Annotated in this window: 60 protein-coding genes and 4 pseudogenes (2 of these 64 running past the window's edge); 17 read left to right on the top strand and 47 right to left on the bottom strand. The window is 46.5% G+C overall.

What is annotated here, in order from left to right:
• From CWI76_RS01895 to csrA, 3 genes are all read right to left on the bottom strand, one after another.
• Positions 1-2,956 carry the 5' portion of a tyrosine-type recombinase/integrase gene (locus CWI76_RS01895; protein WP_126758678.1) on the bottom strand. 2,936 nt of this gene lie to the left of the window's left edge, so 2,956 of the gene's 5,892 nt are visible here — the first part of the coding sequence; the start codon lies at positions 2,954-2,956; its stop codon lies beyond the left edge, outside the window.
• Positions 2,953-3,591, bottom strand: coding sequence for a hypothetical protein (locus CWI76_RS01890; RefSeq protein WP_126758677.1), 639 nt, complete (start codon positions 3,589-3,591; stop codon positions 2,953-2,955). Before CWI76_RS01890 ends, CWI76_RS01895 begins: the two co-directional genes overlap by 4 nt.
• Before the next feature lie 198 nt (positions 3,592-3,789).
• Positions 3,790-3,969 carry a carbon storage regulator CsrA gene (csrA, locus tag CWI76_RS01885; RefSeq protein ID WP_126758676.1) on the bottom strand — a complete coding sequence of 60 codons (180 nt, stop codon included), beginning with the start codon at positions 3,967-3,969 and terminating at the stop codon, positions 3,790-3,792.
• Between the two features lie 187 nt (positions 3,970-4,156).
• Between csrA and CWI76_RS11730 the strand changes: the two genes are divergently transcribed.
• Positions 4,157-4,285 (top strand): hypothetical protein, encoded by a 129-nt coding sequence (locus CWI76_RS11730; protein WP_276567244.1) that lies wholly within the window; start codon positions 4,157-4,159, stop codon positions 4,283-4,285.
• 318 nt (positions 4,286-4,603) lie between these two features.
• Here the strand turns inward: CWI76_RS11730 and cadR are convergent, their stop codons facing one another.
• On the bottom strand, positions 4,604-5,011 hold the full coding sequence (cadR, locus tag CWI76_RS01880; RefSeq protein WP_126758675.1) for a Cd(II)/Pb(II)-responsive transcriptional regulator: 408 nt from the start codon (positions 5,009-5,011) through the stop codon (positions 4,604-4,606).
• Positions 5,012-5,106: 95 nt separating this feature from the next.
• Here cadR and CWI76_RS01875 point away from each other — a divergent pair, with 95 nt between their 5' ends.
• From CWI76_RS01875 to CWI76_RS01865, 3 genes and pseudogenes are all read left to right on the top strand, one after another.
• Entirely contained in the window at positions 5,107-6,003 is an 897-nt protein-coding gene (locus CWI76_RS01875) for a cation efflux transmembrane domain-containing protein (RefSeq protein WP_004574643.1), read from the top strand.
• A 3-nt stretch (positions 6,004-6,006) separates the two neighbouring features.
• Positions 6,007-6,519 (top strand): signal peptidase II, encoded by a 513-nt coding sequence (gene lspA / locus CWI76_RS01870; RefSeq protein ID WP_004863699.1) that lies wholly within the window; start codon positions 6,007-6,009, stop codon positions 6,517-6,519.
• A 21-nt stretch (positions 6,520-6,540) separates the two neighbouring features.
• Positions 6,541-7,829: pseudogene (locus CWI76_RS01865) on the top strand (ISL3-like element ISPpu12 family transposase).
• Between the two features lie 272 nt (positions 7,830-8,101).
• Here CWI76_RS01865 and CWI76_RS01855 read toward each other — a convergent pair.
• Genes CWI76_RS01855 through CWI76_RS01840 form a run of 4 tightly spaced genes read right to left on the bottom strand, consistent with a single transcriptional unit; the run spans position 8,102 to position 13,752 of the window.
• Positions 8,102-11,221 (bottom strand): efflux RND transporter permease subunit, encoded by a 3,120-nt coding sequence (locus tag CWI76_RS01855; protein WP_126758674.1) that lies wholly within the window; start codon positions 11,219-11,221, stop codon positions 8,102-8,104.
• A 12-nt stretch (positions 11,222-11,233) separates the two neighbouring features.
• Complete coding sequence (locus CWI76_RS01850) at positions 11,234-12,139, bottom strand: efflux RND transporter periplasmic adaptor subunit (protein ID WP_126758673.1); 906 nt, start codon at positions 12,137-12,139, stop codon at positions 11,234-11,236.
• On the bottom strand, positions 12,136-13,383 hold the full coding sequence (locus CWI76_RS01845; protein ID WP_126758672.1) for a TolC family protein: 1,248 nt from the start codon (positions 13,381-13,383) through the stop codon (positions 12,136-12,138). The genes CWI76_RS01850 and CWI76_RS01845 overlap by 4 nt, the downstream gene beginning before the upstream one ends.
• 45 nt (positions 13,384-13,428) lie before the next feature.
• Positions 13,429-13,752 (bottom strand): hypothetical protein, encoded by a 324-nt coding sequence (locus CWI76_RS01840; RefSeq protein WP_241967929.1) that lies wholly within the window; start codon positions 13,750-13,752, stop codon positions 13,429-13,431.
• Positions 13,753-13,931: 179 nt separating this feature from the next.
• Between CWI76_RS01840 and CWI76_RS01835 the strand changes: the two are divergent.
• Positions 13,932-15,007: pseudogene (locus CWI76_RS01835) on the top strand (IS3 family transposase).
• Positions 15,008-15,224: 217 nt separating this feature from the next.
• Here CWI76_RS01835 and CWI76_RS01830 read toward each other — a convergent pair.
• The 11 genes and pseudogenes from CWI76_RS01830 to CWI76_RS01775 form a co-directional block, all read right to left on the bottom strand.
• On the bottom strand, positions 15,225-17,558 hold the full coding sequence (locus CWI76_RS01830) for a heavy metal translocating P-type ATPase (RefSeq protein ID WP_126758671.1): 2,334 nt from the start codon (positions 17,556-17,558) through the stop codon (positions 15,225-15,227).
• 113 nt (positions 17,559-17,671) lie between these two features.
• A pseudogene (locus tag CWI76_RS01825) lies at positions 17,672-18,565 on the bottom strand (IS3 family transposase); the annotation flags it as partial.
• A gap of 12 nt (positions 18,566-18,577) precedes the next feature.
• Positions 18,578-18,958 (bottom strand): annotated as a pseudogene (locus tag CWI76_RS01820) (IS30 family transposase); the annotation flags it as partial.
• A gap of 45 nt (positions 18,959-19,003) precedes the next feature.
• On the bottom strand, positions 19,004-19,462 hold the full coding sequence (locus CWI76_RS01815) for an ATPase (protein WP_126758670.1): 459 nt from the start codon (positions 19,460-19,462) through the stop codon (positions 19,004-19,006).
• A gap of 27 nt (positions 19,463-19,489) precedes the next feature.
• Positions 19,490-19,861 carry a cation transporter gene (locus tag CWI76_RS01810; RefSeq protein ID WP_126758669.1) on the bottom strand — a complete coding sequence of 124 codons (372 nt, stop codon included), beginning with the start codon at positions 19,859-19,861 and terminating at the stop codon, positions 19,490-19,492.
• Positions 19,862-19,918: 57 nt separating this feature from the next.
• Positions 19,919-20,257, bottom strand: coding sequence for a P-II family nitrogen regulator (locus CWI76_RS01805; RefSeq protein WP_126758668.1), 339 nt, complete (start codon positions 20,255-20,257; stop codon positions 19,919-19,921).
• 114 nt (positions 20,258-20,371) lie between these two features.
• On the bottom strand, positions 20,372-20,740 hold the full coding sequence (locus tag CWI76_RS01800; protein ID WP_126758667.1) for a hypothetical protein: 369 nt from the start codon (positions 20,738-20,740) through the stop codon (positions 20,372-20,374).
• A 99-nt stretch (positions 20,741-20,839) separates the two neighbouring features.
• Positions 20,840-23,965, bottom strand: a complete 3,126-nt coding sequence (locus CWI76_RS01795; RefSeq protein WP_126758666.1) for an efflux RND transporter permease subunit — start codon at positions 23,963-23,965, stop codon at positions 20,840-20,842.
• Positions 23,958-25,484, bottom strand: a complete 1,527-nt coding sequence (locus CWI76_RS01790) for an efflux RND transporter periplasmic adaptor subunit (protein WP_126758665.1) — start codon at positions 25,482-25,484, stop codon at positions 23,958-23,960. The genes CWI76_RS01795 and CWI76_RS01790 overlap by 8 nt, the downstream gene beginning before the upstream one ends.
• A gap of 1 nt (position 25,485) precedes the next feature.
• On the bottom strand, positions 25,486-26,775 hold the full coding sequence (locus CWI76_RS01785; RefSeq protein WP_241967928.1) for a TolC family protein: 1,290 nt from the start codon (positions 26,773-26,775) through the stop codon (positions 25,486-25,488).
• 660 nt (positions 26,776-27,435) lie between these two features.
• The gene (locus tag CWI76_RS01775; RefSeq protein WP_241967965.1) at positions 27,436-28,137 is read right to left on the bottom strand and encodes a ferredoxin reductase domain-containing protein; all 702 of its coding nucleotides are present in this window, start codon (positions 28,135-28,137) and stop codon (positions 27,436-27,438) included.
• Positions 28,138-28,266: 129 nt separating this feature from the next.
• On the opposite strand from CWI76_RS01775, the gene CWI76_RS01770 reads away from it, so the two are divergent.
• Positions 28,267-29,013 (top strand): MauE/DoxX family redox-associated membrane protein, encoded by a 747-nt coding sequence (locus CWI76_RS01770; protein WP_126758663.1) that lies wholly within the window; start codon positions 28,267-28,269, stop codon positions 29,011-29,013.
• Between the two features lie 26 nt (positions 29,014-29,039).
• Here the strand turns inward: CWI76_RS01770 and CWI76_RS01765 are convergent, their stop codons facing one another.
• The 15 genes from CWI76_RS01765 to CWI76_RS01690 all read right to left on the bottom strand — a co-directional run bounded on the left by CWI76_RS01765 (position 29,040) and on the right by CWI76_RS01690 (position 38,900).
• Positions 29,040-30,350: an APC family permease gene (locus tag CWI76_RS01765; protein ID WP_126758662.1), complete on the bottom strand. Its 1,311-nt coding sequence runs from the start codon at positions 30,348-30,350 to the stop codon at positions 29,040-29,042.
• Between the two features lie 21 nt (positions 30,351-30,371).
• Entirely contained in the window at positions 30,372-30,806 is a 435-nt protein-coding gene (locus tag CWI76_RS01760; RefSeq protein WP_126758661.1) for a YybH family protein, read from the bottom strand.
• A 17-nt stretch (positions 30,807-30,823) separates the two neighbouring features.
• The gene (locus tag CWI76_RS01755) at positions 30,824-31,672 is read right to left on the bottom strand and encodes a copper resistance D family protein (RefSeq protein WP_241967927.1); all 849 of its coding nucleotides are present in this window, start codon (positions 31,670-31,672) and stop codon (positions 30,824-30,826) included.
• Positions 31,669-32,019: a copper resistance CopC family protein gene (locus CWI76_RS01750; RefSeq protein ID WP_011234483.1), complete on the bottom strand. Its 351-nt coding sequence runs from the start codon at positions 32,017-32,019 to the stop codon at positions 31,669-31,671. Before CWI76_RS01750 ends, CWI76_RS01755 begins: the two co-directional genes overlap by 4 nt.
• A gap of 26 nt (positions 32,020-32,045) precedes the next feature.
• Positions 32,046-32,789 (bottom strand): copper resistance protein B, encoded by a 744-nt coding sequence (locus CWI76_RS01745; protein WP_126758660.1) that lies wholly within the window; start codon positions 32,787-32,789, stop codon positions 32,046-32,048.
• Between the two features lie 11 nt (positions 32,790-32,800).
• Positions 32,801-34,558 (bottom strand): copper resistance system multicopper oxidase, encoded by a 1,758-nt coding sequence (locus tag CWI76_RS01740; RefSeq protein WP_126758659.1) that lies wholly within the window; start codon positions 34,556-34,558, stop codon positions 32,801-32,803.
• Positions 34,548-34,766 (bottom strand): twin-arginine translocase TatA/TatE family subunit, encoded by a 219-nt coding sequence (gene tatA, locus CWI76_RS01735; protein ID WP_126758658.1) that lies wholly within the window; start codon positions 34,764-34,766, stop codon positions 34,548-34,550. The genes CWI76_RS01740 and tatA overlap by 11 nt, the downstream gene beginning before the upstream one ends.
• A gap of 2 nt (positions 34,767-34,768) precedes the next feature.
• The gene (locus tag CWI76_RS01730) at positions 34,769-35,260 is read right to left on the bottom strand and encodes a DUF411 domain-containing protein (RefSeq protein ID WP_006956253.1); all 492 of its coding nucleotides are present in this window, start codon (positions 35,258-35,260) and stop codon (positions 34,769-34,771) included.
• A gap of 66 nt (positions 35,261-35,326) precedes the next feature.
• Positions 35,327-35,671: a hypothetical protein gene (locus tag CWI76_RS01725; protein ID WP_126758657.1), complete on the bottom strand. Its 345-nt coding sequence runs from the start codon at positions 35,669-35,671 to the stop codon at positions 35,327-35,329.
• A 506-nt stretch (positions 35,672-36,177) separates the two neighbouring features.
• Positions 36,178-36,837, bottom strand: coding sequence for a site-specific integrase (locus CWI76_RS01715; RefSeq protein ID WP_126758655.1), 660 nt, complete (start codon positions 36,835-36,837; stop codon positions 36,178-36,180).
• Between the two features lie 34 nt (positions 36,838-36,871).
• On the bottom strand, positions 36,872-37,054 hold the full coding sequence (locus tag CWI76_RS11820; RefSeq protein WP_110076781.1) for a hypothetical protein: 183 nt from the start codon (positions 37,052-37,054) through the stop codon (positions 36,872-36,874).
• 148 nt (positions 37,055-37,202) lie between these two features.
• Entirely contained in the window at positions 37,203-37,418 is a 216-nt protein-coding gene (locus CWI76_RS11660) for a GDCCVxC domain-containing (seleno)protein (protein ID WP_072243337.1), read from the bottom strand.
• Positions 37,406-37,795 (bottom strand): organomercurial transporter MerC, encoded by a 390-nt coding sequence (gene merC / locus CWI76_RS01700; protein ID WP_034823179.1) that lies wholly within the window; start codon positions 37,793-37,795, stop codon positions 37,406-37,408. Before merC ends, CWI76_RS11660 begins: the two co-directional genes overlap by 13 nt.
• 65 nt (positions 37,796-37,860) lie before the next feature.
• Complete coding sequence (locus CWI76_RS01695; RefSeq protein WP_008950466.1) at positions 37,861-38,238, bottom strand: MerR family transcriptional regulator; 378 nt, start codon at positions 38,236-38,238, stop codon at positions 37,861-37,863.
• Between the two features lie 218 nt (positions 38,239-38,456).
• A complete protein-coding gene (locus CWI76_RS01690) occupies positions 38,457-38,900 on the bottom strand; it encodes a rod shape-determining protein (RefSeq protein WP_241967925.1) in 444 nt (147 codons plus the stop codon).
• A 196-nt stretch (positions 38,901-39,096) separates the two neighbouring features.
• Here CWI76_RS01690 and CWI76_RS11610 point away from each other — a divergent pair, with 196 nt between their 5' ends.
• A complete protein-coding gene (locus tag CWI76_RS11610; RefSeq protein WP_153827366.1) occupies positions 39,097-39,252 on the top strand; it encodes a hypothetical protein in 156 nt (51 codons plus the stop codon).
• Between the two features lie 167 nt (positions 39,253-39,419).
• On the opposite strand, the gene CWI76_RS01685 is transcribed toward CWI76_RS11610, so the two are convergent.
• Positions 39,420-39,887 carry a GIY-YIG nuclease family protein gene (locus CWI76_RS01685; protein WP_126758653.1) on the bottom strand — a complete coding sequence of 156 codons (468 nt, stop codon included), beginning with the start codon at positions 39,885-39,887 and terminating at the stop codon, positions 39,420-39,422.
• 224 nt (positions 39,888-40,111) lie between these two features.
• Between CWI76_RS01685 and CWI76_RS01680 the strand changes: the two genes are divergently transcribed.
• Positions 40,112-40,609, top strand: a complete 498-nt coding sequence (locus CWI76_RS01680; RefSeq protein WP_476742301.1) for a tyrosine-type recombinase/integrase — start codon at positions 40,112-40,114, stop codon at positions 40,607-40,609.
• A gap of 144 nt (positions 40,610-40,753) precedes the next feature.
• On the opposite strand, the gene CWI76_RS01675 is transcribed toward CWI76_RS01680, so the two are convergent.
• A complete protein-coding gene (locus tag CWI76_RS01675) occupies positions 40,754-41,542 on the bottom strand; it encodes a hypothetical protein (protein ID WP_126758652.1) in 789 nt (262 codons plus the stop codon).
• A gap of 101 nt (positions 41,543-41,643) precedes the next feature.
• Positions 41,644-42,201: a dihydrofolate reductase family protein gene (locus CWI76_RS01670; RefSeq protein WP_126758651.1), complete on the bottom strand. Its 558-nt coding sequence runs from the start codon at positions 42,199-42,201 to the stop codon at positions 41,644-41,646.
• 155 nt (positions 42,202-42,356) lie between these two features.
• Between CWI76_RS01670 and CWI76_RS11605 the strand changes: the two genes are divergently transcribed.
• Positions 42,357-42,512, top strand: coding sequence for a hypothetical protein (locus CWI76_RS11605; RefSeq protein WP_153827366.1), 156 nt, complete (start codon positions 42,357-42,359; stop codon positions 42,510-42,512).
• A 72-nt stretch (positions 42,513-42,584) separates the two neighbouring features.
• Here CWI76_RS11605 and CWI76_RS01665 read toward each other — a convergent pair whose 3' ends face one another.
• Both CWI76_RS01665 and CWI76_RS01660 read right to left on the bottom strand, forming a co-directional pair.
• Positions 42,585-43,385: a nuclease-related domain-containing protein gene (locus CWI76_RS01665; RefSeq protein WP_126758650.1), complete on the bottom strand. Its 801-nt coding sequence runs from the start codon at positions 43,383-43,385 to the stop codon at positions 42,585-42,587.
• 2 nt (positions 43,386-43,387) lie between these two features.
• On the bottom strand, positions 43,388-43,813 hold the full coding sequence (locus CWI76_RS01660; protein WP_126758649.1) for a hypothetical protein: 426 nt from the start codon (positions 43,811-43,813) through the stop codon (positions 43,388-43,390).
• A gap of 145 nt (positions 43,814-43,958) precedes the next feature.
• Here CWI76_RS01660 and CWI76_RS01655 point away from each other — a divergent pair, with 145 nt between their 5' ends.
• On the top strand, positions 43,959-44,414 hold the full coding sequence (locus tag CWI76_RS01655; RefSeq protein ID WP_126758648.1) for a cupin domain-containing protein: 456 nt from the start codon (positions 43,959-43,961) through the stop codon (positions 44,412-44,414).
• Positions 44,415-44,446: 32 nt separating this feature from the next.
• Here the strand turns inward: CWI76_RS01655 and CWI76_RS01650 are convergent, their stop codons facing one another.
• Positions 44,447-45,298: a universal stress protein gene (locus tag CWI76_RS01650; protein WP_126758647.1), complete on the bottom strand. Its 852-nt coding sequence runs from the start codon at positions 45,296-45,298 to the stop codon at positions 44,447-44,449.
• A gap of 17 nt (positions 45,299-45,315) precedes the next feature.
• Positions 45,316-46,806 carry a SulP family inorganic anion transporter gene (locus CWI76_RS01645; protein WP_126758646.1) on the bottom strand — a complete coding sequence of 497 codons (1,491 nt, stop codon included), beginning with the start codon at positions 46,804-46,806 and terminating at the stop codon, positions 45,316-45,318.
• Between the two features lie 446 nt (positions 46,807-47,252).
• Here CWI76_RS01645 and CWI76_RS01640 point away from each other — a divergent pair, with 446 nt between their 5' ends.
• Both CWI76_RS01640 and trxC read left to right on the top strand, forming a co-directional pair.
• Positions 47,253-47,462: a cold-shock protein gene (locus CWI76_RS01640; RefSeq protein WP_126758645.1), complete on the top strand. Its 210-nt coding sequence runs from the start codon at positions 47,253-47,255 to the stop codon at positions 47,460-47,462.
• 116 nt (positions 47,463-47,578) lie between these two features.
• The gene (gene trxC, locus CWI76_RS01635) at positions 47,579-48,010 is read left to right on the top strand and encodes a thioredoxin TrxC (RefSeq protein WP_126758644.1); all 432 of its coding nucleotides are present in this window, start codon (positions 47,579-47,581) and stop codon (positions 48,008-48,010) included.
• A gap of 40 nt (positions 48,011-48,050) precedes the next feature.
• Here trxC and CWI76_RS01630 read toward each other — a convergent pair whose 3' ends face one another.
• Complete coding sequence (locus CWI76_RS01630) at positions 48,051-48,443, bottom strand: thiol-disulfide oxidoreductase DCC family protein (protein ID WP_276567243.1); 393 nt, start codon at positions 48,441-48,443, stop codon at positions 48,051-48,053.
• Between the two features lie 187 nt (positions 48,444-48,630).
• Between CWI76_RS01630 and CWI76_RS01625 the strand changes: the two genes are divergently transcribed.
• A complete protein-coding gene (locus tag CWI76_RS01625; protein ID WP_126758642.1) occupies positions 48,631-48,843 on the top strand; it encodes a DUF2798 domain-containing protein in 213 nt (70 codons plus the stop codon).
• Between the two features lie 61 nt (positions 48,844-48,904).
• On the opposite strand, the gene CWI76_RS01620 is transcribed toward CWI76_RS01625, so the two are convergent.
• Positions 48,905-49,603: an OmpW/AlkL family protein gene (locus CWI76_RS01620; RefSeq protein WP_126758641.1), complete on the bottom strand. Its 699-nt coding sequence runs from the start codon at positions 49,601-49,603 to the stop codon at positions 48,905-48,907.
• Between the two features lie 205 nt (positions 49,604-49,808).
• Between CWI76_RS01620 and CWI76_RS01615 the strand changes: the two genes are divergently transcribed.
• The 3 genes from CWI76_RS01615 (at position 49,809) to CWI76_RS01605 (ending at position 52,336) form a co-directional block, all read left to right on the top strand.
• Positions 49,809-50,060 (top strand): YkoF family thiamine/hydroxymethylpyrimidine-binding protein, encoded by a 252-nt coding sequence (locus CWI76_RS01615; protein ID WP_126758640.1) that lies wholly within the window; start codon positions 49,809-49,811, stop codon positions 50,058-50,060.
• A gap of 140 nt (positions 50,061-50,200) precedes the next feature.
• Positions 50,201-50,824: an outer membrane protein gene (locus tag CWI76_RS01610; protein WP_126758639.1), complete on the top strand. Its 624-nt coding sequence runs from the start codon at positions 50,201-50,203 to the stop codon at positions 50,822-50,824.
• A gap of 84 nt (positions 50,825-50,908) precedes the next feature.
• Positions 50,909-52,336 carry a protein adenylyltransferase SelO gene (locus CWI76_RS01605; RefSeq protein ID WP_126758638.1) on the top strand — a complete coding sequence of 476 codons (1,428 nt, stop codon included), beginning with the start codon at positions 50,909-50,911 and terminating at the stop codon, positions 52,334-52,336.
• A 9-nt stretch (positions 52,337-52,345) separates the two neighbouring features.
• On the opposite strand, the gene CWI76_RS01600 is transcribed toward CWI76_RS01605, so the two are convergent.
• Complete coding sequence (locus tag CWI76_RS01600; RefSeq protein ID WP_126758637.1) at positions 52,346-54,178, bottom strand: hypothetical protein; 1,833 nt, start codon at positions 54,176-54,178, stop codon at positions 52,346-52,348.
• Between the two features lie 134 nt (positions 54,179-54,312).
• Here CWI76_RS01600 and CWI76_RS01595 point away from each other — a divergent pair, with 134 nt between their 5' ends.
• Complete coding sequence (locus CWI76_RS01595) at positions 54,313-54,681, top strand: DUF4870 family protein (RefSeq protein WP_241967924.1); 369 nt, start codon at positions 54,313-54,315, stop codon at positions 54,679-54,681.
• Positions 54,682-54,703: 22 nt separating this feature from the next.
• Here the strand turns inward: CWI76_RS01595 and CWI76_RS01590 are convergent, their stop codons facing one another.
• The 3 genes from CWI76_RS01590 to prpF form a co-directional block, all read right to left on the bottom strand.
• The gene (locus CWI76_RS01590) at positions 54,704-55,087 is read right to left on the bottom strand and encodes a YchJ family protein (protein WP_126758636.1); all 384 of its coding nucleotides are present in this window, start codon (positions 55,085-55,087) and stop codon (positions 54,704-54,706) included.
• Positions 55,080-56,033: a 23S rRNA pseudouridine(2604) synthase RluF gene (gene rluF, locus CWI76_RS01585; RefSeq protein WP_126758635.1), complete on the bottom strand. Its 954-nt coding sequence runs from the start codon at positions 56,031-56,033 to the stop codon at positions 55,080-55,082. The genes CWI76_RS01590 and rluF overlap by 8 nt, the downstream gene beginning before the upstream one ends.
• A 157-nt stretch (positions 56,034-56,190) precedes the next feature.
• Positions 56,191-56,707, bottom strand: partial view of a 2-methylaconitate cis-trans isomerase PrpF gene (gene prpF / locus CWI76_RS01580; protein ID WP_126758634.1) — the final stretch only. Its footprint extends 680 nt past the window's final position; 517 of the gene's 1,197 nt are visible here — the last part of the coding sequence; the start codon falls outside the window, past its right edge; its stop codon occupies positions 56,191-56,193.

Here is a 56,707-nt window from a genome sequence, read left to right as displayed (position 1 = left end):
CGGTAACCAATACAAGCAAGCAGCGAATTTCGGTATCACTTAATTCATCAATGTTAAACTCAATACTCTGCAAAATTTTGTTCACGATAGCCGCGCGTTGGGCTACATTTAACGCCAATGGATCACGCATTGCCGGCTCGCGCGTTAGCTTGACTGGTACCGTAGGCAAGGTGATTGAACGACCGTAACGGCCATTCACTAGATCACATACCTTCATCAAATAAAACGACGCAATATGTAGCTCTGCCTTTTGGTACTTTGAGTCAATATATTCTCGCACCTTATTCACACATACACTCAATTGTTGATCGGTTCCCTCCCCCCGCAGCAGCTCAGGGCAAGAATCAGATATAAATTCTTTCACGCTCTTCTCTATCCGCTTTTCGCGTTGAATTTTTTTCTTTAAACGTCGCATGCGAGCTGTAGCTTTCTCAAACTGAGATATGCTTCGCTGATCGATAAAGCTTGGTAAAGAAGTAAATTCGTTTGTTTCCAAAGAACCATGCGGTTTCACCGGGTTATCGACCACGACTAGCAGCATCGCAATGGAAAACCTCTCAAGCTCGCGACGGAGCATCTCCTCGTCATTCGCGCAATACGCCGAATATAAGCCTTGGCTCATTTGGCCTTCCAAGTCATGCGCCATAAAATCATCAACAATGACTGAATTGAGCGACGAATATTTATAAAACCATGTGCGCAAAACATGGCGAGAAAAATTTAGGGGTACTGGAAATAGATGACTAAGGTATGACTCTAGAAAGCTGGGAGTTACCGGCTCCAGATTACCGTTTCTATAAACCTGAAATGGTTCAGCTTGGCTCAAACAGGCGGCCTCGGCCGTAGGTGCAAGGTATGCAGGGGTAGCGACTGTTTCATTCGCAACGACAGTAAGATAGGCAATATATTCAACTAATTGGCGTTTTAGTGTTGCACACATCGGTACAATTCTCGCCATGCCTTCACGTTTTTGTTTATCGTTGATGTAGACACGGTCATTCACAAAATCAAAATCAGCAATCGATGAGAAATAGCCATCCACGGGCCGAATTCCGGTCAGCATTTTTACAATTAGCAAAACATAAACGGTGTACGCGTTATGCAACTCTTGCCTATGCTGCTGTAATTTTTCAATTGATGGCGATACCGCAGAGGATTCAGAGTCGATACTTTGCTTCAGCTGCTCAATATAATTTCGAAAATTCCCAATAATCTTTTCAACTTTATCGAGTTTTAGTCGCAGCGTTGAGCCATACCTCTTCTTTTCATATTCGACTGGATATATAACGTCAAAGTTATGAGCCAAGTGCAAATGGTCCGTTTCAAATGACATTTTTGACCAGAAAGCGGCGTGCCGACGCTGCACCTCAAAGACTTCCAACGTACAGTAATATAGCGGCGTCCAATCGCTAGGCTGAAAGCCAGCAACGATGCCTACTGAGCAGCGTTCAGGCCAAAATCGACTTAGAAATAAGAACTGCCAGGACGCCAGCTGGTTTATCGATACACGTGAAATTTGCTGTGCAGCACAGATATCCTGCAACCGAGCGCTAATATCAGCTTCACTGGGGAAATCATCTTCATTTTTTGGAAATACGCGCTCGTTAGTCAACGAGCTAGGAAGCGAAATCGAAAATTCATTTTCACGACTTTCAAGCAAACCCACCTTTTCAACTCGAGCGTGGGTTGATAAATTTCGCTCAAGCTTGTAGAACATGCCGCTAGCGGTAAGTGTTGCCCGTAAGTCATCAACTTTATATTTTTTTTCAAAATAAGCCTTCCGTAAAAATTCGTACGTTTGCGAAAAGTAGATAATAAGGAAAATCCAGGCGTCAACTTGATAGTATTTAGAATCTTCGTTGTGCAACTCAAGCGCAGAAATCAGCAGCTTCATGTGCCCAACAGTTAAAAGCTCTGGAATAGCCGGAATACCAAGTTCCGCACGGATATTACGCGCGAGTATGGCCGTTGCTTGTTTTTGTCTGGCGTAATTATTCGTTTTGAATTCGTGAGTGTGTCTAGCTTCCGATTCTAGAATTTCAAAATCTGACTTTTGCTCTACGGCTACTTCTTCACCATCGCGCAAGTCTGCTTTACGCCGAGTTACCGCCGGTTTGATTCGAAACGGACGGGAATTTGACGTTGAGAAGCGCATTTTTGAACGACGGTTGGTAACCGTTGTGCGCTCATAATTTGGTTGACTAGAAACGTTATCCCAAAATTTTTGAATCAAATTCTGAAGCGGACCAGAACGTTGATAGGCAATAGTTTCAGATATATTTTTAGACTGCGGTTCCCCTTCGCGTTGATTCACTTTTGAATTAAAAACTTTCCAGTTCTCGACAAAATCTTTGAGCGAGCCATCAAGCTCTAAATCTGCCAACATCAAACCATACTGAAGCTTTGATTGAGATAAGCGCACGCGCCTGAGCCCCGCAGCGATAGCCGGCATCAAAATATTCTCGTTCTTTGCCGATACAAATTTGATATGGCTAACTAAGAGCGAAATACAGGCAACTGCGGTGTAGTACTGAAGAAGCCGCCAGTTCTCATCAACACAGTTTTGAACGGTTTTTTTGGTTGCAAGCATTGCCGCAAGCGGACTTTTATCGAGTTTATTATTCAACTCATTGCTGATGCGCTTGAGGTCGCTTTGAGTCGGATTTTTTGGATACAGCAATGCATGTTTGGTGAGAAAGTAGTCAAGATGCTGATACGCGATATTATGTTCTTCAACTTTGGCCGCGAGTTTGTTTTTGAAATCAAAGTGCAAGCGGGCAAGATAAGCGATGATTAAATTAGCGCTGCTATCCGTTAGATAAAATAAACCGAGTTTCTTGAGAACTCTCCCTATTTGATGTTCTGTAATGCGCGGCTTTCGTCCTCTACTACGTTCTGCCGTCATGTCATTTGAAAGCTTTGCAAGTTGTTCCGCAAGATTTTGTTCAACCATCATTCGTCCCCCGCCAACAGCTCCGCGAGCGTCGGCATTTCGGGTACTAAGCTTTGTTGTGAAGCTTGGTCAGATGTATTCAAAGCGGAGGGTTTGGTTGGGTTTTTATTTAGAAGTTTTAATCGTTCTTGCAGCGTATGTTTCGATATTGATACATGTTGTAGAAAGCGCTCTTGCGTCAACTTTCCCGCGAACAGCGCATGTTGTATTTCACCAGGACAAGACGATTGTAAACGCTTAAATAGCAACGCTAACGCATCTGTTTTGAAATAGATCAACGAGCGAAATAAATCAGACCAAGCAAGCGCGCACAAGAAATCGTCATTCGCCTCGCGATCTGACATCGCAACAACGTTGTACGAGTCATTCGTTTGCAACATGAGCTTGTAAGTCACGAATCCAGCTACCAGCTGAGCCGGAGTAAACTCACGCTTTTCATTTTCCGCATGCGCAGGCTTCGGTAATTCCCGAACAATGACTGGACTTGCGTAAATTATCGACTCGCGATATCGCTGGCTAAGAGTGTCAAGTCGCGGTAGTTGTAACTCCAAACCATGCAAAAGTTCTAGAATCGTTTTTGCTGCGCTTGTCTTCTTTAATTCAGATGCTTTATATAATCGTGCTGGTGCTTTAAACACATTCAATCTCCGTACAACTTATATACAGAGATAATTATTCAGGTATGCAAATAGTTTGGTAGTGCACAGACAGGCGTTTTTGGTGGGGTCTAAACTTTTCGCATGCTTTTTTTTGGGAATTTTAAACGATTTTAGGTATTAAGATTAATTAAATTAATCTACTAACCGAATCAATTAGGCGATTGGTTATTAATCAACCTATTTTTCAGTATCTACTTCAGCAGTGATTTTCTGATAAATTTCTTCACGCAAAACGGTCACGTTGCGCGGCGCGACAATGCCTAGTTTTACTTGATATCGATCAACGGCTGTAACAACCACTTTGATATCGTCGCCGATACAAATTTCTTCCCCGATATTACGTGACAAAATGAGCATAGACTTCCCTGTTGTTTGTGAGTTAAGGCTCAACTTTACGCTAAGTTATTGCGCATAAAAATATGGTCAATGTCGTATTTGCAGTGCCATTATCCGAGGCTTCGGCGTCAATTGAATAACCAAATAGTTGCCGATTATTATGACGCCTCTATAATCAGATCATGAATTGCTACCCGCTGGAGGTGCTATGAGCATAGTACAAATCATCTCACTTGTTATTTTGATTGGCGGCATTGCTGCTTTTTATGCACTGGGGATTTGGGGGATTAAGCGGATTAAAGCAAGAAGTCAAAAATCAAAGCAAATTACTGAATAAGTTAATCTATATTTGAATTTACTTCAGATTCAAGATGATTCATATCTTCAGAAGTACGTTCCTGATGTCATTCTTCATCCGTTATTAACTGCGGCGCCTCGCCGACCATTGGTAAGGCCTGATTTTTCCAGACACCTTCTACCCGTTTAAAATATTCACGCTTAAAGTTGTTTGGCGACACTCTGTTATTTTTTGTATGACGTCGAGTTGGATTGTAAACCATCTCAATAATGGGTAAGCGGATTAAATGGTTGATCTTACCTTTGCATGAGAGTGAGACAGACCGGCATCTCATCGGATTATCTGGTTGATGCTTCACTACTGCTGGTGCATGTTTCCTTCGCTAATTCCAGCAAGAACCCCACACGCCTCAACTTCCCGGTCATCGTTGCAACTCGCTCTCAGTGAAACGAGTTGTTTCTCAAGCACTTGTAGAGCGGTTATCTGCGACCGCACATGAGAGATGTGATCATCGAGCAAGGCGTTGACGGCGGTACAAGGCTGATGAGGGTCGTCCTGATAGCTCTGTAGTTCGTGAATCTCAGCCAGTGACAGGCCCAGGATTCTGCAGCGACGGATGAAGGCCAGCCCCTCACCATGCTTCTCGGTATAGACACGGTAACCGTTGTCCTGCCGATCAGGCGGCGGCAACAAGCCCTGCTGTTCATAGAAGCGGATCGTCTGTGTTTCGACCCCTACCAACTGCGCCAACTGACCAATGCGCATCAGCCTCCTCCCCAACGGATTCTTTACTCTATTGACCTTATAGTAGCTTTATAGTTTAAAATGGTACCACAACATTGTTCAAGTGGAGTCGTATCATGAGCAAATCCTGTGGTGGCGCCTGTGGCGGAGATGCAACGTCCGCAGCGGATACCGATATACAGGCCTCCTCCGAGGCGCCAGGGAGATGGGTCAGTGTTTATGCCGTGCCGAAGATGGACTGTCCATCAGAAGAACGAATGATTCGCCTAGCCCTGAACGGCTTTGAGGAGATTCGGGCGCTGTCCTTCGACTTGTCGAACCGCCGGCTGAAGGTCGTGCATGACGGCGAGGTCGAGCCCGTCACCTCGAAACTAAAGACCTTGGGGCTAGGCGCCTCGCTTCAGGAAACCGTCGCTGCAAATCCAGAGACCATCAAGGCCGCCGAGTTTTCGGCAGCTTCTGCTAAGCAAGAATCCGGGACCCTGCGCTGGTTGCTCGGCATCAATGCACTTCTGTTCGTGGTGGAAATGACTGCCGGTCTGATCGCCCAGTCCACCGGCCTGATTGGAGAATCCCTGGACAATTTTGCCGATGCGGCGGTGTACGGGCTTGCCCTTTATGCGGTTGGACATAGCGTGAAAATGCAGGTACGTGCCGCGCATCTTGCTGGTGTACTGCAACTGATCTTGGCTGTGGGCGTGCTCGTAGAGGTGGTGAGACGCTTTGTATTCGGTAGTGAGCCTGAATCGCTGGTGATGATGGCTATCGCATTCGTCGCATTGATTGCCAATACCAGTTGTCTGCTGCTCATATCCAAACATCGGGAAGGCGGGGCGCACATGAAGGCAAGCTGGATATTCTCGGCCAACGACGTGGTGATCAACCTGGGGGTCATCACCGCCGGCGCCCTGGTCGCGTGGACCGGTTCCAATTATCCGGATCTGATTATCGGCACCATCGCGGGGGGCATTGTACTTAACGGTGCCAGACGCATTTTGGCGTTGAAGGGTTAAATAATGCTCATTATTGGCAAAAAGCTCTCGCCGTATGCCCTATTGTCCATATCGGGCCTGCTGGCAGCGTCTGATCAGGCTGTAAAGTGGCTGGTGCAGCAATCAATGGCCTATGGCGAGTATGTTTCGGTGACCCCGTTCTTTAACTGGGTGCACCTATGGAACACCGGTGCCGCATTCAGTCTTTTTGCGAATGGTGGAGGCTGGCAGCGCTACTTTTTTATCGGAATCGCGGTAGTGGTCTCGATTTTTCTGATCAAGCTGATCCTTGAAAATCGTCATAAAGGAGAAGCCATCGCTTACAGTCTTATCCTCGGTGGCGCCATGGGCAACCTGATTGACCGGGTCTTTCGCGGCTATGTTGTGGATTCCTTTGATTTCTATTGGCGAGACTGGCATTGGCCGGCCTTCAACCTGGCTGATATTGCAATTGTCCTCGGTGCCTTACTTTTCGTTTCCAGCAGCTTGTTGGGTAAAAAAGCAAACACCAATGCCGAGCCGGATGGATCTGACTGACACCTACGCCTATACAACACCATGACCGAACTTCCCGACAACATCCTTCACCTGCCGCAATACCAAGTACTGGGCTCAAATCAACCGACGACGAAATGCACTTCCAGGTGGACGTGCCCGATCCCATCGCCTGCGAGGAATGCGGCGTGCAGGGTGAGTTCGTACGGTTCGGCAAGCGTGACGTTCCCTATCGTGATCTGCCCATCCACGGCAAGCGGGTCACTCTCTGGGTGGTCCGCCGCCGATACACCTGCCGGGCCTGCAAGACAACATTCAGGCCCCAGCTACCGGAGATGGTGGACGGATTCCGTATGACACTGCGGCTGCATGAGTACGTGGAGAAGGAATCCTTCAACCACCCCTACACCTTTGTGGCGGCACAGACCGGCCTGGACGAGAAGACGGTGCGCGACATCTTCAACGCCCGCGCCGAGTTCCTGGGGCGCTGGCACCGCTTCGAGACGCCCCGCATCCTGGGCATTGACGAGCTATACCTGAACAAGCGCTACCGCTGCATTCTGACCAACATTGAGGAGCGAACCCTGCTCGACCTGCTGGCCACCCGCCGCCAGGACGTGGTGACCAACTACCTGATGAAGCTGAAAGACCGGCAGAAGGTCGAGATCGTCAGCATGGACATGTGGAACCCCTACCGGGCAGCGGTCAAGGCTGTGCTGCCCCAGGCCCGTATCGTGGTCGATAAGTTCCATGTGGTGCGCATGGCCAACGATGCCCTAGAGAGAGTGCGCAAGGGCCTCAGAAAGGAGCTGAAACCGTCCCAGAGCCGGACTCTCAAGGGAGACCGGTAAATCCTGCTGAAACGCGCTCACGAAGTCTCAGACCGGGAGCGCCTCATCATGGAGACCTGGACAGGCGCGTTCCCGCAACTGCTGGCCGCCTACGAGCACAAGGAGCGCTTCTACGGCATCTGGGACGCCACCACACGGCTCCAGGCAGAAGCCGCCCTGGACGAGTGGATAGCCACCATCCCGAAGGGCCAAAAGGAAGTCTGGAGCGATCTGGTCAGGGCAGTGGGAAACTGGCGCGAAGAGACCATGACCTACTTCGAGACGGACATGCCCGTCACCAACGCTTACACGGAGTCCATCAACCGACTGGCCAAGGACAAGAACCGTGAAGGGCGCGGTTACTCCTTCGAGGTGATGCGGGCACGAATGCTCTACACCACGAAGCACAAGAAGAAGGCACCGACTGCGAAGGTCTCTCCTTTCTACAAGAAAACCATCGGTTACGGACTGCCGGACTTCGCAGAGGAACTCAACTACGGAGTCGATCTATCAACCATCTGAGGGTGGTATCAGATTGATGGGGTGAAGGTGCCCCATCAACCATTAAATCCGTATACCCAAAAACTAAAGCTGAAGATTTAGTAACAAGGTAAGTAACACGATTGAAGATTAACACTTTTTCGTTTCTGAGCAACGGATGTAACACGCTTAGTAACACAGGCCTACAACCTGACGTTACCGTCATCCAAAACCAGGGCGACTTTCGCATGGATTGAGGCAGTTAAAGCTCGCTCATAAAAGCGGGCTCTAACTGCGCTCAATGACCTAACTCTCTATTCTTTAAAACGCTGCACTAAATAATAAAGCGCTGGAAGCACCACCAACGTCAGCAATGTTGACGATACAATACCGCCAATAACCACTGTCGCTAACGGCCGCTGCACTTCGGCACCCACACCGCTATTAAACGCCATCGGAACAAAGCCCAGGCTCGCTACCAGCGCCGTCATTAGTACCGGACGTAACCGCTGTTGTGCACCTTCAAACACCGCATCTCTCAGGGGGAGCCCGTCACGTAATAGTTGCCGTATAAACGTCAGCATCACCACGCCGTTTAAGACAGCCACACCGGATAGCGCAATGAAGCCAACCGCAGCTGAAATGGATAACGGCATGTCACGCAGTGCCAGAGCGAATATGCCACCGGTTAGCGCCAGCGGCACACCAGTGAAGATCACTAAGGCGCTACTGATCGAGTTAAAGGCACTGTATAGCAAACCGATAATCAGTAATAATGCCAACGGAACAACCAGACTGAGCCGCTGCGACGCTGACTGCAGCTGTTCAAAAGTTCCGCCATAATTGACCCAGTAACCGGCCGGCAAGTTAACCTCAGCGTTTATCGCGTCTTGCACATCGGCAACAAACGACCCTAAATCCCGATCTTCGACATTTGCACTCACGATGACATTGCGCTTGCCACTCTCACGGTTAATTTGGTTTGGTCCGCTTTTTAAGCTCAACTCAGCTATCTCGCCTAACGGCACGTACTGCAGCTCCGGGTTATCCGCAGAAACATCCACCGGCAGCGACTTCAGCTGTTCAATGCTATCGCGCCAATCGTCATTCAGACGCACCATAAGCTTAAACCGCTTATCACCTTCGTAAATAATTCCAGCCTGAACACCGCCAACTGCGGCTTGTATTGCGCTTTGTACGTCCGCCACCGTTAAGCCAAGCAGGGCCAAATGATCACGTTTAGGATGGACAGAAAGCGTTGATAAGCCCGTCATTTGTTCGACGCGAACATCGGCGGCACCATCAACTTTTCGGATGACGGATGCAGCTGAATCGCCGAGCTGCTTTAATGTCTGCAAGTCGTCACCATAGATACGAACCCCCAAATCGGCTCTCACCCCAGCGATAAGTTCGTTAAAACGCATTTCAATGGGCTGCGTGAACTCGTACTTATTACCGGGCAGCTCTTGCACAGCGGTTCGTATTTCCGCAACCAATTGCTCTTTGGGTTTCTCTGGGTTTGGCCAGTCCTTGCGCTCCTTCAAAATAATAAAAGTATCCGCGACGCTCGGTGGCATCGGGTCAGTCGCAACATCCGGGGTACCAATTTTCGAGAACACCAATTTTACTTCATCAAACTCCGAGACCACAGACTCTACGTCTTTTTGCATGTCGATGGATTGTTGCAATCCTGTCCCCGGAATACGCAGCGCATGCATTGCAATATCGCCTTCATCCAGTTGAGGTAAGAACTCAGTTCCCATGCGACTGGCCTGAAACATGGACACCGCAAATAGGCCAAAGCCAATCAAAATAATGACAACCGGAAGCTTCAGTGTCTGCCGTAAAACCGGCTGATACACTTTGCGCGCCGCCCGCATGATGCGGTTTTCACCGTGCTGAATGTTGCCACGCACAAATATTGCAATAGCCGCGGGTACAAAAGTCACCGAGAAAATAAGCGCCCCTAGCAATGCCGCTACCACTGTGAAAGCCATCGGGTGGAACATCTTTCCTTCGACCCCACTTAGGGCGAATATCGGCAAGTACACCAGCATAATAATAAGCACCCCAAATACCGCAGGGTTAAATACCTCACGAGTACCATGAGTGACTTCAATTAAACGCTCTTTAGTAGTCAGTACCCTGCCTAAGCGTTGCTGTGCATTTCCAAGCCGTCGCAACGCGTTTTCAACCACAATAACCGCACCATCGACAATAATGCCAAAGTCAATTGCCCCCAAGCTCATCAGGTTACCGGACACTTTGTTGGCAACCATACCGCTAACAGCAAATAGCATACTTAACGGAATGACACAGGCGGTAATTAGCGCTGCCCGGACATTCCCGAGTAGTATAAACAGCACAACAATGACCAGTACCGCCCCTTCAAACAAGTTTTTCTCGACCGTTGCAATGGTTTTATCAACGAGAGAAGTACGGTTATACACCGTTTCAATCAACACTCCGTCGGGTAAGCTTCGTTGCACTTCGTCAATTTTATCTGCAACATTCTGGGCAACAATACGACTGTTCTCACCAATCAACATCATGGCGGTGCCTAATACCACTTCGCTCTCGCCCGAGGTTGCCGCACCAGTGCGTAATTGCTCTCCCAGTTTGACCTCAGCAACATCGCTGACGCGCACTGGCGCATCATCACGCTTGGTTATGACCACATTTCGAATCTCGTCAAGCGTTTTGAGCTGACCGGGCGAGCGCACAAGCCACTGTTCACCATTTTTCTCAATGTAACCAGCCCCCGCATTCCTGTTGTTCAGCTCTAACGCTTTGAACAAGTCCTGCATAGTCACTTTGTAAGCCAGCATGCGGCCCGGGATTGGTGCTACCTGGTATTGTTTTTCGTAACCACCAACGCTATTAATTTCCGTCACGCCCGGCACTTTGACCAGCTGTGGTTTAATGATCCAGTCTTGAATGGTACGTAACTGCTCTGGCGTATAAGGCTTGCCATTGGCGTTAGTCGCCCCCTCTTCAGCACGCACCACGTAATTCACGATCTCCCCCAGACCAGACGCAATAGGTCCCATAGTAGGCTCTATGCCTTGTGGTACTTCACCTCTGACCTTTTGTAATCGCTCACTGATTTGCTGTCTAGCCCAATAAATATCGGTACCTTCTTCGAATACTACGGTCACCTGCGACAGTCCATACCGTGAGATCGAGCGCGTATAGTCCAGTTTGGGTAAGCCCGCCATCGCTGTTTCTACCGGATACGAAATTCGTTGTTCCGTTTCTAAAGGTGAATAGCCTGGCGCTTCTGAATTTATCTGTACCTGAACATTGGTAATATCGGGCACGGCGTCTATAGGCAGCTTTAGCGTACTGTAGATACCAGCGGCAGCAACTAAAAGGGTTGCTGCGAGCACCAGCCACCGACGCTCAACCGTAAAGCGAATGAGTGCATCTATCATTGTTGAATCTCCCTAGTGGCTGTGGCCAGCACCTTGTTTGAGAATGTCAGCTTTGATCAAATAGCTATTCTCAACGACATAACGTTCGCCGCCTTCTAAACCTGATAAAACCTCGGTAAATTCGCCATCCGTCCGGCCTAACTTAAGGCTACGGGCTTCAAAACGGTTACCTTCCTGAACAAACACCACCGGTTTATCTTCTAAGCGCTGAATCGCGTCGTTATCGACTGCTAAGCTTGCGGTAAAAATGTCGGTAACCGCGTCAGCTTTGACGTGCATGCCTGGCCGCCAATGGCCTGACTCATTCGGCAACTGCACACGCGCCCGAGCGATATGTCCGCCGCTCATTTTAGGGGATATATAAGACACAACACCCTCAACGGTCTTGTGATTATGCAGGTCGTAAACGAAGGCCGTTTGATTCTCTCGCAGAGACTCAATGTCTTCCGGAAACGCTGAGAGCTCCACCCAAACCGATGAAGAATCCAAGATTTCAAATAACGGCTTTTGCTCTACCACTTCGCCGATATTGGTATATCGCTCGGTGATTTCGCCGTTAATTGGACTTTTCACCGCAAACGCCGTGCCGGTAGTAACATTCTCAACCACCGCAAGCGTTTGCCCTGATTTCACCACATCACCGATATTCACCGGTAGCGAAGTGACAAGACCTTTATACTTGGCGCCGACATGCACGATGTTATTGTTATTGGGTGCAATAACACCAAACATCGTTTGCTTTACGTTAATCTCCTGCGACCCAGCTTTGGCTATGGTTATTTCAGCATTTTTTATGGCCACATCGCTCAAGTTTGTATGAGGTGCTTCGTGTTCTGAATGTTGCTCTTGCGAGGCAACTGCAGACATTGAAAAAACAGCGACACTGATTATCGCAATCACTGACTGCTTAAGTTTCATGGTTGTACTCCTAAAAATGGCTGTCCTGTCATGCGCTCAAGTTGGATCATGTCACTGTAGATCGCATGCGCTCGGGATAATTTTTCATACTCAAGTTTGGCGAGCTCTGTCTGGGCATCTAGCACCTGAAGCAAGGAATGCGTACCTCGCGCGTAACCCTGTCGAGTTTGTTCCAATAGCTGTTCAGATAATGGCAGTAGGCGCTGTGTCACCTTTTGCAGGTAGTCTTGGTGAGTATGTAAGCTATGCACTAAAGAAAGCGCCATAGATTTCAGTTGTTGTCGGACCTGCTTCTGTTGTGCGAGGTTCGATTGATACAATATACGGCGTTGCTTAATACGGCCCACATTAGGATTGCTTAACTGCAATGGCATTGAGGCCTGAACGGTAAAACCGGCATCATTTAATTGGTTGTCATAACGGGCACCGATACCAACAGTCACATCCGCAACAGAATCTGCCTTTAACGCATTCGCTTGAGCTTGCAAAAGCTGCTCAGAGTCTAGCAACCGCAAGTATTCCGGAGCCCGATTAACGGCCGTGAGCACTTCCCCCCTTGCAGGTAACGCCAACGGGAATGCAAAACGTCCTGAGACCAAGTCAAAATCGATGTCGCCTGCCCACATTGACGCCAACTCGACTTTCTGCTGCTTGAGCTTACCCTTTAACTCATCAGAAAAGGCGTATTGGCGCTCTAATTCTAGCTGAATGCGGATAACCTCAGATTTCGGCACCGCTCCGGCTGATACCCGTTCTTTCGCTATGGTGAGTAGGCGTTCAGTTCGCTCTAACTGGCGAGCACTGATGAGCGCCAATTGCTGTAACTTCAAAACTTCATAGAAACGTTGTGTCGCTTCAGCTAACACTTCAACTCGGCGGTACTCATATTCCGCTTGCTGGGCTTTTTCATTCGCCGTGGCAGCATCCACTCGCAACTGCCTTTTATCCCCTAGCTCAATAAGCTGAGAAAAAGACACCGTCAACTGGGCGTTACTGATCCCCCCAAACTCACCAGAGCCCGCTAAGTTTTCAACTTCCGCTGACAAGGTCGGGTTGGGTGAAAACTCAGCCTGTTCAACCATCGCGGCGGCAGCACGTATTTTGTAATCGTATTCAAGTAATTCAGGGTTGTTTTTTAACGTTTTCTGTAACGCCTCTTCCAGCGTTAACTCGGTTGTAGCAGCATGTGCCTCTGACAATAGAACGCCAAGACATAAGGCTGCCACAAAGCTTAAGTACTTCATGTAGCTTCTCCATTAACTTAAAGATTTAGAAATTAAAGTTAACGGTTACACGTTTGGTGGAGGGACCGGTGGTTGATTAGTCAGGCTTTGACCAAATGTTGAAGATTTTGAATTAGAAGCCACGATGACTGGTGTTACGGAAACAAACACTCCGTAGCCAGTAATACAGCTTATATGGGCGTGAAATTGATGCTCGTGATCGATGTCCGCTTGCGCGTCGTTGGTCTGTTGATGTTCGGCAGCATGGTCTGCGTCAAAGACAATATCCACACTTTGATGATTGGTGTCTTCCACGTGCCCAACCGCCGACGCACAGGTAAAAAAACTGTGTATCAATACGACGGTGATAAGCAACCAAGATAATTTCATGGTGGGCACTTTATCAAATAATTTTCCAAAAGACCAGTTGTCAGTTAACTAAGGATTGCATTCTTTAGAGAAGTTTATAAAGAGACTGTAAAAGATTTTGTGTAAATGGTGTAACTACCCCGTAAAATAATACAGCTCGCTCGTAGAATTTCTTTTAAACTAAAGCAAAGGGGTTTACGATGAGCAAACGCATGACTGAAAGCCAAATTGTGGCGATTTTAAAAGAAGCCGAAGCCGGGATGCCGGTGAAAGATATTTGCCGTAAGTACGGCATCGGTAATTCAACGTTTTACAAATGGCGCGAAAAATACGGTGGTATGGAAGCGTCTGATGTGCGCCGCTTAAAAGAACTGGAAGAAGAAAACCGCCGGCTTAAGCAGATGTATGCTGTGCTGAGCCTCAAGTCACAAATGCAAGAAGACATAATAAAAAAGCTCTAGCACCTGTGGCAGAACGGGAAACCTGGGCACGCGAGTTGCAGGTGCAGTATAACGCGAGCGTTGTAAAGTGCTGTGATGTAGTTGGCATTAGCCGTACTGCTTACTATTACGAGCCAAAATTGACCGATGATGACGAAATCATTGATGCCTTGAATGCTTTAATCGACAAGCACCATCGGTGGGGGGTTCCCGAAGTGCTTTAAACGCCTCGAAAGCTAGGCCATCGATGGAACCACAAGCGTGTTTATCGCGTTTATACTGAGCTAAAACTGAACCTGCGACGCAAAGGCAAAAAGCGATTACCCAACCGCAACCCAGAGCCATTGGCTGCACCGAATGCATTGGGTAAGTCCTGGTCAATGGACTTTATGAGTGACAGCTTGCACAACAAAGTCAGGTTTCGCACATTTAATGTCATTGATGACTTTAATCGCGAAGTTTTAGGTATCGATATTGCGACCAGCATGCCGTCGTTGCGCGTCATACGCTATCTTGACCAACTTGCTGAGTGGCATGGTTACCCTGAGAAAATTCGGGTTGATAATGGCAGCGAATTCACCTCGGAAGTGTTTGTAAATTGGGCAAAAGCACATGACATTATGATTGATTACATTAAACCTGGTTGCCCATATCAAAACGCCTACATTGAACGATTTAACCGAACTTATCGTGATGATGTACTCGATTGCTACATCTTCAACAACCTGAACGAAGTGAAGCAAATAACCGAAGATTGGATTGAGCTATACAACAACGAACGACCGCACGATTCACTCAATGACATGACGCCATTTGAGTACCGAAATGCGGCATAAATACTCTACGAGATGACTGTGTTAGAAATGGGGTATTTACATTTCTTCCACTATCCTCACACTCATTGTCATCCCGGTATTCTATACGCTGGTGAAACAGCATCGATTAAGGCCTCGTTAATCAACGGATGGTGGATGAGGGGGCACAAGCTGCTGAAACATCTGTTCTTCAGCAGCTTGTGTTATCAGAGCATCATTCCGTGGGTTATCGCCCCATTCAATCGCGTGAGCCACGAAGCCGGAGAGCGTTGAAAACCACCGATGCCGAGCTGAGACTCATTGCGAGTGCGGCGAACATGGGTGAGAGCAGAATACCCGTGAGGGGATACAACACACCGGCTGCGATCGGGACGCCAAGCGCATTGTAGATAAACGCGAAACCCAGATTTTGCTTCATATTAGCGACGGTACTATCGGAAAGGTGCCGTGCGTTGGAGATTCCACGCAAGTCGCCTTTGACCAGGGTTACCTGAGCGCTGTTCATGGCAACGTCTGTACCCGTCCCCATGGCGATACCTACGTTAGCCTTTGCGAGAGCCGGGGCATCGTTAATCCCGTCCCCAGCCATAGCTACAATACAACCTTCAGCTTGAAGCTGTGTGACGAGGTCAAGCTTGTCAGCAGGTTTGACTTCGCCGTGCACTTCGTCGATTCCCAATTCCTTGGCAACAGCGTTAGCCGTTGCAATACCATCGCCGGTTGCCATGATGATACGAATCCCCGCTTGCTGGAGATCTCGCACTGCTTCCAGCGTGCTCTGTTTGATCGGGTCGGAGACAGCCAACAGGCCTGCAAGTTGGCCATCCGAGGCGAGATACATGACACTCGCACCTTTTTCGCGCAATGAGTCGGCGATGTTTGTCAGGTGGGTAACATCAATCCCGTCTTGCTGCATCAGAGCTGTATTGCCCAGGACCAGCGACTTACTATCGACTTGGCCACGAACGCCGATGCCGCTACCTGATTCAAAATCGTCGACTGCACTGAGTGTGAGGCCGCGCTCGCGCGCCGCGTTCACAATAGCGTCGGCAAGTGGATGTTCACTGCCTTGATCGAGGCTCGCTGCAAGACGTAGTACTTCATCGGCAGTTATGTCACCTGCCGGAATTGCTTGTTCAAAAGCCGGACGTCCTTCAGTCAATGTGCCGGTTTTATCAACAATCAGAGTATCGACTTTGCGGAAGTTCTCAATCGCGGCGGCATCGCGAAACAGCACGCCTTGCGTAGCGGCTTTGCCGGTTGCCACCATGATGGACATGGGTGTGGCCAGCCCCAACGCACACGGGCAAGCGATAATCAGCACCGCAACAGCATTTATCAAACCGTACACCCAGCTCGGTTGCGGACCGAAGAATCCCCAAACGAACAGAGTTGTTATGGCGATGACCACTACAGCCATAACGAAGTAACCGGCAACCAAGTCAGCCATGCGCTGCATGGGAGCGCGCGAACGCTGCGCCTGCGCTACGAGCTGCACAATCTGAGAGAGCACTGTGGCAGAACCCACTTTCTCTGCCCGAATCACAAGAGCGCCTGAAGTATTCATCGTCGCGCCAATCACCTTGTCTCCGGGCCGCTTGCTTACGGGGAGTGGCTCTCCGGTCAACATCGACTCATCCAATGAGCTATTACCTTCCTCTACCGTGCCGTCAACCGGGACTTTTTCACCAGGGCGAACGCGCAAGCGATCACCTTCATGTACGTGATTCAAAGGCACATCTTCCTCAGTGCCATCCTTGTTGATCCGCCGTGCTGTCTTAGGCGCCAGACCGAGCAAGGACTTGATGGCAGCTGATGTTTTCGAGCGTGCCCTCAACTCAAGCATCTGACCCAACAATGTCAGCGAAATAATGACAACTGCTGCTTCAAAATAGACTGAAACGCGGCCCATCGACATGAAAGTTTCAGGGAATATGCCCGGTGCTATCGTCGCGATAGTGCTATAGATAAACGCCGCTCCAGTACCAAGGCCTATCAGCGTCCACATGTTCGGGCTGCGGTTCACTACTGATTGCCAGCCCCGTACAAAAAATGGCTGCCCTGCCCACAACACTACCGGTATTGAAAGAACGAGTTCGATCCATGTTTGCACGCTCATGCTGAACCAGCCAAGCTGCGGGCCGAACATAGCATGTATTGTCACGATGACAGTAAACGGCAGCGTCCACCAGAACCTGCGTGAAAAATCTTTCAACTCTGGATTGTTATCATCATCCAGACTGGGCATCAATGGCTCAAGAGCCATGCCACACTTTGGACAGGTTCCCGGGTGATCTTGCAGGATCTCCGGATGCATAGGGCAAGTGTACGTCGTGCCGGGCTCATGCGGCGTTGTATGTTCCTCCGACTTGGTGGGATCGAGGTACTTTTCCGGGTCATCACGGAATCTACCCAAACACTTGGTGCTGCAAAAATAGAAAGACTTACCCTCATGCTCCATGTGATGGGATGAATTCTCTGTAACTCGCATGCCGCACACGGGATCTGAGAGCGGCGCATCTGTGTGCGACGGATCCACGTGGTGTGGATGTTCTGATTGATTCTGCCTCATAACAACTAATCCTCTCGAGGTATGTGCCAAATTCCGTATATGCGTGCGTATAGCCTCATGACTGCATACATTTACTTCTTTTCAGCACCACTTTAATCCATTGGATGTACTGGTCAACTAAATCCGGACACATTTTTAAACAATAATTCATGGTTAACTGGCGACCTGCCGCCGTTGGCCGAATGTAGTCGCTCCAGGTGGTAGTAACGGATGTAAGCGGCCACATCCCTTTTCATATGTTCACGTGTCGGTTGTGACACTTTAAAGAGCCAATCATGTTTCAGGCTGCCAAAAAATCGTTCAACAACTGCGTTGTCCCAGCAGGCGCCAACGTCGCCCATACTCGCTCGCATACCAAAACGCTGAAGCTGCTTCCGGTACCGCTTGCTGGTGTACTGCGACCCGCGGTCGCTATGGAACACCAGCCCCTTGCTCGGCCTGCGCAGGTTGTAAGCCGTAATCAGAGCCCGCAGCACCAAACTGGTGGTCATCGTTTTATCAATTGCCCAGCCCACGATGCGCCGCGAATACAGGTCCATCACAACCACCAGATACATCCAGCCTTCGCCGGTGCGGCAGTAGGTCACATCGCCCGCCCAGATCTGATTCGGGCCCACTGGGTTGAAATTCTGATTCAGCAAATTGCCCGCTACGCTGTCGCTGTGTTTGCGCTTGGTGGTTACTTTGTAAGCCACGCGCTGCGTCACCTTCAAGCCTATTTGATCCATAAGCCGGCGAACCCGGTATCGGCCAATTTCAAAGCCTTCCGCGCGAAGTGCCTTCATCATTTTCCGGCTGCCCAAGCTGGATCTGCTCGCTTTGAACAGTTCCTTGATCCGGCGGCGAAGCTGCAGCTCTTGAGCGCCAATCAGCTTGCCCGGGCGCTTGCACCAGTCATAGTAAGCCGACTTGCTGACCTTCATAACCCGACACAGAGCCCTGATTGGATAGTTGCCAGATTCGACCTTGATGAATTCAAACTTTACTTTATTTCTTTCGCGAAGAAGGCTGATGTAGATTCAAGTCATCAACGCAACACCCTTATCAATCATGTGTGACGGTGTCATAAAGCTCAATGTTTTTCTCGGTCTCTCGTTTAATTGGGTCGCTACGTTGTTAAGAACTTCCTGTGAATGAACAGATAAATCAGTTTTTCTTGGGAAGTATTGCCGAACCAAACTATTAGTATTTTCGTTTGTGCCTCGTTGCCATGGTGATTGGGGGTCGCAAAAGTAAACGGGTATACCAATTTCTTTTGTTAGATCAGCATGCTTAGCCAGTTCCATACCGCGATCCCAGGTGAGCGATTTCCGGTATTCTGCCGGCATCTGCTTAAATATTTTTAACAGCGCCCGGTAAACCGACTCCGCGTCTTTGCCAGCTAATTTCAATAGGATAGTTACAAGCTATTTCCCGTAAAGTACCAACGATAAAACCGTCACTCACTACATATCCGAAAATCGATTCGCAGTGTGCACCATTCGTTTAATTTCATTTTCTTCAACGTTTTTTACTGTTTCTAACAGCTCTTTTGCGCTGTCTATATCAACACGGGAATATAGGTGTTCATACAACTCAATGACTTGCTCATGATGGTTTACAATGTTCTCCATAATGTGATCAGTATCTAACTCTTTAAAAGGCGAATCACAGTGTCCATGCTCAACGATGGGATGTTTCCCAATATAGTCATAACACCAAGTGTCTAATGCATTTCGGTTTGCTGTACTCAAAAAACCTTCGACCATTCGCTCTAAGCTAGCCTCATGACCCGACACGTAGTTTAGAATCATCCGAGCTCGTTCATCTTGGTTTTGTTTAGAGCAGTGAGTAACACACTCCTTCAGGTTTTTGTGGAAATCAACGGTCCAACTCAGCACATCTTTGATTGTTTCTATTTGCATTTTTTACTCGTTACCTATAATTAATCGTTACTTTCGTTTGCTTTTGTTAACTGGCGGACTTCTGTGACAACTCCACGGTGTATGTTCCGAATTATCTTTAATATTTTGGTCAATAAACTTGTAGTACTCTTCTTTCAGATGAGTCCACCACCCACTATTTATTTCAACACCAAACTTCCTGAGCTTTTCCTCTATAACATTGAGATCCACTTTAGAGGCATCATAAGCTACCAATAACAAGTTATGCTCAGAGTCATAGGCAACGCTATCGAGACCAACCAAGCGATCGATTTCGTTAATCGCTTCGCGAACTTTTTTCACACTCTCAGTGTTTAGCTTTAATGTGCGATTGACTAAGTTAATTTCCCGCACTCCTGCTCTATGATCGTTATTTGACATCAATACTGTCCTGTTAATTAAAACTACCAATACGTTTCAGGCAACATTTGCTCGGTGTTAACTTTGTAACGAAAGCTCTTTATTAGTGGCTGCTCGTTTATCGTGAACCCAGAACAATTCATCGATTGGCGAGATAGAAACTAATCCCTCGTTAGATACCCCAGTATGGGCCGCTTCAACTACCAAGAGGGCAACATCACGCGCATCATCACTGTTCACATAAACTTCAAGCTGTACGTGATCAACTAAGTGATCATCGTTATAGCTATCGAAGTAGTAACCCCGTCCTCGCACAGGAAACAGCGTAAAGCCGCTAATGCCACGGCCGATGAGAGCCTCATCCACTGAGTCTTGTCGAAGTTGATCAAAAATAGCGGTAATTTTAGATAGGTTCATATACCCCCCTAAAAGCCCTAAAAGCCCTAAAAGCCCTAAAACATATAGCTTATGGACTGTGTTTAGTCTAGTTACTTAAATTTCGAGAAAATCTAGAGTTGTAATTTAGTAGTGCTATTTCGGAGGGTAGTAAATATCGAAGAGTATTTGCTTCACATCAGCTTTATAAGACAAGGGATGTGGCAAGTTGCTAGGAGAGTTTATCAAGGTGTCGAATTGAATAAATACTAGAGGTGAGTTCGCAGAGTTACACTCTTCATCCATAGAGCATTTATCAGCTACGCAGCAATAACAGTCGTCAATGATAGATTGCTCACTTTCATCGCAATGAAAGTTATCTTTGCTTTCGTTGCTAACATCCATATGGCTAACACTTTTTTCGTGCTGTACATTGGAAGCATTGTTATAAGGAGGAGCGGCTGGGAAGGATAGCTGTATCACTATTCCTAACATAAGCACAACTAAAAATTTTGCTTGAAACATATGTGCGCTCCTATTGCCATGCTATAAATTAGCATACTACCCCCTGCACATCATTGATCGAGATCAAAGATGCGCAGGTGATATTTACAGAGTAAGGTATCATCTAACCTTAACGTCTTTCTTTCGCCACAAATAGTAAACAGCAGGTAATACGAGCAAGGTTAAGATAACAGCGCTGATCATTCCTCCAACCATTGGCGCCGCTATTCTACTAACCACCTCAGCCCCAGTCCCTGTACTAAACATTATAGGCAATAAACCAGCAATTGTAGAAACGGCCGTCATCATGACTGGGCGAACACGAAGTCCTGCCCCTTCCATTACGGCAAGAGAGAGACCCTCTTTCGTTAATGCTTTACCATGCTCTAACTGACTTTTTTCATATTCATTATAGGACTGGTTTAGGTAAGTCAGCATTAGTATTCCTATTTCTACAGTGACACCTGCTAGAGCTATAAAACCAACCGCTACAGCAACTGAGAAATTATAATCTAAAAGATACATTAGCCAGATTGCCCCCACCAATGCGAGAGGCAAAGTTCCCAATATAATGGCGATTTCTGTAGCGTTTCGAAAGTTCATATATAAAAGAACGATAATAATCGCGAGCGTTAACGGAATCACGTAAGTCAGTTTTTCCTTTGCCCTTTCCATATATTCGTACTGCCCGGACCAGGTAACTGAATACCCTGCTGGCAACTCGAGTTCTTGTTCTACAACCTTCATTGCTTTTTCAACATAAGTGCCGACATCAACTCCCTCAATGTCGACAAAAGTCCAGCCATTAAGTCTTGCGTTTTCGCTTTTAATTGCCGGCGGTCCAAGTTCAACGTAGACATCAGCCACATCCGCCAAACTAATACGCTGCCCGTTTGGCGTAACTAAAGGTAGCTTCTTTAATTCTTCCGGCGAATCACGGTAATCTTGAGGGTAGCGCAAGTTTATTGGGTAACGTTCAAGCCCTTCAATGGTCTCTGAAACATTCATTCCGCCAATAGCCGTGGCAACAACCTGCTGAACATCCTCAATGTTCAAGCCATAACGTGCAGCCTGCTCTCTTTTTATGTCGACTTTGACATAGCGTCCACCAGCCACTCGCTCTGAATAAACAGAAGCCGTACCATCGACATCATCAAGTATCGTTTCAAGCTGCTGACCGATCTTCTGAATTTCATTAAGATCAGCTCCGGCAACTTTTATACCTACCGGCGTTTTTATACCTGTCGATAACATATCAATGCGAGTTTTAATGGGGTAAACCCACGCATTGGTCAGCCCCGGAAACTTTACAAGCGCATCCAGTTCTTTTTTCAACTTCTCAGTGGTCATACCGTCTCTCCACTGATCTTTCGGTTTCAGTTGAATAAAGGTTTCAATCATCGTTAGGGGTGCCGGATCAGTGGCGGTATCCGCTCGACCAATTTTGCCAAAAACCGTCTTCACTTCCGGTACCGTTTTTATGAGCTTGTCGGTTTGCTGCAACAGCTCCCTTGCTTTACCAATTGATAATCCGGGATAGGTAGTGGGCATATACATCAAATCGCCCTCATCCAAATCTGGAATAAATTCACTACCAATTTTGTCAATCGGCCAGACACCAACGGCCAGGATAACAAGCGCTCCGCCAACTGCTGTCTTGGGGTATTTCAAAATGCCTTTTAAAAGCGGTTTATACCCGGCGATCAATAACCGATTAAGCGGGTTTTTCCCCTCAGGTGTTACCTTTCCTCTGATAAAATATCCCATCAACACGGGGATAACGGTAATCGCTAAGGCTGCACTGGCTGCCATTGCGTAAGTTTTCGTGAAAGCAAGCGGAGAAAACATCCGCCCTTCCTGGGCTTCTAAGGTAAATACCGGCATAAAGCTGACGGTAATAATGAGCAAGCTAAAGAAAAGAGCAGGGCCCACCTCTGAAGCAGAGGCGGCAACCACCCGCCAGCGGTTCTCTGCTGTCAGTGGCGTTTTTTCCATATGCTTATGCATATTTTCAATCATGACGATGGCACCATCGATCATAGCGCCAATAGCGATTGCGATCCCTCCAAGTGACATAATATTCGCGTTAATTCCTTGCCAATACATGACAATAAACGCGGTTAAAATACCCAAAGGCAAGCTGATAACTGCAACCAGCGAGGAGCGGACATGGAAGAGAAATATCACACAGATAAACGCGACAATAGCGAGTTCTTCTATTAAACTTTTCCAGAGACTTTCCACGGCATCCGAGATAAGCCCCGAACGATCATAGACAGTGACTATATCGACACCTTCTGGTAGCCCAGACTTTAATTCTTCCAACTTTTGTTTAACGCCATCAATCGTTTTTTGGGCATTTTCTCCGAAACGCATTACCACAATACCACCCACGGCTTCTCCCTCACCGTTGAGTTCGGCGATACCGCGTCTCATTTGGGGGCCCACACCCACATCAGCAACGTCTTTAAGCAATAATGGCGTGCCATTTTCATCAACGCCAAGCGGGATACTCTCTAAGTCTGACACACTATCAATATAGCCTGAGGCCCGGACCATATACTCAGCTTCCGCCATTTCAACCACCGACGCCCCCACTTCCCGATTGCCTCGCTGGATAGCATTTTGTATGTGAGCAAGAGGAATATTGAATGCGCGCAGCTTCTCCGGATCCACTTTCACCTGGTACTGCTTTACCATCCCGCCGAGGGCGGCAACTTCCGAAACCCCCTCGACCGTTTGCAGTTCATACTTTAAAAACCAATCCTGCATACTGCGTAACTCACTCAAATTGTGGTTACCCGTGCGATCAACCAAGGCATACAAATACACCCAACCAACCCCTGTTGCATCAGGGCCTAATTGCGGTCTTGCATTAGAAGGCAGTTTCGGAGCAACCTGAGACAAATATTCCAGTACTCGCGAACGCGCCCAGTAAGCGTCTGTATCTTCGTCAAAAATGACATACACATAGGAGTCGCTGTAAAACGAATATCCACGGACGGTTTTAGCGCCGGGGACAGACAGCATAGCGGTTGTTAATGGATAGGTTACTTGATCTTCTACCACCTGCGGCGCTTGACCCGGATAGCTGGTTTTAATGATCACCTGGACATCCGACAAGTCCGGCAGTGCGTCTACGGGCGTATTCTTAACCGCAAAAGCACCAACACCCACGAGGATTAATGTCGCCAGAAGAACGAAAAAACGGTTACTCACTGACCATCGAATGACTGACTTAATCATGGTTATGCTCCTGCTCTGTCACTTGTTTTTGCTCAGGAATATGAATCGATGTGAGCTGGTACTGTTGCTTCCCGACTTGCGTTATTTCCGCATGCAAGGATAACCCCGTGCTAAGCTGAGAAAGTTCAACATCCGAAGCAACATCGAAGTCCATCGTCATTGCAGGCCAGTCCCATTCAGAAATCTCACCGTGCTCCAGCGTAACCATCGAGTGCTGAGGCATAACATTTTTAACGGTTGCTTCAACCCAGACAGCTTGAGCTGCTGTGTCACTTGACATGCTGCCATGGCTCTCGTTATCAACATGCGTGTCATGTTGCATGCGCTTAAAGTCAGAGGACTTACTGGACTCAGAATCAATCAAAAACTGAGCTGAAGTAACGATGTCATCACCTGCCATGAGACCCGATAAAATTTCAACTCGCGAGCTCCCTAACCGCCCAACATCAACATTAACTGATTTAAATTTCCCATCACCCAGTGCCAGGACAACTCGGTTCGAATCACCCATTCGGATAAGCGCTTCTTTAGGGATGATTAAGTTTTTGTCGCCTAAACCAGCCTTAATGTTAAGATTCGCAAACATGCCCGGTTTTAAAAAACCATCCGGGTTGTCGAAGTGAATTCGAACTTGTCCCGTCCGAGTTTTAGAGTTAAGTGACGGATAGACATAATCAACCTTTCCTTGCCACTCTTTACCTGGAGCATACCCAAGGTTCATTTGAACGTCATTGCCTACCTCAACCTGGTTCAATTGCCGCTCAAAGACTTCTGCAATAACCCAAATTTTATCCAGTTGAGCAATGGTCATTAAATTCATACTCGGCGTTACAAACGCACCTTCACGCACAGTCAGTCTATCCAATACCCCGGACTGCTTTGCTTTTACCGTGATTGTTTTCTGAATTTTACGAGTTTCTTTTAACTTCTTAATCTCAGATTCAGAGACTTGCAGAGCTCTTAAGCGTTCTTCAGCGGCATCAATTAGCACCTGATTACCTCTTTGCGAGGCCAATACAAGCTCCTCTTGCGCATTAACCATTTCAGGAGAGTAAATACTGTATAAAGGCTCGCCGGCTTTAACCGAGTTACCAACCGCTTTTACGAAAAGCTTCTCAATCCAGCCTTCAACACGAGGACTTACTGTTAATACTCGGTCCTCATCAAACTGAACATAGCCAACTGTTTCGATATCTAGGTTGAGTCTCGAGGACGTGACGGTTGCAGTTGTAACCCCAAGGTTATTAATAACGTCGGGATCAATTCTCACCGTACCAGGTGAACTCTCTTCTGCATCATCGCCATAGTAAGGAATAAGGTCCATCCCCATTGGAGACTTTCCTGGTTTGTCTCGACGATAATTAGGATCCATCGGAGCCACCCAATATAACGGCTCTTTTTCTGCATTGCCCGATGAACGATCAGACACTTCAGTCGATTGCATTACATAGCCAATAGCGCCAGCGCCAACTGCAAAGCCTACAGCTAAACTTATAAGAGATTTGGTGACTGTTTTCATTTTACACTCCTGAAAGTAATAAGTAGTTTGCTTCGGCAATCAATTTTTGGCGGTTGATGGCGATTGCTAATGCATCAATTTTTGCGTCGATTTCCGCAATCTGTGACCGTACCGCCTCGGCAAAGTCGCCATCATCATTGTTGTAGGCAGTCAATGCGGCTTCAGACTGGGCGGACATTTGTGGAAGTAGCTCTTCGTGATATAGGGCAGCACGTTCATTCAAACGGTTCAGTTGTAAAAACGTACTGCGTAAATTGGCTATTAACTGCCTGGCAACCAATAACTTCTCAGTTTTTTTTGCTTCCGTTTTAAACTTTGCTGAGCGTACCTGCTTATCCTGTTTGTTGTCAGTAAATAAAGGGACATCGAACGTAACCCCGACTGACAGCAAGTCGGCACGGTCATTGCCGCTTGGATCGTCGTTTCTATGGCCATATTTCAGATTGGCTGACCATTGCGGTTTATAACCTTGCTGAGCGAGCTCGACAGACGTCTCCGACGCCAAAATGTCTTGATCGGTCGCTTGCAAAACCGGGTGTTCTTTTATCAATTCGTACAAGGCTTGATTCGGTATTGTCGAAGGTGATAGCAATGTCTTCTTCAGCGTAAGACTCGGAAGGTCATCCGGTAACCTTGATTTCGCTATAACACCTATCCATTCCGACAATTCGCTTTGAAGTTGCTCCTCTTTTTGTCGCAGTGACGTCAACCTATCATCCAGGCGTGTAAGCTCAAGTTGGGCTCTAATAACATCTTGCTGCCGTGCTTTTCCCTCGGTACTGGTATAACTCGCCTTAGCGGTTGACACTAACTGTTCAAAAAGCGCTCTATCCGATTCAATCAAGCGGATACTTTGCTGAGAGAAAAAGACATCCAACCACAACTTAGTGACCGTTGTTTTGACTTTAGCAATGCGATCCGCTCTCAAAAACGGTTGTTTTTGAGCTAATTGGTTTTTCTGCTTACGAGACAACGATAAAGTGTCTCCTCTGGGAAATGCTTGTGAAACACCGACGACTAACTGGGCCATCCCTTCCTGTCTTGAACTAAAACTGTCAACAGGGAAACTGGCAGCCGTGAATGATATTGTAGGGTCAGGCAAACTGGAAGAGGCTATCGCTTCACTCGCGAATGCCTCTTGGGTTTGCTTACTTGCTGTTAGCCAAGGGTCTTCTTGTACAGCGATACTCACTGCGTCTTGCAAATTCAAAGGCGGCTCTTGCGCATTTGCAAAATTTGGCACCACTACAGTCAGAACACTTAAATAAGCCATTCTTCTTAAAAGTTTCATATTGTTACTCTCAAAAACTGTGATTTTTTAAATTAAACACAGACCAAGTTATGAGTCGGACCGTAACGAGGACGACGAACGACGTCGTAACGACAATGACCGAACCAAAGCTTATAGCTGTGCTTTTACCTGGACGATAAACGCGCCAGGAGCGAGAAATTTAGTACTTTTTAAGAGTAGATTGGGGGCCGAAATAGCGAGAGAGAGTGCTTTTCTTTAATATTCGTATCTAAGAATGAGGAAGCGTTAAAAACCAGCTTCTCACTAGGCGGAACGGTGGATTGCTCAGAATAAACGACAGTAATTGACGGGCTGTAACAATGACGCATCATTGAATCAGAGCAACAGTTATCGGTAAGAGAATGTGACACTTCGCAATCTGCAAGATCGCAAACTTGCTCAGTAGGATCGTGCATACATGCCTTTTCCGTACTGATAGTTTGTGAAAATGACATTGTTGTTACTGCTAATAGCAGTAGGGCAATGATTAAACGATACATGCGAAGGTTCACTATAAAAACATGCTTGCATTGTATCTCTTTTGGCTGATAAAGATCAATCAATTAAAGGAAGTACCCATAACGAGGTAGTCAACCCAGATGGTGATACGACTTCTACATCACCACGCAGATTTATTGCTAACTCAGGCGCTTTCAAGCTCTAAATACCAAAGTCATCGAACCTTACTTGTTCTCGCGGAACGCCAAAGTCAGCAAGAGACTTTAACGTTGCTTTCAGCATTGGTGGAGGACCACACACGTAAACGTCCAATGTGTTTTTGTTTTCATCTGCCAACCATTTCATTGCGGTTTCGTGCACAAAGCCAGTGTGCCCGGCCCACTCATCTGATTTAGCAACCTCTGAAAGTACCGGTATATAATTTAACCGCTCATCTCTTTCGAACTCATCCCTATAACAGAGCTCTTTTTCATATCGTGCGCCGTAAAAAAAGATACAGCGACGAGGAGAGCCTGCTGCTAATTCACTTTGTATTAACGCTCTCAACGGTGCAATACCCGCGCCGCCCCCGATGAAGACTTGTGTATGAGAGTTTTGCTTTGCCAGTTGGAAGTCTCCAAATGGCTCAACGGCATCGACACGAGCGCCAGCTTCTAAATTACATAAGTAATTTGATCCCACCCCCGGCGGTACCCCTTCGCTTGGCGATGGCAGCTGCCTTATGTTAAACACAAATCGAGTCGGGTGAGGCCGCGTAGCAACAGAGTAATGTCGTGACAATATTTCGTTTAAGTGTGGAATACGAAACTGCATAAACTGCCCGGCTTCATAATTAACGGGCTCTGAACTTACAAAAGTAAGCTCTTCAAGATGACTAGAAAAGCTATAAAAAAAGTTGTCCACTTTTTTCAAAATAAAAATAATTTTTCATTTTTAATGAATTTTTACCCTTTTCTGATTATTGATGCTTTTAATCTTTTGCCGACTATAATGCATACACGAATACATAACTTTTACGTAAGGAACTTGGCTATGAGTCAATCAACTAAAAAAGCCACGCTTTACAGAATGTCGACACCTGACCACCAATGCCCTTTTGGTTTAAAAACCAGGCACTTACTTAAAGCCAACGGTTACGATGTGGACGACAACCTGTTGGAAAGCCGAGAAGAAACCGACAAATTCAAGAAAAAGCACGACGTCGATACCACTCCACAAGTGTTTATTGGTGATAAACGTATCGGTGGGTACGAGGAGGTTCGAGCCTTTCTTGGAAAGCCTCTTCCTGACCCTGACGCAACCAGTTACCGGCCCGTTATTGCATTATTTATTATGACGGCACTCCTCTCTGTAGCCACGTCGTGGTTGTCTTTTGGTCGCGTATTTACCGTACAAACCATCGAGTGGTTCATCAGTTTCTCTATGGTGGTTCTGGCCTTGCTCAAACTCCAGGACGTAGAGAAATTCTCTACTATGTTTCTCAATTACGATCTTCTCGCCAAAAAATGGGTGCCTTATGGCCGTATTTATCCCTATGCCGAAGGCTTGGCGGGTCTGTTAATGGCAGCCGAATTCGCCCATGTCATATCCATACCCGTCGCATTATTCATCGGCATCGTAGGCTCTATATCGGTGTTTAAAGCCGTTTATGTCGACAAACGCGAGCTAAAATGTGCCTGTGTCGGTGGCTCCAGTAATGTGCCGTTAGGCTTCATTTCGCTCACTGAAAACCTCATGATGGTCGCTATGGCTGTCTGGATGTTTTTTACAATGAACTAGAAAAAGAGCGCATAGCGCTCTTTTTCTTAACGCTTTTTACGTAAAAACAAAATCTCACCAGCGGCAATCAATGCCATACCGATAAGAGACGCCCAAATCACCAGCGGATCGCTCGTCCATTTCACCCATATAAAAGCGACTAAAACGATGACGTCTAGCGTGATTGCGCTGACAAGTATGTAAATATTGGCATTCACCTTTTGCCTTAGATGCCGTAATACGCCCCAGTGGATCGCAATGTCCATCACGATATAAAAAATAGCGCCCAGTGACGCAATTCGACTCAAATCGAAGAATGCCGCTAAGATCATAGCCATAACAATGGTGTAAACCAGCGTATGCTTCTGAATGGAACCTGGCATGCCAAAATGACTGTGTGGAACAAGCTTCATATTGGTCAACATGGCTAACATTCTTGAAACGGCAAACGCGCTGGCAATCACTCCTGATACCGTTGCTACAATTGCAAAAGCGACCGTCACCCATAGTCCGGTCTCGCCATAGACGGGTCTGGCTGCTTCAGCAAGCGCGTAGTCTTTCGCTTTCACAATCTCATCTATGGACAGGCTCGAGCCAACCGCCAGAGTGACCAGAACGTATATTAACGCGCAGATAATCAGCGAAATAATAATGGCACGCCCGACATTTCTCTTAGGCTCAACAATTTCACCGCCACTATTGGTTATTGTTGTAAACCCTTTGTACGCAAGTATGCTTAAAGCAATCCCCGCTAAAATACCGCCACCCGTAGCTTCTTCTGGAATAGCCGATATCGATTCAAACTGAATGCCTGAGGCCCACAAACCACCAGCCGCTAAAATGACCAACCCTAAAGTCTTAACAAAGGCCATAAAAAACGAGAACGTTTGAATAAACTGATTACTCAAAATATTGATAAAAAACGCAAAGACCAGCAAACCCACCGCCAACAAAGGGATAAGCCACTGCGCTTCAAAAGAAATTAACTGGCTGGTATAAGACGCAAATGTCCGAGCGACTAAACTTTCATTAATGACCATAGAAAAGTACATCAAGAGTGCGAATATCGCCGTCACACTTCCTTTTCCATAAGCTTTACTGAGGAACATCGCAATACCGCCCGCTGACGGATAGGCTTTCGCCAACTTAACGTAAGAGTAAGCGCTAAAGCCGGCAATGATACCGCCGCACACAAATGCCAGGACAAACCACTCTCTTGCCAGCTGAGCAACTTGTCCGGTCAGTGCAAAAATACCAGCGCCAATCATCACACCAGTCCCCAGCGACACCGCCCCCCAAAGACTCAGGCTGCTTTTCTGATAATCCTGATGTCCGTGTTCATGAGCGTGTTCTGCCATAATCAGCTCCTGTGATTGAACTCAGTTGGACCAATGGATCCGGATAATTTTCCAGCCAGACTCAGTCGTATTTGATACGGTTACGGTTTCATTCATCGTTAAATCAACCTCACGCCCGTTATACTCCCCGGAAACGCTATACCGAGAAGTGATCACAGCAAGGCCATCGGCTTCTTGTACTGTCCTTTCAATCAGCTTGGAAGGAACCGCCTGGCTAAATTTGATATCTGACTTAAGATGATGAGCACTGTATTCAGCCAGGGACCGTTCAACGCCACCACCTTCAAAGATAAGCACATCATCGGAAAGCACGTCTTTAACGACCTCCGTGTCACCTTCAGTTAAAGCAGTTCGAAATGCATCAAGCACAGCGGTCGGCTCAGATAGTTTTTCGGCGCTACTGGGCGCTGAAATAAACATTACCGAAACCATAAAAACACTCACAAGTAATTTCATTCTTCTTATTCCTTACATTAACCGGGGGAAAACGCGCTGCTTAGCGCAGAGGCCAGGGTAAAAATAGTGACAGCCAATACCATTTCCGCCGTTATGGAGTTTTTGAGTCGCTTGGCGGCCGCGTTATCATTTAATTGCGGTACGAACTTTAATTTATGCAATGCGGCAACAAGGAGAATCAGCGCCACAAATACAAGTTTCGCTAGTAGTACCGTGTCATACGACGTAAGCGGCAGCTCTGGCATCCATCGCCCTGTTGCACTACGATACATAACCAAGCCCGCAATAAGGAGTATTGGAACCGCTGCAGACATATGCACACCAAAACGCTCCATAATGGCTTTCGCTTTAGCAAGCGGTACCGACGTTGCCAGCTTTCGCAATGAGTTAAGACTGCCGAACCAAACCCAAGCGACTAACAAGTGTGTTAAAAGCGCTAGCTTTCCCCACCAGACGGCGTCACTGCCGTGACCAATACTTAAAAAGCTCCATCCCATGAGTCCAATGGCGACAACATATAGCACCCACTTTATACGTTTTAGCTTAACAACGGAGTAAACAATCCAAGCAATAGCAACCGCTATCTGAAGTTGCATGAACAACCCAACAGGGCCGGTCCATATAAACTGCATGTAGGTCGTGTCAATCATGCCGGCAAAGCCTTCAGCAGCAAAACTACCGACTTTCAGAAAAAAATACAGAAGGCTTGCCAGTAATAGAAGCAACGCAACAAGGCTATTCTTTCGTTCAGACTGCTTTTTTAAACCGGACAAATAAACGATATAAGGCGAGGCGGTCATCACCGCGTTAAGCCAGAATATAAAGGCCAACGTTAAAACGCTGGCCACACTCCAAAGGGTCATCATTTCACCTCAAAGCTAAAATCACCCGATATTTTATGACTGTCCCCACCCATTGCCGTCCAATAAACCGTATAACCACCTGACGCCAAATTGTTTTTAACAGCAATTTCGTACGCTGCTTTGGGAGTCATGCTCATCGAAAAGTCCAGCGGATGCATTTTACCGTCATCTGAGTGCAGCATAATTTTAGCCAGACGAACATCACCGGAAAAATTCATCGTAATTTCCGTTGGTGACTCGGACAAAGTCGCACCGTCCTCCGGGCTACTGGATGTTAGGCCGACGTGAGCGCTGGCCCATGCACTAAAAAATAACGTGGTACCGAAGGCTAACTTAAGTATGTTTTTCATGTTGTTTCCTCTTTGTTTATTATCAATTAAAACCAAACTCTGGCCCCAAGGACCACGCCTGTTTCTGTGGTGTCCTCACCCATTCGTTTCATTTCATCTGCCGTGTTGCCTAACGCGCCGTTCCAATAAACACCAATGTAGGGTGCTAACTCACGACTGATTTCGTGACGATAACGCAACCCCACACGCAAGTTGCTCAAGCCACTTTGCCGTTCATATTTGTCTGAATCTGTCAGGTTGGCTGTAAACTCAATGCGAGGCTGTAAGTACGATGTTTGTGTGAGCTGCCACTCGTACTCAGTTTCGCTGACAAACTGGACATCGCCTTCTTCGTTCACCATCAACGAGTTGTCCATTTCAAACCAATACGGAGCCAGCCCCATGAAGCTAACAACGGCATAATTTTCCATAGAGGCATTAGACGATAAGGAGCCTCGCGTACCAACACCGGCCTGAAACGACCAAAACGGAGACATCAGGTAGCCGTATAACAACTCAGCCCTTTCCAAGTCAGTGGGCTCTCCGTCATCTTGAATATTTTCCCCCTCACTTTTGAAGACAAACCGATGATAATCACCACCGTACCAAGCCATCATGTCCCAAACGGCAACGTTCTCTTCCTCGTCTGTTCGCGTTAATTCCAGCCGGTCAAATAATACCTGCTCGGTGTAATATTCTTTAACGGGCTCTGGCCAGCCTTCCTCTGCATGTCCCGCCATTGCCACTGCGGGTAGAAGTGCTGTAGTGAACAACAATGATTTAGCGTACATAGCCTTCCTCCTTATGCCACATTTACCACACGAAACATGCCCGCTTTCATGTGATAAAGCAGATGACAATGAAATGCCCAGCTTCCCGGTGCATCAGCGGATATCAGTAGTGATACTTTCTCGCTTGGTTTTAAACTAATGGTGTGCTTACGAGGACGAGGATACTGTCCATTTTCAAGTTCCATCCACATACCGTGTAAGTGGATTGGATGATCCATCATGGTGTCATTAACCATCACCAACCTTAAGCGCTCGCCGTGACGGAACTGCACAGGGCCGTCAACTTCGGTGTAGTTCTTCCCGTCAAACGACCACATATACCGTTCCATATTACCGGTCAAATGCAGTTCAATCTGGCGCTCTGGTTCCCGCTTATCTGGCCATTCTTGGGCGCCAATAAGATCGCTATACACTAAGACTCTATGGTCAACATTATCCAAACCTATGCCCGGTTCATGGAGACGACTGGTCGGATTCATAGCTATCATGGCGGCAGCAGCTCCGTGACCACCTTCACTGTGCTCAATTTTAATGTTTTCCACAGGAAGCTCTTTTTTATGCATCATTTCATGATTCATATGACCGTCTGTGCCGCTCATATTCATCATACCTTTCTCTTCCTTATTTCCTGACATCGCCATGGCCCCCATTCCCATCGCGGCCATACCACGTTCAGGCACCGCGCGTAACTCAGGAACTTCTGCTTCAAGGCCAATTTCTGGTGTTAATGTGCCTCTGACATAGCCACTACGGTCAAAGCTCTCCGCAAAAATCGTATAAGCCTTGTTATGCTTTGGCTGAACAATGACATCATAGGTTTCAGCCACTCCGATACGAAACTCATCAATAGACACAGGCTTCACCGGTTGACCATCTGCCGCCACTACAGTCATCTCTAGACCAGGAATACGTACATCGAAATAGCTCATCGCAGAGCCGTTGATAATACGAAGTCGCACTTTCTCACCTGGTTTAAATAATGCTGACCAGTTCATTGCTGAATCGCGGCCATTCATCAGGTAGGTATAAGTACTGCCCGTCACATCCGCAATATCACGGGGGCTCATTCGCATTTGCCCCCACATTTCTCGTTGCTTCCAGGTTTTCTCTAACCCTTGCTGTCGCACGTCCTCGAAGGTCTCAAATATCGTACGTTTTTGATAGTTATAGTACCCCTCCGCAACTTTCAAGTTACGAAACACGGTATCCGGATCTTCGAATGTCCAGTCGCTGAGAATAATGGTATGTTCTCGATCAGCACCAATGTCTCCGTCTTTCGGTTCAATCACTAACGGCCCCAGGTGTCCCAATTGCTCCTGCAAACCGGAATGGCTGTGATACCAATAAGTTCCGTTTTGCTCGACATCGTAGCGGTATTTGAACGTTCGTCCTGGCTTTATCCCTTCGAAAGATACGCCAGGTACGCCATCCATATTCTCCGGCAATATAATTCCGTGCCAGTGAATTGACGTGTCTTCCGACAACCGGTTAGTCACATTTAGCTTTGCTCGCTGCCCTTCTTTTAAACGAATCAAAGGGCCCGGCATTTGGCCATTGATGGTTATTGGTGTTCCTACTTTATTTCCCACGAGCAGTGGGGACTTTGCAATGGTGAGATCAATCTCATCGTTTGTCAGGATCTGATCTTTAAAACTGCGTCCCTGAGGAGCAGCCCAAGTTGGAGCTACTTTGGCGATTGCTAAAGCAGACGCCATAGTGAATGCAGATTTAATAAACTTTCGACGCCCTTTGTTAAACTCATTGCTCATTATGACGCTCCTCTTTTGAGGTTAAATTTTGATAACGTTGAACGTCCTGTTCCTTACCAGACGGCTCATCAGAAACCGATGATTTAAACCCTTTAATCGCACTACCAAGATCGGAGCCCAGGGTTCGTAGCTTTTTGCTACCAAAAAGAAGGATGACAATAACTAGTATAATTCCTAGCTGAACCATACTCAAACCGCCAAAACCCATATCTAAAGCCCTCCATTTGAAAGTGCTTGCTGCTGCTCTAAACTTGCTATCTGCTGATAAGGTGTAATTGAACCGTCCTTTTTGATTTCATAGACCGTATACGGTTGAAACCGAGTACCCATTTCCATACCAACAGACCCTACCGGCATGCCAGGAACAGTTAATCCAATGCCATTTTCTGACTTTTTCCCAGCTAAATAATGAGAAACCAATGTAGGAGGAACGTGCCCCTCAAAGACATAGCCATTACTAGAAATAGCGGTATGACAGGATTGGACCTCGGCACTAATACCGGAGTCACGTTTTCGTTGGGTCAGGTTGTTCGGATGTTGTACGGACACACTAAAGCTATCGGGTAAAGCTTGTAACCACTTTTCACAGCAACCGCAGTTGGGATCTTTTAGAACGGTTAGTTGCTGCTCTTCTACATCGGTTGCAGATACAGACACGGAAAACAGCATCGCCAAAACAGCGATATTGCGTTTGATAGACATAATTATTCACCGATTAATAAGTTTTAAGGAAACACGCCGAGCGTGTGTTAAATTTCTAGTAACTTATTAAGCGGTAATTATTGGGGGACGGAATAAATTAGACGCGTGTTTAGCACGAATTGAGGTGTCGATGGTCGCATCGACTTTGGCAGAGAGGTTAACTGCAGCGGTATTAACCGAAGAAGACTGTCCGACAAATAAAACCGAGCCGCCGGAGCAATGCCGAATGGTCATGTCAGCACAGCACGAGTTGTGCTTTTGCGTCTCATGCTCGCAATCGTTTGTGTCGGCTTCGTACATCATGCTGTGCTGCATTTGGCTGTTATCATGACATGCGTGAGCTTCTGCCGTTTGCGAAAACGACATCGACACCAATAGCACTGTCATTAATAACAGAATTCGAATTAGCACGAGCACCCTGCTTTTTGCAATTTAATAAACTTCAGTCTAACGTCGTTTTAGCGCATGTCAAATAATAATGATGAATCACGAAATGTTCGCAGGTATGGACTTTCTATGGATGCTGATTGTGGGAGCTATTTTTATTGTTCCCGCATGGCGTATCTGCCAACGAGTTGGCTACCCTGGTCCATTGGGTCTTCTGATTGTTATCCCTATCGCAAATATCATTCTTCTTTACTTTATAGCGTTCGGCCCATGGAAAAATGTTGATAAATAGCTAATTCACTTTAACCAAAGCAACAAGTATAGCTTTTCATCTCTGATCAGAAGCACGAATTTATTTGCCACTACACGTTCACAAGTTGCAGACCACTATAGCTATGTTCAACGTGTTAAGCGAGTATTGGGCATAGCCAAAAAGTTAAAAGATTCATTTGTGAAAAAGCTTTCAATCAAAAAACTAAAGCTGAAGTTTTAGTAACAAGGTAAGTAACACGCTTGAATCTTAATATTTTTTATCCACTATAAAACAATAAGTTATTAGATCTTATCGATTCCGCCTCCGGCACCATTATTGATAAGGCCTCGCTAGAAATAGCGGGGCTTTTCTTTTTCTGGCTTTGTACCAGATTTGTACCAGTTGTACCATCCACATTGCCCGCCACCCGTTTCAAATGATGACTCGCAAGGTGAGCGTACCGCAGTACCATCTCATACGATGACCAACCGCCAAGCTCCTGCAACTCTTGTAAGCTTGTGCCGCGTTGAACATGCCAGCTTGCCCATGTATGGCGTAAATCGTGCCAACGAAAATTTTCAATACCCGCTCGTTTTAACGCTGCATGCCATGCTTTGGTTGATGTGCGCTCAACTGGTTTACCTTGATACACAAAACAATAGTGAACATCGTCGCCCTGCACTTCTTGCAACACCGATAAAGCATCGTTATTGAGTGGCACGTTTATCGCCTTTCCTGATTTTGATTGATCAGGATGAATCCACGCAAAACCACGTTCTAAGTCCACTTGATCCCACCGTAGATAACTCACATTCGACTGACGCAAACCTGTAGCCAGTGAAAATTGAGCCATCAACCGCAGATGCTTAGGTAACTCATTCAATAAACGTTGTGCTTCATCGTGTAATCCCCCCGATTTTTCGGGGGGATTACACATTGGCTGTAGGAAAAAGATTACGGATAAAGTTAGCTTAGTATGTGCTCGTTGATTTAGGCTGCAAGGTTAACGTTAAACCAAGTGCAGATGCCACCTTAGCGATAGTTGAAAATGTCGGATCTCCATCAGATTCCTCCACGCATGCATCCAAGTATGCTTGAATGGCTTCGTCATTATCGAGGTGTTGTGTGTATGTAACTACCCCGGGGTTTGTCAACTGCAGTTAACAACCTGTGCGTTGACACGAGGTTTGAAGAGTATGGTTAGTTGGTAAAAGTGGCAAACGTAATATTGTGTAGGATAAAAACTTAATAGTTAAAATTCGACGAAGCTATGTCCGCTGTGCGCCATTAAGAGACATTCACTTAGCTCTTACAACAACTTTGGCCTTCTTGAATTGGTGGGCATTTCACTGTTCCATAAGAGCAGTATACACAACAATCGCCCTTCAAAGGCTTTAGGAGAACTTTGCAAGATTCACATTCATAATACCACTGGCAAGCGTTGGTTGACATTTCTTCGGTTTTACTGAAACCGCACTCAGGGCAAGTAATGGTAGAATTTAACTCTATACCTCGCATGTTTGCTCCTTCAAAGGTTTAACAATGTCCAATACGGACATTACAATCATCAAACAAATACCCACATAGAACAAATAAGTGCTCCAGTCATATTGCCATAGTGGATAGAGGGTTAACAAAACAGCTATAGGCCCAATAACTCCAAGAGTACCTCTCGTATGATTTTGGTTTTTATACCAGTTATACAAATTTACCAACAACGCCAAAGTTGCAAATATAGGTAACAAGGTATTTACAGCAATCCCCTCAAAGTGAGAGAGAAAGCCTAATCCCAATGCTGATGCTAATGAACCGAGAGCAGGGAAACACCCCGTACAACTGAGGGCTGCAAGCCAAACACCACCTGAGCCAACTTTATCTAAAATCTTATTAATCATTTTTAACGCCTAACATTATTTGAATGACTTGAGTGTAAACTCCGTAGATAGGTACGGAGTCAATGCTATTTTAGCGAATCGATTATTGGGCAGTGAGATTGGTCGTTATTGTTGCGGCATGAATTAGTCATTTCTTTTATGACGACTTCTAAGCGTTGAAGGTCAGCTATCTTACTTTGAATTAAGCTCAGTTTCTGCAAACCTAGAGATTCAACTTTGGCACAATCGCCATCCATTGACATCAAAGACGCTACTTCCTTTAGAGTAAAGCCAAGTGCTTTAGCCTTACAAATGAATTGTAATTGCTTGGTGATTGAGTCGTCATACACACGATAACCATTTTGAGGTTTTTGAGGTTGTTTTATCAAGCCTTCTCGCTCATAAAAGCGTATAGTTTCTACGCCTAAACCAAGTTCTTTAGCCAACTTGCCTATTGTTTTCATCGTATAACCACAAAATCAGCCTACTTCATGACATTAGTATATCAATACGATATAAAATTTCTCGAACTAATAATGACCGCTTCTCGCTCTTCGCCGACCTTCGGGTTTGTGCCAAGAGCGGACGTTTACAACGCCTTGCTAATTGGCTGCCGCAGCGCAGCGTAGGCAGTCCAGTGGAGGCCACGCTTTTTGTGGCCGGAACGAAATTAAGCAACTTGTTAAGTGGCTTTGATTTTAGCTTTAATATCATCATAGCTCTGTGCGCGTACATTGATTTTACTGCCAGTATGGATCAAAACTTCCCTTGCTCCCATACCAATTGCAAGTTCACGTAAGACTCGCTCCTCTATATCGCTTAGCCCACCATCAGTTTTTTCTAGTTGATGCATGATTACTCTCGGCGCGGTTCTTAACTTTGAGCTATTCAAAGTAAAAATACCATGCTGCAATATCTTTTCAGCCAGCGTGAAATTTCCGATAAAACTTCTAGTGTGTGAAAAAGGGTTCGTTGTCTGAATAGTTGGCCCCGATAAAGATTTAGCTTCTCGACCAATAGCCTTAATCTTTTCTTTTCCCTTCCCGCCTTCTAGCGATATCCAAGGTTCAATTTCAATAAATTGCCCGGTTGAAAATTTTTGCATTGTGATTTTATTTTCACTCAACTCAACCAGCAGGTCGAAGGAAAACAGGCTTCTAATGAATTCGAATATCAAATGCGGCCTCCAAGCCATTTAACATTTGTATATTGTGCGTGCGCGTTTAGCAACTCGTCCAATTGATGGTTTTCAGCTCTTAACTTACTAAGCAAGCAGGCATTCCTAACTTGAAAGAATCCGAGTTAGCAAAGGCAATTTGAGCATGCTCAGTTACGCTCTACCGAGCGCACAATATCCAACCTTTATTTTTGTTATGTCATTGACAGTAAACGACTTAAACACACAACACAATAACAAAACACGCAATATCGCCGAAGTGAATGTGCCGTACATCGCTGGCGACACCATCACTTACTAATAACGCGACGGCTAGTCACTAGTTGCAGTAACCTGAAAGTCAAAAGGTCCGCTGCTCGCTCATTTAAGCCCGCCAAGCCATAATCAGGAATGTATGACAACCTTGGCCATAACGTTGCAAAATGCACTTAAACAACAACGCTATTAATCTTTAACTTTTTGGGCTTGTTAGTGATTGTCGAAATCATTGTGAGGAGTTCCTAAACTTACAGAAACGTACATTTCTAAAAGTGCCTGTCGCATTGGATCCGGTTCGTAAACGTAGCGCACATACATCTCCCTCACCCGCTTTTTCTGTTTAATAAACTCGGGACCAAACTTAGCATCTAAAGCTAAATTTGCACGTGACCCATCGGTAACATATGTTGCCTGTGTGATTCCGGTAATTTCTCGCGTAAGCCTAAAAGCAAATGTAGCTGAATTATGTCCTGAACTCGGCCGACAATGATTCTGCAAGCGCTTTCTTATTGTATTTGTTCTGCCAACGTACAGATGTTTACCGTTCTCTGAAAACAGATAAATACCGGACTGTGGGATTTCCTTTGGCAACGTTGCAACCGTGACTGGTTTCATATTTAGAAGTCGTTGAAAAGATGGTTCAAGCGAATCAATGTATTCTTTAAAAACTGGATGCATTTTTAATTATCCTGACGTTTTAGAACAAAAGTTAGCACGAATATTGGAGATCTGCTATTCGGCTAATTTAGACGCCATACTTGTATCTCCATACCGACTGGAGATTTATCATGCCAACTCAACAAATTCATCCGTGGAATAAAGGTCGCATCATCGGACAGAAAAGACCACTCTAAATTTCTCACATTTGGGGCATTCGCATAAGGCTTGAGCTAGAACAAAAAGTGAGAGATTTAGCACTTTTTAACCTTGGACTAGACAGCAAGCTAAGAGGTTGCGATCTCGTGAAATTGAAAGTATCAGATGTTGCGTGTGGTCGATCGTTACTTTCTCGTACTCATGTCGTCCAACAAAAAACTGGTTGTTCAGTTCAGTTCGAAATCACCCAAGGTACTCGAGATTCGTTATCGGCTTGGATCAAACAAGCAAATTTATCAGAGTCAGATTACCTTTTTAAATCTAGAGTTACTGGTAGCGGACACATCTCAACCAGACAATACAATCGGATCTTTCATAGCTGGATTGACAAATTGGGCCTAGACCATTCGTTATACAGCACGCACTCAATGAGACGAACGAAGCCCTACCTAATTTACAAGAAAACTAAAAACCTTAGGGTTATTCAACTTTTACTCGGTCACAAGAAGCTAGAAAGCACAGTTCGCTACCTTGGCATTGAAGTAGATGATGCACTCCATATTTCTGAATCGATTGAAATTTAATCGTCACGGCATTGGGCTGCTCAAGTCGTTCAGTGCCAAGAGCGGACGTTAACGCTCGCATTGGCGGCTGGTTTGGAGCGCGGCGGAAAACCAGTCCGGTGGAAGCCCGTAAGGGCCGGAACGAACTTGAATGACTGGTTATGCTCAAGCACTTGGACCATGCTGTTTTGGCCCATGCCAGTCGAATGCTTCCAATGTCTGTTGCAGAATATTTTGAAGCCTCTCCATTGATTCCGGTGACACATCAACCTCCCCATAATGACCGTCAGCCATTGTTGAGCCATATTTGGAGCCATTAAGGGAGTTGAGAATAAGCACACCTCCGTTGGGGGCGCTTATCATATTGTTTTCAACTGGCTTCAGATCCAGAGGCTTCGGGTTCCTTCCAGCACCAAGGCCACGCGATCTATCCTCCAAGTGCTGAGCGCTGTTCCTTACTCCTCGAAGATCGGGAAATGCTTCGCCTACCTGGCCATGCAGCTCTGCAACGATTTCCGGCACACCTTCTTCTCTTGATAAAACCCCAAGGAACTTGTCAAATGAATCAATAGCGTAGAGAAAGGCTCGAGCGTATATGAAAGGTAAATTGTGCTCGAATTCCCGTGGTTGAAATCCATTCGACCATTTTTCTCTTTTGAACCGGACTTCGGTTTTAAAATTGATCTCATCCCACTGCTCGTGCCCCGGAAACCCACCGTACTCTTGCTCTATTTCCCGCCTAATCTCACTCCTTCGTTGGGCATCTCGTTCCCAGTTTTCACGGTCAGCGACTGAGGGACAGACAGATCTGGCTTCAGTAAACAAGTTCAGTGCAAAATTTGCCTCAAAATATTGTGATTTGAGTGATTGCAGCAGATTTCCGATTTTCCACGACCAATCCCGATCCTCACTTTCGAGCCATGTTCCAGGGGTTACGATTTCAAACACATACATTGCATATACTCCTAAGAGCATAACGCTTCAATAACCGGCGCAGCTTTGCTGCGTCCGGCGCCGTAGGCGCGAAGTTGATTGACTGGTTAGGCGCATATACTCTAAACACTTTTATGCACTTCATAACGCAGCTCAGCCATACCTACGCCTAACTGGCGAACGGAAATGAGTTGGAGTGTTGGGCTTAAAACACAACGCGGAAAAAGGGGTTTACCTTTACCAAGGGTGGCAGAGCCAATTTGAACAATAATTTCATCCAGTAACCCTGCATCATAGAACTGACCAGCTAAATCTCCACCACCCACAATCCAAATATTTTTGTCTTTGGCCGCACTCATCATTTCTCTATGAATGCGATGTACATCTCCATTTGAAAAATGGATATCTGCTCTATCAATCATGGGCAGCTTACGACTTGAAAATACCCATGCTGGTTGGGTATAAGGCCATGGTGAGCCCGTCTCTTTAGCTACCTGCTCAGCATGGCGCACCATCCATTCATAGGTTGCCGACCCCATAGCTAAGGCGCCTACTTCAGATATGAATTCTGGATAACTAGAATTGTTGAGTTCCCCAAGAGGGAAAAGCCAGTCAAGAGAATCATCTTCAGTCGCGATAAATCCATCAAGACTTGTCGCAGTGTAAAATTGCGTTTTCATTGTTTGTATACCTGCTAACTTTATTCGCCTAACATTTGTATATTGTGCGTGCGCGATTAGCAACTCGTCCAATTGATGGTTTTCAGCTCTTAACTTACTGAGCAAGCAGGCATTCCTAACTTGAAAGAATCCGAGTTAGCAAAGGCAATTTGAGCATGCTCAGTTACGCTCTACCGAGCGCACAATATCCAACCTTTATTTTTGTTATGTCATTGACAGTAAACGACTTAAACACACAACACAATAACAAAACACGCAATATCGCCGAAGTGAATGTGCCGTACATCGCTGGCGACACCATCACTTACTAATAACGCGACGGCTAGTCACTAGTTGCAGTAACCTGAAAGTCAAAAGGTCCGCTGTTCGCTCATAGCAGACCCTCACGCCACCACCCCGCGGCATTTCGGAAACTCAGAACAGCCCCAAAACTGTCGTCCAATATGTTCGCCTCGTTTTACCGTTCTCTTAACCATGCTAGAGCCGCACTTATTGCAAACAGGCTCTGAGCTATCCGTTACAGGTGACGTCTGCTTAGTTCGAAGCTCTTGTACGTGTTTTTTATGGGCTCTATTGGTGGTAAATGACTTTATCAATGCTTCGTTTTGAATCGCATGAATAATGCTGTTTACTTGCTCTTCAGTCAGAACCGGAGTGGTTTTAGAGAGTATGTAATTTACATATCGTCCGCCAAAAGCAACATTCTCAGGCATGGCTGACTTGAATTGACTATCGCCGGTGAACACAACCAATGAAAATATTTGTTCGTCTGACAATTGCAAAAGCTGTTTCAAGGTCTGCACGTGTTTGTAATTCTGATGCAGCGGATTTTGAAACTTGTACTTATTTCGATAAATGGTTTGCGTCCAAACTTTTTCGCTCTCAGAACCGAATATCCAGCCTCTAAAAAATTTGGTTTCAACAACAAATACGCCATAAACCGAAACGATAATGTGATCAATTTGCGTTGTGCCCTCGCCGCTAGGTAATGTCACGTCGTTAATGATGTGGTAGGTATTTTTATCCAAGTGAATCTTAGCGGCAAGGCTCACTAAAAACTCACCAACTTTGCCTTTGAACCACGGTGTTTTGAAAATTGTGATCAACAACAGCATCACGGCCACAAGACCAAGATTCGTCATTAACTGTTCGTTCTCAAAAAGTGCCTGAAAAACTGTATCCATTCTCATCGTTGTCCTTCACTAGGCATACCGGTCAACGCATACATCACTGTCTCAATTTGCGATCCGTTCACCATATCGTCACCAAAGCTAGCACATAGCGCTTGGTCAAGTGCGGCCTCCATGACCATACCCTGTTGAATATGCTGTAGTACTTTTGCTGCAATTTCCTCATACTCATCTTGGCAATTGTTTTCTTTGCAGCACCTGTTCATCGGGTCAGTCTCAAATAGCGCGGTATTAATGGTCTCAACGCACATGCGCTGTAATTGACGCGATGGACGCGATCCGGTGTAGCCACGTTTATCAAGCTCGGCATGTAATGCATCAAATCGTGATTGACGACTCTGCATTGCAGCAGAGTCTGCACACGGCAGTGTATGCAAGCGCATGAGTTGATGAATAATTTGGCAAATGGACGATGCGGTCATTACTTCTCTTTTTATTAATTATTTTTTAATATTTTTACAACACCAGAACTATACAGGATGTCAGCGACAGAACGTGTCGTGTATCTTCAAATTCGAGTTATCATTCCGTTCCAAACCAATTTCACAGTTCAACAGGTAAGAAAACATGCTATTGAAGAAGTCAGATATCGACGCGATGCCAGGTGAGCATAAAATCCACTTTCTCAACGCGAATGCGCAACGACTGAATAAATCGCTCGGCGATGCTGCTGGAATGAAGTCGCTTGGTATTCATTTAATTACAATACAACCAGGGCACGACTCCACTGAACATCACTTTCATCATTTCGAAGAGGAAGCGATTTACGTGCTTTCAGGGGAAGGAATTGTGACCATTGGGCAAGAACAGCATGCGATTGGCGCCGGCGACTTTATTGGTTGCCCGATTGATCATGTACCGCATTCAATGCATGCAACAGGCTCTGACCCGCTACAGTGCTTAGTTGTTGGCAACAGGCTACAAGCTGATGTTAGCGATTATCCGAATGCTGGAAAGCGCCTCTATCGTTACCCCAGCGCTTGGGATTTGGTTGATATCAGCGACGCGACGAACGTCAAATAAGTGGGGTGCAGTCCAAGGACTGCACCCCTCCTTTACCTAAGTACGAGGGTTGGGGTGCGGCTCTCTTTCAGCATCGCCATGGTGGTACTACCTACCAAGAATTGGCGAATGCGCGAGTGGCCGAATGCGCCCATGACCATGAGGTCAATGTTATGTTCGGTTTGATACTGGTGCAAGGTGGCTTCCACGTCGCCGGCACGAAGCGCGACGTGAACCTTGTGACCGCCCTCACTCAGAACCTTTTCCGCCCACTTGAGTTTTTCCCAGTTGTTCGCGGTATCGGCGTCAACCATCACCACATGCACCGGCATGCCTTTAAACAATGGGCTTTGCGCGAGCATTTCAACGCCCTTCTCGGTGGTTTTGCTGCCATCGAAAGCGAGCATGGCTGAGCGCGGCTCGTTGAACGTATCTGGTGTTAATAATAGCGGGCGATGTACCGTGCGAATCACGGTTTCCAACTGGCTTCCTACTTGATGCAGTTGATTCGCCGATGCTTCGCCATGCAGACCTAACACTGCAAGACGCACATCACCTTCCAACGCTAACAAGTTTTCAGCAAGCTCGCCGTGGCGCTGACGCTGTGTCACGTCGCTCACACCCAACTTCTTTAACTTTTCATCGGCTAGTTGCAACAACACATGACCGTGCTCCAACGCCACTTTCGCGCGCTGTGCATCCAATTCAGCGAGTTGCTCAAGCAAATGTTCACGCGTACCCAAACCAATATTGCCAGAAAGCTCGGTTTCAGCCTGCGTTTTTAGCTCATCTAAAACATGTAATAACATCACTGGCGCAGCCAATTGCTTCGCCGCCCAGGCGGAATATTCACACACGGCTGTGTTGCGCGAAGCGCCATCAATACAGCTAACTACGTAAGACATAATCATCCCTTATTATTCTAATGGCCGCCCATAATTCTTTCGGCAGCGTCGGGTTTATCATGAACACCAAAACGGTCGACAATGGTAGCGCTAGCTTCGTTGAGCCCTTGCACCTCGACTTCAGCGCCCTCGCGACGGAATTTGAGCACAACTTTATCAAGCGCTCCTACCGCAGTGATGTCCCAAAAATGTGCTTTCGTGAGGTCAATAATGACCTTATCCAGCGCTTCTTTAAAGTCGAACGAGTCAATAAACTTATCAGCAGAAGAGAAAAATACCTGACCGATCACCTGATAACGGCGTTCGCTGCCTGATTCATCAATGGTTGATGTCACACTCATAAAGTGGCCAATTTTGTTCGCGAAGAACATGGCAGCAAGTAATACACCCACGCCAACACCAATCGCTAAGTTGTGAGTTGCCACAACAACCACGACGGTGGTGACCATCACAATGTTGGTCGACAACGGATGTTTCTTCAAATTACGAATGGAGTCCCAACTAAAGGTACCAATGGAGACCATGATCATCACAGCAACGAGCGCTGCCATAGGTATTTGCTTGAGCCATTCGTCCAGCACAAGAATCAAGACCATCAGGAAAATACCAGCCGTTAACGTCGACAAGCGGGTGCGACCGCCTGATTTCACGTTAATCACCGACTGACCAATCATCGCACAGCCAGCCATACCGCCCATCAAGCCAGCACCGATGTTAGCGATACCCTGACCTTTACACTCACGGTTTTTGTCACTTGGTGTATCGGTTAGGTCATCAACGATGGTCGCTGTCATCAGTGATTCGAGCAAACCAACCACAGCCAAACCAGCTGAATACGGGAAGATAATGGCTAAGGTTTCTAGGTTCAGCGGTACATCCGGCCACAGGAAAATTGGCAAGGTATCAGGCAGCTGGCCCATATCGCCCACGGTGCGAATATCGATATTCCAGAAAATCGCCACAATGGTGAGTGAGATGATGCACACCAACGGCGACGGCAACATCTTGCCGATGACAGGCACGTACGGGAATAGGTAAATAATGCCGAGCCCGGCAGCCGTCATGGCGTACACATGCCAAGTTACGTTGGTCAGCTCAGGTAGCTGCGCCATGAAAATCAAAATAGCGAGCGCGTTAACGAAGCCAGTCACCACCGAGCGCGAAACAAACCGCATCAACGAGCCCAGTTTTAAGTACCCTGCTCCAATTTGAAGCACACCGGTTAATAATGTGGCAGCCAATAGATACTCAAGGCCATGGTCGCGCACTAAGGTGACCATCAACAACGCCATTGCGCCGGTTGCGGCTGAAATCATGCCAGGACGACCACCAGTAAACGCAATGATCACGGCAATACAGAACGAAGCATAAAGCCCTATTTTCGGATCAACGCCGGCGATAATCGAGAATGCTATCGCCTCAGGAATAAGAGCAAGGGCTACGACAATACCCGCGAGCAGATCGCCACGGATATTCGAAAACCACTGGTTCTGAATGGTTTTGAACATAAGTTTATTTTCGCTTATTGATTAAAGGTATTTTAAATAAAACAGAAATACAGAAATGCGCCACGTTCACACTCTTGTTTATTAAAGAGATTAAACGCAACGTTTAAAGAAAATATGAACGCTAGGGTGGCGTAAGGTTGAACAAACCAACTTTCTCCGTGCTCGTTCTTACCCCATGTAAGAACTACCCAATTTAAGAAGCGGCGAATTATACGGAAATGTTTGATTAAACGCAAAAGACAGACTTTGAAATATAGTTTGACTTATCTAGGAATCAGCGTAGAGTGGGCGGCGTTGGTTAGAAACAGCAAGTTAAATCTCCTCTACGTCGCATTATTAGCATTATTCTTCGTCCTGTAGCTTTAAATTTTCTTTTTTTACCCCGCATGACTCTGTCAGTGGCATTTGCCATGGCAGCAAATTTTTAAATTTTCAGGATTAATATTATGTCTAATACAGTAACTGGCGTTGTAAAATGGTTTAACGAAGCAAAAGGTTTTGGTTTTATTGAGCAACAAGGTGGCGCAGACGTATTTGCTCACTTTAGCGCAATTGCTAGCACCGGTTTCAAAACCTTAGCCGAAGGCCAACGTGTATCGTTTTCGATCACTCAAGGTCCTAAAGGCCCACAAGCTGAAAACATCGTTGCCGTTTAATCGCCGATAGTTTTGCTTGATAATGAGGAGCTCTTTTGAGCTCCTTTTTTTATGCCTTGAATTTGCTTCTGTTCAATCTCATATTTGAGTTAATACCGCTTTAAATAGAGGTTTTTATGTCTGACAATATCATCGTGGCATGCCCCATTTGCCACAAGAAGAATCGTGTCGCTACCGATAAACCGCGGACTGAAGCGAAATGCGGTGCGTGTAAAGCGCCTCTTTTTACTGGAAAAGCGTTTGCTGTTAACGCCGATGAGTTTCGCTTGCATCGCGACAGCGATCTACCATTAGTGGTGGATTTTTGGGCGAGTTGGTGCGGGCCATGTAAGCAATTTGCGCCGATATTCGAACAGGTTGCGCAGCAATATGCTGAGAAAGCACGCTTCGTGAAGGTTAGTACCGAAACGGAGCCTCATTTGGCTCAGCATTTTATGATTCGGAGTATTCCGACATTAATGGTGGTTAGAAACGGACAAGAAGTTGCGCGCCAAGCCGGAGCGATGGGCCCGGCGCAATTGGTGCAGTGGCTGAATCAACACCTTTAAAAGCGTTATTGGTTAGTCGTTATTGGTTATTCGTCCTTGGTTATTCATCAAGAGAGCACTGTAAGCAGCGCTCCTTACCGGTGATTAACTTCGAAATGCCATTACGATTGCGGGCAAAGAATAAATAGCCTTTGTCCGCAAACCATTTCACGATAGGCCAGCGCAGTATTGCCGTCATCCAGCCGCGCCCAACGGCCGACCACGCTGCATGGGTCACATCTAAGCCATAAATCATGTCACCATTTGCCTTTTGACCATGCAAAATGCGGTTAGCTTCGGCCACATCAATATGCGGATAGCGCTCAGCAAAATCGGCTTCCCAAATATTCTCAAACTTGAGTTGCTGCCGTGTATCTTTGGCTTTTAAATGCTTCATTTCTTTTACGCACAGCGGACACCCGCCATCATAAAAAAGAATAAGTTGTGTCGCCACGAGCACCTCTTTGCGTGGTTGAATTATGACTTGAGTATACGTCATTTCCGCCCCCACCGATCACTGCAAAGGAGGGGTGCAGTCCAAGGACTGCACCCCTTCTTTTTCTCTTTGACTTTACCTACAGATCTTATAAACTCTGCGCCATTGTATTTAAGTAGTTACTAAATTACGGTGGCAAGCTGCGATGAAGAAATTGATTTTCCCAGCCTTAATGAGCTGTTACATGGCGTTGTTGATGACCTGTTTAATCACGTGGATCAACACCGGCTTTGACTCTGGGTTTTGGGGGCGTTGGTTTACAGCGTTTTATATCGCTTGGCCCATTGCTGGCTTCTTGGTTCTTATTGGCGGCCAGCGTATTCGCGCTATCAGCGAAAAGCTCGCGCAAAAACTATAAATAAGAGGGGTGCAGTCCTTGGACTGCACCCCTCCTCTTTCGTCACTCTTTCAGTTGCAAGTTAGAAGGTGTAGCGCACACCCACCATCGCCACAGTTGGGTCAATTTCAACGGCTACGCTTTCAATAGTAGTGCCGTTCAAACGAACGTCGGCATCGGTGTCGATATCCATTTTCGATACCATCACATGCACGCCCCACTCGTCCGTTAACTTCCAGTTCAAGCCCGCTTGTAGCGCATAACCAAAGCTGTCTGACAGTGCCAAGTCGACATGGTCACCAGCAGTTGCAACACCTAGTGCACCAAGAGTCGAAACCAATTCGTTCGATACGTTATCTTCAAAGAACGTGGTGTAGTTCAAGCCGAATCCAACGAATGGCTTCACGTTTTCTGAGCCGATATCAAAGTGATACTGGGCTAATAATGTCGGTGGTAAATGTTTCGTTTCACCAATCTTCATGCCAGCTAACACCCCAGTACCATGAATTTCGTGGCTGAATGGTGTTGCCGCTACTAATTCTAACGACCAATTGTTCGTCATTTTGTAGTCGATGGTGATACCAAGTTGGGTGTTGTTATCAACCGTGACGCCGGTACTGCCGGTTTCAAATCCAGCAATAGATTCAATAACTGGCAGGTTCGAGCTACTATCACTTGGCATAACGCCGATGGCGCCAACATTCACGCTGAATGTATCTGCGTAAGCCGGTGCTGCGCCAATAATGGCGACTAAACTACAAACTAATAATGACTTTTTCATACAGCTCTCCTTAGTAATTTCCGCACATTTTATAGGGTCACTGTCGAAATAAATTGATCGCGATCAATAAATGTAACCACAAGAAAATCAGGGGTATTTCTTGGAGCAGCCAATACCTACTTGGTGGTACGAGGAGGGGTGCAGTCCTAGGACTGCACCCTTCTTTTCTCTATAATCAGTGGAACCAAACAAGAGGAAGTGCGAAATGAAACTGACTGTCGACATCAGCAAATATCCGTTAGCTGAAAATTACATAGACCCAATTCGCGAGTTTATTGATGAACTGGCAAAACACCCGAACATTCACATCATCACCAATACGCTCAGCACGCAGGTGTTTGGTGATTACGATGACGTGATGGAAGCCATACAGGCTTGTATTAAATGGTCATTCAATAAATACGGCAAAGTCGTATTCGTATGTAAGTTCCTGCACGGCGATCTTCGCCCAGAATAAGAGACGTGCAGTCCAAGGACTGCACCCCACCTTCTTTTCTGTAAACTTACAATCTCTTACAAATCAATCTATTGCCTAAAAGATATATCCACACATAGACTGCAGTTGAAGTCCCCCAAAACTACAACAAGGAATTTCTCGTGAATAAATGGACAAATTGCGCGTTAGCCATCGCTTTAGCTACTTCATCAACCTTGGCTTCTGCTCAAACAGCAACTTCGCCGAGTTTTGATTTTATCAGTGGCGGTTATTTAAGTGCTGATTATGAGGATGAATCAGTCAACGGTTTGACTGCTTCATTCAGCCAATCTTTTGGAAACGATTGGTTCGTTACCGCTGATTACATGACAGCGTCTGAAGATTATGAAGAAGCATTAATGGACGACATTATTTATCGTGCTAAAGCTGAGATTTCGCGCTTGTACGGAAACGTGGGTTATAAATTTTATAACGAGGGTAACACCACCGCTTATATTTCTGGTGGTCTCGCGTGGGTTGAAGCCGTTATCAAAACCGATACATTCGGAGATTTCGGTGCTGATGAGACAGGCTGGAACCTAAAGGTTGGTGTACGTAACCGCTTTACCGATTCGCTCGAGGTCGACGCAAGTATTCGCCACTACGATGTCGGCAACATGGATAGTCAGGAAATCAGCGTAGCCGGACGTTACTTCATCAATTCAAATGTCAGCGTTGGTCTTGGTTACAGCATTGTTAGTAGCGAAGAGAATCATACTTTCTTAACTGCTTCATATCATTGGTAAAAATAAGGGTGCAGTCCAAGGACTGCACCCCACCTCTGCCGCATGTTAAACTGGGTGCATTGACTCAACAACAAGGTTGAAAACATGCCGTTTCGCCCAGAACACATCTACCAAGATTTATCGGATCAGTTATTCGCACCATGCGAAGCAACCCCGGTGCGAGCGCCGCAGTGGATAGCATTTAACGATGACTTGGCAGAACAGTTGCAGATTCCACAAGAACTATGGGCAACAGACGAAGGTTTACAGGTATTTTCGGGTAACCAAACACCTGAATGGGCAGCACCGGCAGCTCTTGCGTACGCTGGGCATCAGTTTGCCAATTTCGTGCCACAACTTGGCGATGGCCGAGCACTGTTACTCACAGAAGTACTCGACAAGAACAATCAGCGCTTCGACATTCAGCTCAAAGGTTCAGGCCGCACGCCATATTCACGCGGCGGTGACGGTCGCTCTCCTATTGGGCCTGTAATTCGGGAGTACTTAGTCAGTGAAGCCATGCACAAGCTTTACGTGCCGACCACACGCGCATTAGCAGCTGTAGCCACCGGTGAATGGGTACAGCGTGAAACGGCGCAGCCTGGCGCTATTTTGACGCGCGTGGCCAAAAGTCATCTAAGAGTAGGTACCGCGCAGTATGTGTTACATCTAAGAGATTATAAGCTGCTCAAACGTTTCGCTGAATACGTCATTGACCGTCATTATCCTGAGCTCAACAACAGCGAAATGCCTTATCTCGCACTACTTGAAAGCGTTCAAAATAACCAAGCAAAACTTATCGCCAAATGGATGAGCCTTGGTTTCATTCATGGCGTGATGAACACCGACAACATGACGCTTAGCGGCGAAACCATTGATTACGGTCCGTGTGCGTTCATGGAGGCGTATGAGCCAGCCACTAAATTCAGTTTTATTGATAAGCGCGGCCGCTATGCCTACCAAAATCAGCCCGCCATTGGGCTCTGGAACATCGCACGATTCGCCGAAACACTATTACCGTTAATTCACGATGACCCCGACACGGCGGTAACACAAGCCACAGCAATTATCGAAAAATTCCAAGGAACCTACGAAGCCTGTTACTGGCAGGAAATGAGCGCCAAGATTGGTGTCAGTGACATTAACGCCGCGAAGCCGCTTCTTGAGCGCTATTTAAACCTCATGCAAGCGCAGCAAATCGACTTCACTCAAGCGTTCCGCTTTTTAGGTGACCAAACGCCAGAGCGCGCGCAACGCCTATTCGAAAATAGCGATTCATGGCAGCTTTGGTTCAACGACTGGCAAGAGGCGACTGATAACAGTCAACTTCATCAAGTGAACCCAGCATATATTCCGCGTAATCACTTAATCGAACAAGCCATTCAGGCGGCTACAAACGATGGTGATTTGACCATTTTTAACCGCTTACAGCGAATGCTTGCAGAGCCATTCACAGAACGTGAAGAATTTAGTGATTGGTTTGAACCAGCTCAAGCCGAAGAAAAAATCACCCAGACATTTTGCGGTACCTAACGCAGCACGCTAGTTGTTCACACTAATTTGTTCGCAATAATCATTATCATTTTGCTGAACACCATCGCGAAAACATTGCGGGGGTATGTTCAACGACGGATCGTGATACGTGACAAAGCCATCATTTACCCCATGACGCAACATGGATGACAACTGACGTTTCCCGTTTAACCAAATTTCAGCCAGTTCGCGTTGTTCAGGATACGGTGTCACTTTTATGAGTCTTGTTGAACGGCTCTGCGGGATTGCAATCACTTGAATTTCATCACCGTCACGCAGTCCGTTCAGATACACACTTAAACTAGTTGTCACTTCGGAAGGCGCCATGGTACCCGGCTGTTGTTGGGTTAGCCATGTTTTCAGCACTTCACCATGCAATTTCCCATCAACAAAACTACCCTCAATGCGACCATAAATATCAGGAGACGTGCGATAGGAACTCATTTCAAATTTTTGCGGGTAGGTATACGTCACGACAAACTCACCAATTAAGTTACCGTTCTCGCAGGTCCCCTTGGTAACCGAAAGTTTTGGCTGTCCATCACTATAAACCATGCCGCGTTGGCGTTGCTTCGCTCGCTTCGTCGCATAGTCGGTTTGGTTCAGTTGATAGAGCAAGTAGCTTTTCGTGTCGTCATCTAACACGCAAGAGTTACCTGCAGTTGGCGTCAAATATTGAACGATATTGTCGGCTAAAATTTGTTGCAGTCGCGGCATGTAATCAGCCGCACGAGCACTGTTAAGCTGTTTGTAATTCGGTAGGCTAAGCCAATTTATTTTACCGATTTGAGGTATGCGCCACTTGGCACTTGGCGTCGGCTTACTGTTATGACTCGCTTTTTCTGTGGCGGCGGCAGCGGCCGTGGCACTTGCAGCGGTAACTGGCTTATCATCAATGCCATCAAAGGAAGAAAGACGCGGTAATTCCGCTGCAGCCTCTATTGGCATCAATTGCTCAATTTGAGGCGCCACTTGGTAGCAATAAACGTGAGCTAACTGCTTTTCACCCTGCCGATAGCACTGTGGTTCGTCCTTCAAAACCGAGCTTGCAAACTCTAACCACCCTTCTATCTCGCCATTGAGCATATGAAAACGTGTATTTGGTTGCCCAGACATCCATGAATTCATTCGTACATAATTATCTTGTAGAGCCTGTGAAACTGTAATGACTTGGGTCTCGCCCTCGCCAGTGATAGTGACATGTGATCCAACCTGTGCACCATTATCAAACACGCCAATTTTTAACGTCGTCGACTCGCGCCATGAGCCTCCCAGATTGGATCGATCAATTGAAATAACTCGAGCCTCGCCATGAAGCTGACCATTCTTAAAAAAGCCATCAATTCGACCAGAAATCTTCGTCTCACCTGAGAAATATTCGGTTTTAGAGTAATAATCATCAGTAAACAGTGCCGTCACGGGGCCATTTAATTCACCATTTTGGCAGTCACCGAAAATAATAGTAACTGTATCGCCACGCTGTTCTACATTGACTGTTTTCGCAGTTTTTTGACGCTGACGTTCAACTAATTCAGGCGATTGCTGATGAATAACAAAAGAGCGGGTTAGCGGGTTCAATGAACACGCCTGAACATCCGCCACTTGCAGTAATGTTTCTGGATCTTGGAGCTGTTCTAAATAATCCACATAGATTTCAGCTTGCTCTGTAGGCAACTGCCATTTCGGTCCACTTGCGGTTGGCTGTGTATGGTGTTGTTCTATGGTTTTATTCCACTGATGAGCAGCCGCCAGCGCAACCGCTTGTCGATGTTCCTCTTCCCAGCTCGCGCAACCGGATAAAACAAACAAGCTTAAAGAATAAATAGTGATGCGACGACTCATGATGGCTTTTCTTTTTATTTGAATTGAAGTTTTAATGTAGCGCTATTTATCCGTTTAGCAATAAAGTTGCGTTCAAGTGCTTTTTAAAGTTGAATAAACTTAACACGGAAAACAACGATAAAGGACGTTAACCTATGTCAGATTTCAATCACGAAACATCATCAGTTAATAATATTGCCGTGCAGCAATTGGCCGCCAATAAACAATACACCCAGATTATTTATATTCTGCAGTTGGTATCTTTAGTTTTTGGAATTACGGCGATTATTGGCGTGGTGATGAACTATGTGAAGTTAAGCGAAGTGCGCGGAACCTTTCTAGAATCGCATTTCCGCTGGCAGATTCGTACCTTTTGGTTCATTTTACTGTGGACAATTATCGGCGGCATTTTATCGATGGTTGGTATTGGATTATTAATATTACTAGTGGCGGCTGTTTGGTACATCTATCGCGCTATTAAAGGTATCAATTCGTTGAATGGCAATCGCCCAATGTACTTTTAACTCATTGAAAACGAAGTGCAGATCAATCCTGCACTTCGCCCTCTAAGTAATACCAGCGCCCGTCTTCACGCACAAAATGTGACTGCTCTTCCATCACGCCAATGTCGTCGTCGATTTGAAAATAAGCTTTGAAGTGCACGTAGCCCCGATTGCCGTGGGTACCGGTGGCAATCAGCTGTAGCTGCAACCATTGCGGGTTGTCATCTAACGAGAAATTCTTAGGTAAGGTGCTTGGATGCCAGCTTGTGGCAACATAATCAGCTAACCCGCGAGCATAAGCACTATAGCGCGAGCGCATCAGCTCTTCAGGTGTGCGCGGTAGGGCTTTCCCTAAATGAAACGGCTCGCAACATTTAGCATATTTACCGCCACCGCATGGGCATTTTTTACCGAGTGGTTTATTCATAGGGCCACCCTTTCTTGCTGCGCGTACTACCTCCATTCGATGGTTTTTGCTCTGAACGTTTAGAGCTGTTCCTCTTACCTCGACCAGCCGATTCAGAACGAGTACCGGCACCAGTGCGCTGTCGGCGTGTGTCACGCCGTAGCTCGCTCCCTGCACCTGGCGGCCGCTGTGGTTTCGGCCGACGACTCTTGTGCCCTTCAGGCGCTAAGCCACTGGAATGTTCAATTGAAGCCATGAGTTCACCGAGTTCGCGCTCGGTTAAATTACGCCATTGCCCAACCTGCAAAGCTCCTAAACGAATATTCATGATACGCGTACGTTCAAGCTTGCGAACTTCATAGCCAAAGTGCTCGCACATGCGGCGAATCTGACGGTTCATGCCTTCAATTAGCGTCAAACGAAAGACAAATGTTGATAGTTGTTCAACTTTACAACGTTTCGTCATGGTGCCAAGAATTGGCACACCGCTTGCCATACCACGAATAAAATCAGGTGTAATAGGACGATGAACGGTGACCACGTATTCTTTTTCGTGTTTATTACCAGCACGTAAGATCTTATTAACCAAGTCACCGTTGCTAGTCAGAAAAATCAGGCCTTGTGAATCTTTATCTAAGCGGCCAATCGGGAAGATCCGTTCTTTGTGGCCAACAAACTTCTGAATGTTGTTACGCTCGGCTGAATCGGTTGTACTCACCACACCAACCGGCTTATTGAGTGCAATAAAGACAAACTTTTCTTTGTTCTGCGCCGCCACTAAGCGGCCATTGACTCGAACTTCGTCGCCAGCACCAACTTTATCGCCGACCACCGCTTTACGGCCATTCAGAGTAACTTGCCCTTGCTCAATAAATCGATCCGCTTCACGACGCGAACACATGCCGCTTTCGCTAATGAATTTGTTCAGGCGAACGGCTTCGCGTTGCTGAGGTTGGTTTGGCTGCATGGCTTTAAAATCACCTTGATAGACTGAATTCACCCGCGCAGTTTATCAGATTGTCAGCAAAATCATGAAACAAAAGACGAGTGTGTCTGCTAGCAGATAATGCATTGGAAATAGAAATCATCGCCATCCCTGGCGGTCAAGATTTAGAAACGTGGCTCTAGTCTTGTGGTACGCGTACCCAACCTTCCATGAGTACACGAGCACTACGGCTCATAATCGCCTTCGTGACCGTCCATTCACCGTTCACTTGCTTCGCTTCGGCACCAACACGCAAGGTGCCTGACGGATGACCAAAGACCACTTGGTTACGATCACCGCCACCAGCAGCTAAGTTCACCAACGTGCCAGGCACTGCTGCCGCTGTAGCGATGGCCACCGCTGCTGTACCCATCATGGCATGGTGTAATTTGCCCATCGACATAGCGCGAACTAGCAGGTCGATATCACCTGCGTTGATGGCTTTACCACTTGATGACACGTAATCAGCCGGCGGTGCAACAAACGCAATCTTCGGTGTATGCTGGCGTGACGCCGCTTCATCAATGGATGAAATTAAGCCCATCTTCAACGCGCCATGCGCACGCAACGTTTCAAACTTCAGTAGCGCATCGGCGTTTTCATTAATGGCGCCCTGCAATTCCGTACCGGTGTAGCCAATATCGGCAGCATTCACA

Source organism: Pseudidiomarina marina (assembly GCF_003987045.1).
GTDB lineage: Bacteria > Pseudomonadota > Gammaproteobacteria > Enterobacterales > Alteromonadaceae > Pseudidiomarina > Pseudidiomarina marina.
This window is presented reverse-complemented; position numbering and strand designations above follow the sequence as displayed.

What these genes read in the sequence shown, in the direction of transcription:
- CWI76_RS01755 (WP_241967927.1), bottom strand. Translation starts at nt 31,672, where the DNA reads ATGATGACCCTTTGGAGTGTGGCCAGCGTTTTAACGTTGGCCTTTATA.
- rluF (WP_126758635.1), bottom strand. Translation starts at nt 56,033, where the DNA reads ATGCAGCCAAACCAACCTCAGCAACGCGAAGCCGTTCGCCTGAACAAA.
- CWI76_RS01745 (WP_126758660.1), bottom strand. Translation starts at nt 32,789, where the DNA reads ATGTACGCTAAATCATTGTTGTTCACTACAGCACTTCTACCCGCAGTG.
- CWI76_RS01600 (WP_126758637.1), bottom strand. Translation starts at nt 54,178, where the DNA reads ATGAGTCGTCGCATCACTATTTATTCTTTAAGCTTGTTTGTTTTATCC.
- CWI76_RS01615 (WP_126758640.1), top strand. Translation starts at nt 49,809, where the DNA reads ATGAAACTGACTGTCGACATCAGCAAATATCCGTTAGCTGAAAATTAC.
- CWI76_RS01830 (WP_126758671.1), bottom strand. Translation starts at nt 17,558, where the DNA reads ATGAGGCAGAATCAATCAGAACATCCACACCACGTGGATCCGTCGCAC.
- CWI76_RS01685 (WP_126758653.1), bottom strand. Translation starts at nt 39,887, where the DNA reads ATGCATCCAGTTTTTAAAGAATACATTGATTCGCTTGAACCATCTTTT.
- CWI76_RS01795 (WP_126758666.1), bottom strand. Translation starts at nt 23,965, where the DNA reads ATGATTAAGTCAGTCATTCGATGGTCAGTGAGTAACCGTTTTTTCGTT.
- CWI76_RS01770 (WP_126758663.1), top strand. Translation starts at nt 28,267, where the DNA reads ATGAGTCAATCAACTAAAAAAGCCACGCTTTACAGAATGTCGACACCT.
- CWI76_RS01790 (WP_126758665.1), bottom strand. Translation starts at nt 25,484, where the DNA reads ATGAAAACAGTCACCAAATCTCTTATAAGTTTAGCTGTAGGCTTTGCA.
- CWI76_RS11660 (WP_072243337.1), bottom strand. Translation starts at nt 37,418, where the DNA reads ATGCGAGGTATAGAGTTAAATTCTACCATTACTTGCCCTGAGTGCGGT.
- csrA (WP_126758676.1), bottom strand. Translation starts at nt 3,969, where the DNA reads ATGCTCATTTTGTCACGTAATATCGGGGAAGAAATTTGTATCGGCGAC.
- trxC (WP_126758644.1), top strand. Translation starts at nt 47,579, where the DNA reads ATGTCTGACAATATCATCGTGGCATGCCCCATTTGCCACAAGAAGAAT.
- CWI76_RS01655 (WP_126758648.1), top strand. Translation starts at nt 43,959, where the DNA reads ATGCTATTGAAGAAGTCAGATATCGACGCGATGCCAGGTGAGCATAAA.
- CWI76_RS01750 (WP_011234483.1), bottom strand. Translation starts at nt 32,019, where the DNA reads ATGAAAAACATACTTAAGTTAGCCTTCGGTACCACGTTATTTTTTAGT.
- CWI76_RS01850 (WP_126758673.1), bottom strand. Translation starts at nt 12,139, where the DNA reads ATGAAACTTAAGCAGTCAGTGATTGCGATAATCAGTGTCGCTGTTTTT.
- cadR (WP_126758675.1), bottom strand. Translation starts at nt 5,011, where the DNA reads ATGCGCATTGGTCAGTTGGCGCAGTTGGTAGGGGTCGAAACACAGACG.
- CWI76_RS01760 (WP_126758661.1), bottom strand. Translation starts at nt 30,806, where the DNA reads ATGAAATTACTTGTGAGTGTTTTTATGGTTTCGGTAATGTTTATTTCA.
- CWI76_RS01815 (WP_126758670.1), bottom strand. Translation starts at nt 19,462, where the DNA reads ATGCAAATAGAAACAATCAAAGATGTGCTGAGTTGGACCGTTGATTTC.
- CWI76_RS01650 (WP_126758647.1), bottom strand. Translation starts at nt 45,298, where the DNA reads ATGTCTTACGTAGTTAGCTGTATTGATGGCGCTTCGCGCAACACAGCC.
- CWI76_RS01590 (WP_126758636.1), bottom strand. Translation starts at nt 55,087, where the DNA reads ATGAATAAACCACTCGGTAAAAAATGCCCATGCGGTGGCGGTAAATAT.
- CWI76_RS01845 (WP_126758672.1), bottom strand. Translation starts at nt 13,383, where the DNA reads ATGAAGTACTTAAGCTTTGTGGCAGCCTTATGTCTTGGCGTTCTATTG.
- CWI76_RS01810 (WP_126758669.1), bottom strand. Translation starts at nt 19,861, where the DNA reads ATGTCAAATAACGATCATAGAGCAGGAGTGCGGGAAATTAACTTAGTC.
- CWI76_RS01675 (WP_126758652.1), bottom strand. Translation starts at nt 41,542, where the DNA reads ATGTATGTGTTTGAAATCGTAACCCCTGGAACATGGCTCGAAAGTGAG.
- CWI76_RS11610 (WP_153827366.1), top strand. Translation starts at nt 39,097, where the DNA reads ATGCTCAGTTACGCTCTACCGAGCGCACAATATCCAACCTTTATTTTT.
- CWI76_RS01695 (WP_008950466.1), bottom strand. Translation starts at nt 38,238, where the DNA reads ATGAAAACAATAGGCAAGTTGGCTAAAGAACTTGGTTTAGGCGTAGAA.
- CWI76_RS01645 (WP_126758646.1), bottom strand. Translation starts at nt 46,806, where the DNA reads ATGTTCAAAACCATTCAGAACCAGTGGTTTTCGAATATCCGTGGCGAT.
- CWI76_RS01875 (WP_004574643.1), top strand. Translation starts at nt 5,107, where the DNA reads ATGAGCAAATCCTGTGGTGGCGCCTGTGGCGGAGATGCAACGTCCGCA.
- CWI76_RS01730 (WP_006956253.1), bottom strand. Translation starts at nt 35,260, where the DNA reads ATGTCTATCAAACGCAATATCGCTGTTTTGGCGATGCTGTTTTCCGTG.
- CWI76_RS01785 (WP_241967928.1), bottom strand. Translation starts at nt 26,775, where the DNA reads ATGAAACTTTTAAGAAGAATGGCTTATTTAAGTGTTCTGACTGTAGTG.
- CWI76_RS11730 (WP_276567244.1), top strand. Translation starts at nt 4,157, where the DNA reads ATGAGCATAGTACAAATCATCTCACTTGTTATTTTGATTGGCGGCATT.
- CWI76_RS01605 (WP_126758638.1), top strand. Translation starts at nt 50,909, where the DNA reads ATGCCGTTTCGCCCAGAACACATCTACCAAGATTTATCGGATCAGTTA.
- CWI76_RS01740 (WP_126758659.1), bottom strand. Translation starts at nt 34,558, where the DNA reads ATGAGCAATGAGTTTAACAAAGGGCGTCGAAAGTTTATTAAATCTGCA.
- CWI76_RS01670 (WP_126758651.1), bottom strand. Translation starts at nt 42,201, where the DNA reads ATGAAAACGCAATTTTACACTGCGACAAGTCTTGATGGATTTATCGCG.
- CWI76_RS01855 (WP_126758674.1), bottom strand. Translation starts at nt 11,221, where the DNA reads ATGATAGATGCACTCATTCGCTTTACGGTTGAGCGTCGGTGGCTGGTG.
- CWI76_RS01660 (WP_126758649.1), bottom strand. Translation starts at nt 43,813, where the DNA reads ATGACCGCATCGTCCATTTGCCAAATTATTCATCAACTCATGCGCTTG.
- CWI76_RS01665 (WP_126758650.1), bottom strand. Translation starts at nt 43,385, where the DNA reads ATGGATACAGTTTTTCAGGCACTTTTTGAGAACGAACAGTTAATGACG.
- CWI76_RS01800 (WP_126758667.1), bottom strand. Translation starts at nt 20,740, where the DNA reads ATGTTTCAAGCAAAATTTTTAGTTGTGCTTATGTTAGGAATAGTGATA.
- CWI76_RS01625 (WP_126758642.1), top strand. Translation starts at nt 48,631, where the DNA reads ATGAAGAAATTGATTTTCCCAGCCTTAATGAGCTGTTACATGGCGTTG.
- CWI76_RS01840 (WP_241967929.1), bottom strand. Translation starts at nt 13,752, where the DNA reads ATGAAATTATCTTGGTTGCTTATCACCGTCGTATTGATACACAGTTTT.
- CWI76_RS01805 (WP_126758668.1), bottom strand. Translation starts at nt 20,257, where the DNA reads ATGAACCTATCTAAAATTACCGCTATTTTTGATCAACTTCGACAAGAC.
- CWI76_RS01620 (WP_126758641.1), bottom strand. Translation starts at nt 49,603, where the DNA reads ATGAAAAAGTCATTATTAGTTTGTAGTTTAGTCGCCATTATTGGCGCA.
- CWI76_RS01765 (WP_126758662.1), bottom strand. Translation starts at nt 30,350, where the DNA reads ATGGCAGAACACGCTCATGAACACGGACATCAGGATTATCAGAAAAGC.
- CWI76_RS11605 (WP_153827366.1), top strand. Translation starts at nt 42,357, where the DNA reads ATGCTCAGTTACGCTCTACCGAGCGCACAATATCCAACCTTTATTTTT.
- tatA (WP_126758658.1), bottom strand. Translation starts at nt 34,766, where the DNA reads ATGGGTTTTGGCGGTTTGAGTATGGTTCAGCTAGGAATTATACTAGTT.
- lspA (WP_004863699.1), top strand. Translation starts at nt 6,007, where the DNA reads ATGCTCATTATTGGCAAAAAGCTCTCGCCGTATGCCCTATTGTCCATA.
- CWI76_RS01595 (WP_241967924.1), top strand. Translation starts at nt 54,313, where the DNA reads ATGTCAGATTTCAATCACGAAACATCATCAGTTAATAATATTGCCGTG.
- merC (WP_034823179.1), bottom strand. Translation starts at nt 37,795, where the DNA reads ATGATTAATAAGATTTTAGATAAAGTTGGCTCAGGTGGTGTTTGGCTT.
- CWI76_RS01640 (WP_126758645.1), top strand. Translation starts at nt 47,253, where the DNA reads ATGTCTAATACAGTAACTGGCGTTGTAAAATGGTTTAACGAAGCAAAA.
- CWI76_RS01715 (WP_126758655.1), bottom strand. Translation starts at nt 36,837, where the DNA reads ATGTGTAATCCCCCCGAAAAATCGGGGGGATTACACGATGAAGCACAA.